Below are 55,679 nucleotides of genomic sequence, written 5' to 3' on the forward strand. Positions count from 1 at the left end.
CGCGCTCCTGGGCGCTGGAGGTGAACGATCGCGGGATCCGCATCAATGTCGTCAGCCCGGGTCCGGTGCGTACCCCGGGTCTGGGCGGGCTGGTGGCGGAGGCGGACCGCCAGGGCTTGTTCGATGCTCTGGCCGCCAGCGTTCCGCTCGGGCGGCTGGGCGAGCCGGAGGAGATTGGCCGGACGGTGGTATTTTTAGCGTCGGATGAGTCGAGCTTTATTAACGCCGCAGAGATCTATGTCGACGGCGGGCTGGCGCAAATTTAAGCGCCGGACTCCGCCAGGCGAGCCGTCCTGGCGGAGTCCGGGGCGGCTCGTGGTTTTGCCGATCGCTTACTCACCGTCCGGGTGGGCAGCTTATTGCGCGCCCAGCTGTTTCATCAGCGTCAGGTTATCTTCAATATGCCAGTTGGCGGTAATTTTACCGCCGCTGATCTGATAGATATCGGTGGCGATAAAATCGATATTTTGTCCTTTACCCTGCCGGGTGCCGAAGGTCCCGGTAAAGTGGCCATGAAAATGTAAGTGTGAGACCACCCGGTCACCGGCCACGATCATTTGTTCGACATCACAGCGTAAATCCGGCACCGCCTGGCGAAACGCTCTGGAGGCGAGGATCGCTCCTTCCGGCCCCTGTCGGCGCCCTTCCGGGGGCGTTTTATCGATAAAATTCCCCGCCAGCGCCGCCCGGGCCAGCGCGTCATCGCCGGTATTCCAGAACGTGGCGTATTGCCTGGCGACATATTCATTGGCGACGCGTGTGGCAGGGGGAAGGCCGCTATCAACGATGAGCTGGGCTGGCTTCAGCAAACCCTGCGGGGCTGAAAACGCGGAGCCGGATATCCCGGCAAGCAGCAGCGCGGTGGCGCAGCGACGGCGCGTGAGGCCGCGCCTGGCCAGCGTGCGGGCAACAGCGACACCACGCCCGGCAGGTAACATTTTGTCGATCAATTTCACTCTTTATGCTCCGTATAGAAGGGATAGTCGGTATAGCCCGCCGCCGTTCCGCCAAACAGCGTGCCGGGATCGCTGACGGTCGCCAGCGGCCAGCGGTGCTGAAGCCGCTGCGGCAGGTCGGGATTGGCAATAAACGGCCGGCCGAAAGCCACGAGGTCGGCGAGACCGGCGCCAAGAATGCGCTCCGCCTTCTGCTGATCGTAATTCCCGGCCACGATCAGGGTGCCGCTGAAGGTCGCGCGCAGCGTGTCGCGGAAGTGCCGGGGAACGGCTGGCGCATCGTCCCAGTCCGCCTCCGCCAGGTGGATAAAGGCGATACCCTGCTGTTCGCACCAGGCCGCCAGGGCAAGGATGGCGTCGATCACCTGCGGGTCATTCATCCCGCGCTGGGTAATGAAGGGGGAAAGGCGGATGCCCGTCCGCTCGTGGCCGATAGCGTCGCCGATGGCGGTCAGCACCTCCTGGGCAAAACGGATCCGGTTGTTCAGGCTACCACCGTACTCATCGGTGCGCTGGTTGGCGGTACGCCGCAGGAACTGGTCGATCAGATAGCCATTGCCGCCATGCACCTCCACGCCATCAAACCCCGCCGCGATCGCATTGCGCGCCGCCTGGCGGTAATCGGCGACAATACGCTGGATATCCGACCGGGAGAGCGCCCGCGGCGGTGGGCAGTCCACCATCTGGCCCCGGCCCTGCTCATCCACCACCCAGACCTGGGCGTCCGGCGCCAGCGCCGAGGGGGCCACGGGTTGACCATCCGCATGAAAACGGGCGTGCGACATGCGTCCCACGTGCCAGAGCTGAGAAAAAATAACGCCGCCGGCCTGGTGTACGGCCCGGGTCGTCAACTGCCAGCCGGCAATCTGGTCTGCGGAATGCAGGCCGGGCGTCCAGGAGTACCCCTGTCCCTCAGGAGAGATTTGCGTCGCTTCCGTGACGATCAAACCCGCGCTGGCGCGCTGGCGGTAATACTCCGCCATCAGCGCGGAGGGGATATTTCCCGGCTGCAGGGCGCGCGCCCGGGTCATGGGGGCCATGACGATGCGGTTTTTCAGCGGCAGCGTACCGATGCGATGACGATCAAAAAGTGAGAGCGTATTCATAATGATGTCCCTTGCGAGTGGAATGGAAATCACTTTACAGTCGGGATCTGATTTTGATAATTAGACGAAAAACAGATTCACTTTTCGGGAAATGCGAAAAATGGGCAAACTGGAAGATATGGCGCTGCTGGTGGCCGTCGCCGAGGCGGGGGGACTCTCCGCCGCCGGCAGACGGTTGTCGCTCTCGCCGGCCACCATGACTGCACGTCTGAAGGCGATGGAAGAGCGTTATCAGACCCGCCTGTTCCATCGTTCCACGCGGGCTATCACCCTGACCAACGCGGGGGAAGATTTTTATCATGCCGCGCGGCGCGTGCTGGAGGAGGCGCGCCACGCCGAGTCGTTGCTGACGCAAAAAGAGGGGGTCCTGAGCGGCGATATTCGCCTTTCCGCCCCCTCCGACTTTGGCCGACAATACCTTAGCCCGGCCATCGTCGACTTTACCCGCCGTCACCCGGAAGTGACCTTTTCCGTCTACTTAGGCGAGCGCGTGGAGGATCTGGTCGCCAACCGGCTGGATATGAGCATTCGCGTCGGTAACCTGCCGGACAGTAGCCTGGCCATCCGCCACATTCGTCCTAACCATCGGGTGCTGGTGGCCTCGACGGCTTACCTTGCCGCCCGTGGAATGCCTGCTTCGCCCGAGGCGCTGCATAATCATCGCTGCCTGGCGCTGGAGCGGCACGGCGTGGTGATGAACGAGTGGCGCTTTGAGGAGGCGGGAAAAGAGCAGGTCATCCGGGTAACGCCGGCGATGGTCTGCGACGATGGGGCACTGCTGCGGCAGTGGGCGCTCAGCGGGGCGGGGATCGCCGGTAAATCATGGTGGGATGTGAAGAGGGATGTCGAGGAGGGGCGGCTTCAGGTGCTGTTTGCCGACCGCTTCACCGGTTTCAGCCGGTTAGACCGCAAGGAGGTTGGGCTGCAGTTTGTCTTTCCCCAGCGAAAGCTGCAGCCCCCTCAGGTATCGGCGTTTATGGCGTTTTTTATCGACTGGCTGGAGAGGTGACGGGCACGGCGGTTAGTCATGCTCAGAACCGCAAAGGATGGCCCCCGGGTGTTATGCCAGCCTATAGAGTCTTGATCTCAAATATGATTAGATAGCTTTCACTTAAAACCAGTCAGTGGCTGCCATGAATCTCAGGGAAAAAATCATTAATGAATTCGGCGGGTTGTCGCCCGAGCTGCAACGCGCCGCCGAATTCTCACTGCAAAATGCCAGTCAGCTGGTGGTGTTATCCATGCGCGCCTTCGCGGCGGAAGCCGGGGTAAAACCGGCGACGCTGCTGCGTCTGGCGCAGCGGTTGGGCTACCGCGGCTGGAGCGAGCTGAAAAGCGATTTCATTGACGACCTGGGGCTGCGCAATGATACATACGTATCAAAAGCGGAAAAAATGATGGCCCGCGGCACGCAAACGCAGCTGTATAAAGAGGTATTTCAGGCGCATCAGGCGAACCTGATCTTTACGCAAAACGAAAATGCCCAGCAGATGGAGCAGGCGGTGACCTTGCTCGATAGCGCGGAGAATGTCTATATCTGCGGATTCCGCGCCAGCTTTCCGATCGCGTGGTCGCTGTTCTATGTCTATCGACTGTTCAACCGCCAGGTATCGTTAATCGATGGCCTGGCCAGCAATATCGAAGTCTTTACCCGCGAACTCACCGCCCGGGACTGCGTCTTACTCACCAGCTTTGCGCCCTATTCGCGCGAATCACTGGATGTTTTACAGGCAGCCCGGCAGGCAGGGGCCAGGATCCTCGCCATTACCGACTCGCCGGTTTCCCCCTTAGCGCAGGCGGCAGACTGCACGCTGCTGTTTTCCATCGACAGTCCGTCATTTTTCCCTTCCGTGGTCTCCGGCATGGGGCTGGCGGAGTGTCTGCTGGCGATGCTGGTGGTGCGCCACGGCCGGGAGGCGGTGAGTAAAATTGAAAGTGCCGAACGCTATCTCATTGAGTCTGGCGCCTACGTGATCCCCGGTAAGTCCTGATAAATGATTCAAATGTATCAGTTATAAGTATAATAGATGCATTTATATCTTTAATTCGTTGACGTGATCCAAATGGATCCTGCAAGATACGCTCAATTAATGTAGCGGATTCAGGAGCAGAACCCAGTATGAGTCATGTCATTCACCGCAGCCTGCGTAGCACGCCGATGGTGGCCTCACGTGCGCAAGGGGCCTATATCTTTGATGCCCAGGGAAAACCGTATCTTGATGCCTGTGGCGGGGCGGCGGTTTCCTGCCTCGGACACGCGCACCCTGATGTGCTGGCGGCGATGCACCGCCAGATCGATCGGCTGGCCTATGCGCATACCAGCTTTTTCACCAGCGATGCCGTCGAGCAGCTTGCCGAACATCTCACCCGCACGGCGCCCGGCGAGCTTAACTACGCCTACTTTGTCTCGGGCGGTTCTGAGGCGGTAGAGACGGCGCTGAAGATGGCGCGGCAGTACTTTGTGGAGATCGGCCAGCCATCGCGCACCCGCTTTATCGCCCGTAAACAGAGCTATCATGGCAATACGCTGGGCGCGCTGGCGGTGGGGGGGAACGAATGGCGCCGTCGCCAGTTTGCCCCCTTATTAATGGATGTTATCCGCGTCTCCGCCTGCAATGAGTACCGCGATCGCCGGGCTGACGAGACCCAGCAACAGTATACCGAACGTCTGCTCAATGAGCTGGAGCAAGCCATCCTTGAGGCCGGCCCGGAAACGATCATCGGTTTCTGTGCGGAAACCGTGGTGGGAGCGACGACGGGAGCCACGCCGCCGACGCCGGGCTATCTGCAAGGGGTCCGCCGCCTGTGCGACAAATACGGCATCCTGTACATCGCGGATGAGGTGATGTGCGGTATGGGGCGGACCGGGACGCTGCATGCGTTTGAACAGGACGACGTGGTGCCCGATTTAGTGACCATCGCCAAGGGACTCGGCGGGGGTTATCAGCCGATTGGGGCGGTGCTGGCGAGTGAGACCATCGTCTCCGCGCTGAAGGCGGGCAGCGGATTGTTCCAGCACGGTCACACTTACATTTGTCATGCCACCGCCGCGTCGGCAGCCCTGGCGGTGCAGCAGGTGATCGCGCGCGATAATTTACTGGACGCTGTCAAACAGCAGGGCGCCTATCTGCACAAGGCGCTGCGCGAGGTGCTGGGGGAGTTACCGCATGTCGGTGATACGCGCGGACGTGGCCTGTTTGCGGGGGTCGAACTGGTGCGCGATAAAGACGACAAAACGCCGTTCGATCCTGCCCTGAAGCTGCACGCCGCGATCAAAGCAAACTGTATGGCGCGCGGACTGATGGTCTATCCCATGGGCGGCACGATCGATGGCCAGTCTGGCGACCACATCCTGATTGCACCGCCGTTTATCATCACCCCGGCGCAGCTCGATTTTGTGGTCGATACCCTGGACTGTGTGATCCGCGAAGAGACGGGGAAATTATGATCAATCGTTTACCGCCCCTGGCGGAACAGGAATGGGACGATCGGCAGCGTCAGTTAGCGGAAGAGATCATCAACGGACCGCGCGGCGCCTTGCTGCCGCCCTTTGAACCGCTGTTGCGTAGCCCCGAGCTGATGGCGCATGCCCAGCGTATGGGGGAGTACCTGCGCTATCGCAGCGCGCTGGGCCAGCGTCTTTCTGAACTGGCGATTTTGCTGACCGCGCGGCACTGGTCGCAGCCGGTAGAGTGGGCGATCCATGCGCCGATAGCACGCGAGAAAGGGATCTCTGCCGCGGCGGTGCAGGCGATTAAGGAAAGGCGCCGGCCCGCGGATCTGCGGCCCGATGAGCAGGCGATCTATGACTTCTGTCAGCAGCTGCATCAACAGCAAAAGGTCAGCGATGAGACCTGGCAACAAGCCATTGAGTTATGGGGCGAGAAGGGCGTGGTGGATCTGATTGGAATAAACGGTTATTACAGTTTTCTCTCCATGGTGATGAACAGCGCGCAAACGCCAGTACCGGATACCTCTGACTCTCTGTTTTCTGAATAAGTTATCGATTTTATTCGGGCGCATAAAACTGCGCCCGGCATATCAGCTCTTATTATTAATTCTTCCGGCGAGATATTTCGCAGGATGACGTTCGTTGTAGGCTATTTCACTGACGCTGAGGGTAATTATGAGTGGATTATTTAAGAAATTAAAGCTGACGCTGGCATTAGTTATTTGTTCAGCCAGTTTTGTGACAGCAGCAGAAGATAAAATAACGGTGGGTGTCGATACTGCCTTTGTTCCATTTGAATTTAAACAAGGCGATAAATATGTCGGCTTTGATATCGATCTGTGGGACGCGATTGCGAAGAAAATGCATATCAGCTACGAATTAAGGCCGATGGATTTCGGCGGCCTGATCCCCGGTCTGCAGTCACGTAATCTGGATGTGGCGATGGCGGGAATAACGATTACCGATGCGCGCAAGCAGGTCGTGGACTTCAGCGAAGGATATTATAATGCCGACCTGCTCATGGCCGTGAAAAGTACCGACAACTCCATTGTTAAATTCAGCGATTTGACCGGGAAAAAAGTCGGCCTTAAGCAGGGGACAGCGGCAGCCAGCTTTATGAAAAGCAAATATAAAGCGAATTATATCGAGTTCCCGAATATCGATAACGCTTACCTTGACCTGCAGGCCGGTAATCTCGATGCCGTGGTTCATGATTCACCGAATGTCCTTTACTACGTGAAGACGGCGGGTAACGGCAAGGTCAAATCCACCGGTGAGACGGACAGCATTCTGCCACAGCAGTATGGCTTTGCGATGCAGAAAAACAGCAGCCTGACGCCAAAAGTCAACCAGGCCCTGCAGGCCCTGCGCGCCGATGGCACCTACGACAAGATTTACGTAAAGTGGTTTGCTAAACAGCCGAAATAACCCTGCCAGGTCGGAGCGATCCGACCTCATATTTTCTTTACGGGTAGAAGCATGAATTTTGACAGTCGCTATATTTGGGATGCATTGCCGCTGCTGATGCAAGGTTTGCAGCTGACGCTGATTATTTCGTTATCAGGTTTATTAGGTGGATTAATCATTGGCTTGCTGGCCGGCACCTGCCGCGCATTAGGCGGAACAATATCCAAAACGGTATCGCTGGTGTTTGTGGAAGTCATCCGCGGGACGCCAATTATGGTGCAGGTGATGTTTATCTACTTCGCCCTGCCGATGGTGTTGCCGGTGCGTATTGATCCGGTTCCCGCCGCCATTATCACCATTGTGATTAACTCCGGGGCTTATATAGCGGAGATCACCCGGGGGGCGATTCTGTCGATTAATAAAGGATTTAAAGAAGCCAGCCTGGCGATGGGATTATCGCCGCGCAGCACCCTGTGGCATGTCATTATGCCGCTGGCTTTTCGGCGGATGATCCCGGCATTAGGCAATCAGTGGATTATCAGTATTAAAGATACCTCGCTGTTTATTGTCATTGGCGTGGCAGAATTAACCCGTCAGGGACAAGAGATTATTGCCGGCAATTTTCGGGCGCTGGAGGTGTGGACGGCGGTGGCGATGATTTATCTGTTTTTGACATTGTGCCTGAGCTTCCTGCTGAAACAACTTGAGAAAAGGATCCATATTTTATGAGCATGGTTGAATTTAGCGCGGTGGCGAAAAACTTCGGCGCCACTCAGGTGCTGCACGATATCAATTTAAAGATTGAAGCGGGCGAGGTAGTGGTGATCATTGGCCCGTCCGGTTCGGGAAAATCGACCCTGCTGCGCTGTATTAACAAGCTGGAGGAGATCTCTTCGGGAACGCTGCTGGTGGCGGGCATGCACATTACGGATCCGCACGCGAATGAGTGTGATATTCGCCGCGAAGCCGGTATGGTGTTTCAACAGTTTCATTTATTCCCGCATCTGACCGCCCTTGAGAATGTTATGTTCGGTCCGCTTCGCGTGCGCAAGCAGAGCAAGGCCGCGGCGCGGGAGCAGGCGCTGGCGTTGCTGGACCGCGTGGGGCTGCGTGAACGCGCCAACCACTATCCGGCAGAGCTCTCGGGCGGTCAGCAGCAGCGCGTGGCGATAGCGCGCGCCCTGGCGGTGAAACCCAAAATGATGTTATTTGATGAGCCAACATCCGCCCTCGATCCCGAACTGCGGCATGAGGTGTTAAAGGTCATGCGATCCCTGGCCGAAGAGGGCATGACGATGGTGATTGTGACCCATGAGATTGGCTTTGCCAGAGAGGTGGCTTCCCGGTTGATCTTTATTGATGGCGGCACCATTGCCGAAGATGGTTCACCTGAGGCGCTGCTCACGGCCAGCAGCAATCCGCGTCTGCAAGAGTTTTTGCAACACGTATCCTGAACATAAGTGAATGATGACAATATGAAAACAATCGCAATCCGTGGTTCCGCCTATGCGGTCGGTCAGCAGCTTGGCGCGTTTGGGCGTGAGGCCTGGCATACTAAAATCAGGCAAACGGCGCTGTGGCAAACCGTAACCGCCCTGAAAACGGCGGAACAGACCCAGCGCATGCGTGCAGCCGTGCAGGCGCAGTTCCCGCTGATTTGGCAGGAGCTGGAGGGCATGGCGGAGGGGCTGCAGGCGCCGGTGGATGAGGTGTTCGCCTGGAACTGTCGCGGCGATCTGGTACGTTCGACGTCAGATGGCTGCACCACCCTGGCGGGGAGAAGCCCGGAGGGCGCGTTGATCATTGCGCACAATGAAGACGGCTTCCCGCAGCTGCGTGAAGAGTGCGCCATCGTCAGCGTAACCCCTGAGGTGGGCCTCGCCTTCACCAGCTTTGCCTATCCCGGCTCCCTGTGCGGGCATACCTTCGCGGTGAATGAGAAGGGGATAGTCAATACGGTCAACAATATTCGCGCCGTGCATCGTCCGGACGGCATGCCGCGCCAGATTGTGGCCCGCGCATCGCTGAACGCCGCCACCTTAGAGGAAGCCGTCACTTTGCTGAGCGCCACGCCGCGCGCGGGCGCGTTTCACCACACCCTGGGCCAGATGGGCGATAGCCGTCTGTTTAGCGTGGAAGCCACCGGCTCCGGCAGCTCGGTGCTCGAGTTGTCCGCCACCGGCGGGCATGCCAACCATCTGATCCATCCCCAGCTTGCGGCCATTGAACAGATCGTGACCGGGAGCTCCGGTTCGCGCCAGCGGCGCCTGGACGCGTGGCTGGCGACGAACCCGCCGCTGGATGGCGTGACAGCGAAAGCGATGCTCTCCGACCAGCAGGATCCGCTGTTACCGATTTACCGGCTGTCTCCCGACGATCCGGATGAGGAAAATACGCTGGCGACGGCTATTTTTACCTTGAGCGCGACCCGCGTCGTGTGGCAGGTCTTCACTCTGGACCGTGAAAACGCGGTTTTACAGGGCAGCGTTTAGCGGGCCGAGGGCGCTTTCAGCAGGGCGATCAGCAGCGTACTACCCACCATGATCCCCGCCGCCAGCCACACCATTCCCGACAGGCCAGCTGAGGCGATCAGCTGGCCGCCGACAAGCGCCCCGGTGCCGATGGCGGCATTAAAAATGGCCACGTAAATGGCTGACGCCGGCTGGGCGACCGCGCCCGCGCTGCGCAGCAGCCAGGTCTGTAAGCCGACGAACACAATCGCGATGCCGGCGCCCCACAGGGCTAACAGTAGCCCGCTAAAACAGAACGGCAGTGGCGCAAGACGGGCGGCGCCAAGGATCGCCAGCGCGCCCCCGCTCAGCAGCAGCGCAGCGAAAATCAGCCCCTTCAGATGACGATCGATAAGCTTACCCGCGATAACGTTACCCAGCAGCCCGGAAACCCCTGACAGCAGCAGCAGGCCGGAGAGGGCGGTCGCCGGGACTCCCTGCAGATTTATCAGCAGCGGTTCAATGTAGGTGAAGGCGGCAAAGTGAGCGGTAATGATGCAGGCCGTGGCGCCATACAGGCCACCGAGCAGCGGATTGCGGAAAATATCGCGATAAACACGCAGCCTGACGGAGGCAGGGGCGGCCAGCGGGGGCAGCGTTGAGCACAGCGCCGCAGCGGCGGCCAGTGACAGCAAGGCCATCGCCATAAACGCGTGTCGCCAGCCCGCCAGGGTGGCGATAAAGCTCGCCAGCGGTACCCCCACTACGCTTGCCGCCGACACGCCGCCAAAAATGATCGCCGTGGCCAGCCCCAGCCGGTGCGGCGGCACCAGCTGCGCGGCGACGATGCCAATTAAGGCCCAGAAGGCGCCATGGGCCAGGGCGCCAATCATGCGAGCGCTCATCAGGGCGAACATCGAATAAGACCGGGTTGCGGCGAGGCAGGAAAGCGCCAGGATCAGCATCAGCCCGACCAGCAGCGCCTTGCGGGAAATACGCGCCGGCATCGCGCCGGAAAGCAGAGCCGCCAGGGCGCCCACCCAGCCATAGGCGGTGACGGCGAGGCCCATGCCGGATTCCGTCTGGTGAAAATCCGCCGCCAGGGCGCTGAGCATGCCCACCGGCGCCGGGTGGAGGGGTAAAGCAATCTCTTTCATATCAGGTGTATCCTTAGGAAAGGTGCGTTCCGCGCGGTGCGCGGACGTTCAGGTGAGGAGCGAGCAGGCGACCGGATGGCCTGGTTGTCTCCGCGAGTGGCGTGCAGTATCATCCCTGTGAAACTGATAAAAAAGAGCGGAAAACGGAGAGTCGTTTTCCGTAAATGGAAAATAGATGACCGCAGAATTTAACTGGGATGATGCGCGCATATTCCTCGCCATCGCCCGGGCGGGAACGCTGAGCGGCGCCGCCGACAAGATGAACATGGGGATTGCCACGGTCTCCCGCCGGCTGGATCGGCTGGAGCAGGCGTTGAACGTTCCGCTCTTCAGCCGCCATCAGAGCGGCTATCGCCTGACCGACGATGGCGAAGCCCTGCTCGCGCGGGCTGAGGCGCTGGAATACGCAGGCCTGGCGTTCGGCGAAGCGGCGCAACTGCAGGGGCATGTCGCCGGGGTTGTCCGCCTGGCCACCGCGGACAACCTGGCCACGCATTTTATTCTGCCCTCCCTGAAAGGGCTCCTGGACCAATATCCCGAGCTGCGGGTGGAGGTGCTGAGCGGCGTGCAGCCGGTGAACCTGCACCGTCGGGATGCCGATCTGGCGATCCGCATGGTCAAGCCTGAGGCCGGGCATCTGACGTTAAAGCGTCTGGGGACGGTGGGGTTTGGCGTCTATGGCGCCGCCGGCTATCTGGCCGGGGCGGACGGCCTGTCGCTGAGCGAGGCGGACTTTGTGGGGTGGCCGGAAACTCACCAGCACCTGCCGGCCGCCCAATGGATCACGCGCACCCAGCGCGGCAGGCCCTGTAAAGTCGAAGCCAATACGCTCGTGGCCCAGGTTTCCGCGGTATCCGCGGGCCTCGGACTGGGCGTCCTGCCGCACTTTATGGCGCGGGCCAGCGGCCTGCAGTGCCTGCAGCCGGAGATCGGCGCGGATCAGACCCTCTGGCTGGTGATGCATTCCGACCTGGCCGGATCAAGACGCGTGCGGGTTCTCGCCGACCATCTCATCGCTCTCTTTGCGGATCATCAAGAGCGGCTGGCGATGCCCTGAAGGGACGCGGCTTGGGCGTGTATCGATAAGACCCCCCGGGGCTGACGAGCCACGATTTTTTCCGCGCCCGCTAACAGTCATACTCACCGCGCAATATTCGGCCCAATGCTGCGCCGCAGTCGAAAATACTGCAGAGTGAGGGGATATCCCCGTCCGGCAAAATAATTTTGTGTTGTTGCCAGCACCGCCTTGTTGCGCTCCCCCAAAAATGCCTGTCGATGTTAGGGTGAGAGGTTGATTACCACAGGAGAACGCAAATGATTGTCAGGACCTGGCACGGCTGTGTGCCATTGCAACATGCCGAGGGGTTTGCAAAGCACCTTGAGCTGACCGGCGTGGAACACGCCCGGGGTATCCCCGGCAACAGGGGCGCGCTGGTGCGCCGGGAAAACCAGGGCGAATGGGCGCATTTCTTTCTCGCCACCTACTGGCAGGATCTCGCGGCGGTCAAAGCCTTCGCTGGCGAAGACTATCACGTCGCGGTCACCTATCCGGACGACGAAGTATTCGAACTGCTCTCCGACCCCTACGTGTTTCAGCATGAGGTTGAGGCCGTGTCGCCGCTGTAGGCTGCGTGTCGGGCAGGCGGAAGTTAGGCCAACCACAGACGGTTGCTGGCCGCGTGAGATCGACCTCTATCTTGCATGGGCAGCCAGCCACCGTTGGGCGAACGTGGAATGACAGGAACACTTAGCGTTTGAGTGCGGCAACAATGGCGGCTTCCATTTTCTCCGGCGTCGTGAACGGCGCAAAACGCGTGAGGGGAGTGCCGTCGCGACCGATGAGGAACTTGGTGAAATTCCACTTGATCCGTCCGCCGAGCACGCCGGGCAACGCTTGTTTCAAATAACGAAACAGCGGGTGCGCGGCGTGGCCGTTGACGTCCACTTTCTCAAACATCGGGAAGCTCACGCCGTAGTTAACGTGACAGGTCTGCTCGATTTCATCCGCACCGCCGGGTTCCTGCTTGCCAAACTGGTTGCAGGGGAACCCAAGCACAACCAGCCCCTGAGCCGCGTACTTTTTGTAGAGCGCTTCAAGGCCAGCATATTGCGGCGTGAAGCCACAATGGCTGGCCGTATTCACCACCAGAACCACCTTGCCAGCATAGTCAGCCATGGAGAGGGGCTGTCCGCGCAGGCGGGTAGCCGTCAATTGATAAAAAGGGGTCATAGCAGGCTCCTGAGAGTAGAAACAGTTCAACGCTGACGATCGCGCTGATGTTTGAAGCAGATTAGGCAGTTATGATACACAGGGTTAGGGATTTGTACCTGGAGTGTTAAAAAAACGCCAGATGTCATAGAGAAAATCGCGAACAGGAACGGCTGAAAATGGTGAAATATATCTTATCGCTGGTCGTAGTGGTGATGCTCGCAGGCTGTACCAGCGCGCCAAACTTGCCGCCTCGGGATACCATTGTGGCGGTGAAACCCACAGAGTCCGGTATTGTCGCCAGCTCAGCGAAATACAGTTACCGCTTTGTCCGTGACGGTGTGCCTGAGGAATATCAGCGTTATAAGACCTTTTATGAGCGCTTTCACCAACAGGCTTCCGGCGTGCGAGTTAACTTTGTCGTGGAACAACATGAGGTAACGGCGGAATATCTGATGGTGATGGATCAGCGCAAACTGGATGCCGGGCAGCATAGCGAGCTGGTGAATCAGTATCATGCGGTGCAGATTGATAACGAACGCCTCGGGGTGTTGTTTAAAGCGACAGGATTTTGGACGGCATCGGACGCATCAGATCTGGCCGCCGCCTACCAGTTAGCGCACCCCGTTGTGGTATCAATCAATGATAAGACCAAAACGATTAGCTCGCTTGGCGCCGTCGCCATGGCCCCGTTGTTTCCGTTTTACATGATGTATGGCTGTGCCATCGGGCCTTGTGTCTGAGGAAAATAGCCAGCAAGTCACTCGACTCACTGGCTGAGTATTTCACTACGCTTCACTTTTAGACGATTGTTTGTGAAACAGTTCACGGAATACCGGGTAGATATCCTCCTGGTCGCGGATATGCTGCATGGCGAAATTATCAAAGGTCGCCTGCAGGTGTTCATACTCGCGCCACAGGGTCTGATGCGCCCGGCGGGTAATTTCGATATAGCTGTAATAACGCACCACCGGCAGAATTTTCTTCGCCAGCAGTTCGTGGCACAGCGGGGAGTCGTCGGCCCAATTGTCGCCATCCGACGCCTGGGCGGCGTAGATGTTCCACTGCGCCGGGTCATAACGCGCCTGCACCACTTCATCCATCAGCTTCAGGGCGCTGGAGACGATGGTGCCGCCGGTCTCCTGAGAGTAGAAGAACTCGTGTTCATCCACCTCTTTCGCCTGAGTATGGTGGCGGATGTAGACCACATCGACGTTTTTATAGGTCCGGCTGAGGAACAAATACAGCAGGATATAAAAGCGCTTGGCCATGTCTTTGGTGGCCTGGTCCATCGAGCCTGAGACGTCCATCAGGCAGAACATTACCGCCTGGCTGGAGGGCTCCGGCCGTTTTTCGTAATTTTTGTAGCGTAAGTCAAAGGTGTCGATAAACGGCACCCGTTCAATTTTAGCCCGCAGTTCGGCAATCTCTTTGCGCAGGCGCTCCTCCTCCAGCAGCTGCACCGGTTCGCTGCGGCTGATGGTCTCCAGATCCTCCTCCAGGGCGCGCAGTTCACGGCGCTTGCCGGCGGTCATCGCCGTCCGGCGGGCCAACGAGTTCTGCAGCGAACGCACCACGCTGATGTTGGCCGGCACCCCGTTAGAGGTAAAGCCTGCGCGATGGGTTTTAAACTCGTTCAGCTGCCGGTGCTGATTTTTCTTCAGGTTCGGCAGGGCGAGATCTTCGAACAGCAGATCCAGGTACTCATCTTTCGAAATCTGGAAGACAAACTCATCCTTCCCTTCGCCATCGGCGCTGGCTTGCCCCTGACCGCCGCCCCCGCCGCCGCCGCCGCCTTGTGGGCGTTCGATGCGGTCGTTTTGCACGAAATGGTCGTTGCCCGGGTGGACGCGGTTGCGTAGCCCGCCGCGACCCTGATGAAACATCGGCTCGTTGATATCGTCCGTCGGGATCGAGACGGATTCTCCGCTCTCAATATCAGTCACCGAGCGCTTGTTGATGGCCTCGGAGATCGACTGTTTAATCTGCGCCTTATAACGGCGCAAAAAGCGCTGACGATTGACGGCGCTTTTGTTTTTCCCGTTCAGGCGTCGGTCTATGAACCAGGTCATATGCCCTCCTGTACTGCATTAGCCAACTTTACTTATCATCATTCAGCTGCAGTTGGCCCGGCGGCGCACCGCCGGGCTGGACGCATCAGGACGATTTACGAACCCGCAGGTACCACTCGCACAGCAGGCGAACCTGTTTGCGGGTGTAGCCTTTCTCCATCATGCGGTCGACAAAGTCGTCGTGTTTTTTCTGTTCATCGGTTGAGGTTTTGGCGTTAAACGAAATGACCGGCAACAGCTCTTCGGTATTGGAGAACATTTTCTTCTCAATAACCGTGCGCAGTTTCTCATAGCTGGTCCAGTTCGGATTACGTCCGCTGTTGTTGGCTCTGGCGCGCAGCACAAAGTTGACGATTTCATTACGGAAGTCTTTCGGGTTGCTGATCCCGGCCGGCTTCTCAATTTTCTCCAGCTCGGCATTCAACGATTCACGGTCAAACAGCTGCCCGGTGTCCGGATCGCGATATTCCTGATCCTGGATCCAGAAGTCAGCGTAGGTGACATAGCGATCGAAAATGTTCTGCCCGTACTCGGAGTAGGATTCCAGATAAGCGGTCTGGATCTCTTTGCCGATAAACTCGGCGTATTTCGGGATCAGATAGCCTTTGAGGAACTCCAGATAGCGCTCGGCCTGCTCCTGCGGGAACTGTTCGCGCTCAATCTGCTGCTCCAGCACATAGAACAGATGCACCGGGTTGGCCGCCACTTCAACATGGTCGAAGTTAAACACCCTTGAGAGGATCTTAAAGGCAAAGCGGGTGGAGAGCCCGTTCATCCCTTCATCCACCCCGGCATAGTCGCGATACTCCTGATAGGATTTCGCTTTCGGGTCGGTATCCTTCAGGCTCTCGCCGTCATAGACCCGCATTTTCGAGTAGATGCTCGAGTTTTCCGGCTCTTTCAGGCGCGACAGAATCGAGAAGCGCGCCAGCGTTTCCAGAGTGCCCGGGGCGCATGGCGCATGCGTCAGTTCGCTGCTGTTGAGCAGTTTTTCATAGATACGGATCTCTTCGGAGATCCGCAGGCAATAAGGCACTTTGACGATATAGACGCGGTCGAGGAAGGCCTCATTGTTTTTGTTATTACGGAAGGTCACCCATTCCGATTCGTTGGAGTGGGCAAGGATGATCCCGTTAAACGGCAGGGCGGAGATCCCTTCGGTCCCGTTATAGTTACCCTCCTGGGTCGCGGTCAGCAGCGGATGCAGCACCTTGATCGGCGCTTTAAACATCTCGACGAACTCCATGATCCCCTGGTTGGCGCGGCACAGCGCACCGGAGTAGCCGTAGGCGTCCGGGTCGTTCTGCGCATAGTGTTCCAGCTTACGGATATCCACTTTACCCACCAGCGCTGAAATATCCTGGTTGTTCTCATCGCCTGGTTCGGTTTTGGCGATGGCGACCTGCTCGAGAATCGATGGCCAGACTTTGACCACGCGGAATTTCGTGATATCGCCGCCAAACTCATGCAGGCGTTTGGCCGCCCATGGCGACATAATGGTGCCGAGATAGCGGGTAGGGACGCCATACTCTTTCTGAAGGATCTGCGCATCCTCCTGCGGATTGAACAGGCACAGCGGGTGATCGTTAACCGGGCTGCGCTCGCCGTTGGCGCTCAGCACATAGATAGGCACGCGCTGCATCAGGGCTTTCAGCCGTTCAGCCAGCGATGATTTACCACCGCCCACCGGTCCCAGCAGATAGAGGATCTGTTTCTTCTCTTCCAGCCCCTGGGCGGCATGCTTGAGGTAGGAAACGATCTGCTCAATGGCGTCTTCCATACCGTAAAACTCTTCAAACGCCGGATAGCGTGCGATGACCCGGTTTGAAAAGAGACGGGATAGCCGCGGCTCGAGAGCCGTATCAACCATGACGGGTTCACCAATGGCCATCAACAGACGTTCTGCCGCATTGGCATAGGCACTGCGATCTTGCCGGCAGATGGTAAGAAACTCCTGCAGTGTGAACTCTTCGTCCTTGGCAGCTTCATAGCGCTGGCGATAGTGATCGAATATATTCATGGCATGCCGTCCTTTCGTTTTTTAGCACAGGTTGAGAGCCGTTCATATGAATAGTGGGGGCCCCCGGAAGACATAAGCTGAACATCGCTCTCCTGGTATCCAGCAACCCTTATGCCAGGTTGCGGGTGGGGTAGCGTGAATGTGCCCTGCAATTACACCTTCTAAATTTAAGCGTAGATGCATTTAGAAATCTTGCATGCCGCAGAAAATCAATTTCAATGACATATCAATAACTCATCCTGAAAAAGACGCTTTTTGATTCGCCGGGACGTGAAGCTGTCATCGGGCTGTCACCAGATGGTAAGAGAAGGGTGGGAAAGTGAACGATTTGTGTCATATCGGGTAAAGAATTTGAGGCATGAGACCTACGACGGTAAACTGCACGGGCTGATTATTTGACAACGGGAATATGGATTGTGACTAAAATCAAACTTCTGGCACTCGGCGTGCTGATTGCGACCTCCGCCAGCGCGGCGCATGCCGATGGGAAGTTCACGCTTGGGGCTGGCGTCGGCATCGTTGAGCATCCGTACAAGCAGTATGATGCGGATGTTTATCCGGTGCCGGTCATTAGTTATGAGAGCGATAACTTCTGGTTCCACGGTCTGGGCGGGGGTTACTACCTGTGGAATGACACCAACGATAAGCTGTCGATAACGGCCTACTGGTCGCCGATGTACTTCAAGCCGGGCGACAGCGATAGCGAACAAATGCGTCGCCTGGATAAACGTAAATCGACCGTGATGGCCGGTCTTTCTTATGTCCACAACACGCCCTATGGCTTCCTGCGCACGACGATTGCCGGCGATACGCTGGATAACAGCAACGGTATCAACTGGGATCTCGCCTGGCTGTACCGCTACACCAACGGGAACCTGACGCTGACGCCGGGCATTGGCGTCGAGTGGAACAGCGACAATCAGAACGAATACTACTATGGCGTCTCGCAGCATGAGTCCCGTCGCAGCGGGATGCGCAGCTACGATCCGGACAGCAGCTGGAACCCGTATCTGGAGCTGGCGGCCAACTATCGCTTCCTCGGCGACTGGAGCGTATACGGTATTGCGCGCTACACGCGTCTGTCGGATGAAATTACCGATAGCCCGATGGTGGACAAATCCTGGAGCGGTCTAATCTCAACCGGGATCACCTACACCTTCTGATTGTGCATTATTACAGTGCGCTTTATGCATCAAAACAGGGCTTCGCGCCCTGTTTTGCTTTATGGTGGTGCAGGGCGCGAAGAAGGAGACGATGGTGAAAAAAACAGTATGCTTTGGCGAGCAGGCGGCAGTTCCGGCCATCGGGCTGGGAACCTGGTATATGGGCGAGAACGCGGCGCAGCGTCAGCAGGAGGTGGCTGCACTGCGCGCGGGCATCGACCATGGCCTGACGGTAATCGATACCGCGGAGATGTATGCCGACGGCGGGGCGGAGGAGGTAGTGGGCCAGGCGATCCGCGGCCTGCGCGACCGGGTGACGCTGGTCTCCAAAGTCTATCCCTGGCACGCCGGCGGAGCGGCGATGCGCCGCGCCTGTGAAAACAGTCTGCGCCGGCTGCAGACCGACTATCTGGATATGTATCTCCTGCACTGGCGGGGCGATATCCCCCTGCAGGAGACGGTCGAGGCGATGGAAAGGCTGGTGGCCGAGGGCAAAATCCGCCGTTGGGGCGTCTCCAATCTGGACACCGACGATATGCAGGCGCTGTGGCGCACGGCGGGCGGCGAACGCTGCGCCACCAACCAGGTGCTCTATCATCTCGCGTCGCGGGGCATTGAATACGATCTTCTGCCCTGGTGTCAGCAGCACACCCTGCCGGTGATGGCCTATTGCCCGCTGGCGCAGGCGGGGCGCTTACGCGATGGACTTTTTCAGCATACCGATATCATCAATATGGCTAACGCGCGGGGCGTGACGGTGGCGCAGCTGCTGCTGGCCTGGGTGATTCGTCATCCGGGAATGCTGGCGATCCCGAAAGCGGCGACTATCGAGCATGTGGTGCAGAATGCCGCCGCGCTTGATATCGTTCTCAGCCCGCAAGAGCTTGCGCAGCTGGATCGCCTCTATCCGCCGCCGCCGCGGAAAACCCGGTTGGATATGGTTTAACCCACAGCGCATCCAGGTGGAGAAGAGAAAAAGCCCCGTGATAAACGGGGCTTTTTGCGGTTAGCGTTTTTTCACGCTGATGGTTTGTGCCAGGCGAGACGGGGTCTCTTCACTGGCTTTCTGCGGCTGGGTCACGCAGCAGGTTTCGACGCAGACGAAGGTTTTATAGCCATCGTCCGGCATGTCGCCCATGCTGACGGACAGCGCCGGGCCCGGGTTCCAGGCCACCACGTTGTGCTGATGATGATGCACCACGTCGATCGTGCGGCTGAGCGCGTCGTCGTGGATCACGCTGCAGCCTTCGGCGTCGAGATAGACGCGGTCGGTACGATCCGGGAAGGTCTGCACGCCGTTGTTCAGAACGCCTTCTTCGGCGTTCTTCACTTTATCGATATAGCGCTCGCCAAGACCGCTCACTTTCACCGCCGCGATATCGCCAACGTTGAAGTAGCTGTGCAGGGCAGAGGTGGTCTCGAATTCGCCGTGGGCTTCCAGCTCGATTTCGCAGGTCTTGCCCAGCTTGAAGCGGGCATAGAGGGTGAACTCATGCGGCCACAGCTTCATGGTTTCAGCGCTGTTCTGCAGCGCAAAGGTCAACATCACGCCGCTGTCGTCTTCATCATGCCCTTCCAGGGTCCACGGCAGGTTGCGGGCAAAGCCGTGCGACGGCAGGCCCTGCTGCGCCGATGGGCCAAACCACGGCCAGCAAATCGGCACGCCGCCGCGCAGGGCGACGCCCTGTTTAAATGGGGTGTTGTTGCTCAGCCACAGGACTTCTTCTTCACCGGCGGGTTTCCAGGAGAGCAGGTGCGCCCCCTGCAGCGCCACAGAGGCTTTCACCTGCGGATGGTCGATGACAATCAGCTCCAGGTCGTCCAGCTGGCGACGGGAGATAACGGGCGAAATGGTTTCATTCACCGGGAGAGCAAAAATTTTATTTATCATTGTGCAATCCTATCTCTGCAGACAAAAAAAAGAGCGACCGAAGTCGCTCTTACAGATTACTTTTTCATCTCAACTTATTTGGAGATGTGGGCAATCAGGTCCAGAACTTTGTTGGAGTAGCCAGTTTCGTTGTCGTACCAGGAAACCAGTTTAACGAAGTTGTCGTTCAGTGCGATACCTGCTTTAGCATCGAACACGGAAGTGCAAACTTCGCCGTTGAAGTCGGTAGAAACAACGTCGTCTTCGGTATAACCCAGAACGCCTTTCATTGCGCCTTCAGAAGCGGCTTTGATAGCTTTCTTGATTTCTTCGTAGGACGCTGCTTTTTCCAGACGAACGGTCAGGTCAACAACGGATACGTTCGGAGTCGGAACGCGGAACGCCATACCGGTCAGTTTGCCGTTCAGTTCTGGCAGTACTTTACCTACTGCTTTAGCAGCGCCGGTAGAGGACGGGATGATGTTCTGAGCTGCGCCGCGGCCGCCGCGCCAGTCTTTGTGAGACGGGCCATCAACGGTTTTCTGAGTAGCGGTGGTTGCGTGGACGGTGGTCATCAGGCCTTCAACGATACCGAAGTTGTCGTTGATGACTTTAGCCAGCGGTGCCAGGCAGTTGGTGGTGCAGGATGCGTTGGAAACGATGTCCTGGCCAGCGTAAGTGTCGAAGTTAGCGCCGCGAACGAACATCGGGGTGTTGTCTTTGGACGGGCCAGTCAGAACGACTTTTTTCGCGCCAGCGGTGATGTGTTTACGAGCGGTTTCGTCGGTCAGGAAGATACCGGTTGCTTCAGCAACAACGTTAACACCAACTTCGTCCCACTTCAGGTTAGCCGGGTCACGTTCAGCGGTAACACGGATTTTTTTACCGTTAACGACCAGATGACCGTCTTTCACTTCAACGGTGCCGTCGAAACGACCGTGAGTGGAGTCATACTTCAGCATGTAAGCCATGTACTCTGCGTCTAACAGGTCGTTGATTGCAACGATCTCGATGTCAGAACGTTTCTGAGCAGCACGGAAAACAATGCGACCGATACGGCCAAAACCGTTGATACCTACTTTGATAGTCATATATTCCACCAGCTATTTGTTAGTGAATAAAAGGTTGCCTGTAAAATTACAAAAACCTTACGCAGCGTCAAGCGGAATCGTGTCAATCATTGCGACAAATCAATCCTGAGCACACCTTGCGCGATTGATTTGCCTCACTCTCCCTTTGAGCCCAATTCCATATGGGGGCTGCGCGCGGAATTTTAAAGGGCATTTAAGATAAAAACGTGATTTAAGTCACAATTATCTGGCTGCCTGTGGGCACCGGATAAGTTTAGAACAAAAGTGTACGCTTCATTGTTAATGTTTTGTTAGAATTGGGGCGAAAGTTGTCCATTGCAAAGCGAGATGTAAGCCCATGGCAAATAAACCCTCCCCGGAAGAGCTGAAAAACGGCTTGAGCGAAATGCAGTTTTACGTAACCCAACATCATGGCACCGAACCGCCTTTCACCGGACGGCTGCTGCACAACAAGAAAAATGGCGTGTATCACTGCCTGGTGTGCGATGCGCCGCTGTTCAACTCCCAGACCAAATACGACTCCGGCTGCGGCTGGCCGAGCTTCTACGAGCCGGTAAGCGAAGAGGCCATTCGCTATCTGGACGACAGCTCCCACGGCATGCAGCGCATTGAGATCCGCTGCGGAAATTGTGATGCCCATCTCGGTCACGTGTTTCCGGATGGCCCGCAGCCGACCGGCGAGCGCTATTGTGTCAATTCGGCGTCGCTCAGCTTCACCGATGAGCAGAACGGCGAGCAGATTGAGGGCTGAAGAAACGATTCAGCAAATTATTCCAGGTGGAGGTGAGCGGAAGATGGATATTGAGCAAATTATCGACAGCATGACCCCGGAAGTGTATCAGCGTCTGGCGACGGCGGTAGAGCTGGGAAAATGGCCGGATGGCGTGGCGCTGACGCCGGAGCAGAAGGAAAATAGCCTGCAGCTGGTGATGCTGTGGCAGGCCCGGTATAACACCGACGCCCAGCATATGACCATCGACACCCGCGGGCAGATGGTGATGAAGAGCAAACAGCAGCTGAAGGAAGATTTCGGCATCGTGCCGAAGCCGATCGCCACCGTGAAGTTGCAATAAACCGCCGGCCGGCGGGGAGACGTTCCGGCGTCGGGTGATCCGGCGCCGGACAAGGGTAGCGTCAATGACCGCGCCCGGCGGTCAGTCGCTTCGCTTACTTTTTATTCATCATTGCTTTCAGGTCGGCAAACGGGTTGTAGGTGGCCTCGCCGACGCTCTTTTGCGCATCTTCGCCCGCTACCACCGTGGAGCCATACTGATCGGCTTCGGTGTACTTGGAATGTTCGTGATCGTGACAGTAAAGGCACAACATCTCCCAGTTGCTGCCATCTTCCGGGTTATTGGAGTGGTCGTGATCGATATGGTGCACCGTCAGCTCGCGCAGATTGGAGTAGACAAACTCCCGTGAGCAGCGTCCGCATACCCAGGGAAAGAGCTTGAGCGCCTTTTCGCGGTAACCCACTTCCAGACGTGCGTAATTTTTGGGGATATAGGCCATGGCCCCCTGCCTCCTGTCAAACGGTTAAGCTGCGCCAGCCCCTGGCGCAGCGGATAACAGGCATCATAACCTATCCCGGGCGGCGCGATATACCTGCATTGCCGGCGATGCTGCCTGCGTCACGCCGCCCGGCGGCGGCGATGCGGCGGAACAGCCGCGATTAGTGTTTGATCCCCAGCGATTCCGCCAGCTGGCGGGCCAGCTGGTTCTGGTCATCGGCGCCATACTCCCAGAACATCGCTCCGGCGAGGCCTTTCGCCTTGATGTAGTCCGCTTTAATGGCCACCGAGCGCGGGTTCTCGTAGGAGAGGGCGAACAGCGGCTTGCCCTCCGCGGACTGCACCGACAGCCACGGGACTTTCGCCTCATCGTCCCAGTGCTCGGTAAAGCGTTTCTGCGGATCGTTGAGCAATTTGCCCACGATATCATTGTATTTCACGTAGGTGTCTTTGCTCAGGTCATAGCCCAGCGAGGCAAACAGCGCGATCTGCTGTGGACCAAAATAGGGCTGGGTGACCGGGTTCTTTTGCGCATCCGCTTTACTCCAGTCAATCCCCGGCTCGACCGCCCGTTTCGGCACCCGGCCATAAAAACCAATTCCGAGGTTCATCTGGCTGGGTTTAAGCCCGGCGGCCAGGTAATTGTTGACCACAAAATCGGCGCTGTATTTATCCGCCGCGGCGACCGTCGGCCAGTGGCTGGAGTCATACAGGTTCGAGTTGAAGTACTGCGTGCCGTAGGCCATGTCGTAGGTCATCAGGTTGATGTAGTCGAGCGATGACGCAATCGCTTTAACGTCCACCCAGCTTTTCGGGCTTTCGGCGTTGGCGCCCACGGCGATAGTAACCAGTTTCCTGGTACCAAACGCTGCGCGCAGCTCTTTTAACAGCGCGGTAAAGTTATCGCGATCGGCCGGTTGACTGGCAACCAGCCCCCAGGCGCCGTTGACCGGAAACTCCCAGTCGAGGTCAATCCCATCCAGACCATATTTTTCAACAATTTCCTGCGCAGACTGAATAAACACCTTCCGGGTTTCTTTGCTTGCCGCCGCGCCGGAGAAACCGCGCGCTCCCCAGCCGCCGACCGACAGCAGGACTTTGAGGTCCGGGTTCTGTTTACGCAGGGCCGGGAGCTTTTGCAGATCCGCCTGCACCTTCGGCGACAGCCAGATCTCGTGCAGATGAGCAGGATCCTTCAGAGCTGCGTTGGTCTCGTCTTTTTCATCGTTATAGATAAGGCCAAACGAGTAGTTGAGATGGGTGATCTGCCGGACGTCCAGCTTGTCGATATCCCCGCCCGGCCCGGCAGTGACGTCGCCGCCGCCGTTGAAATAGCCGACGGACATCAGCGGTTGGGCAGAGAGCGCGGAAGCGCAAAGCAGGGGCAAGGCTGCCAGCAAGGGCAAACGTTTCATAGTGGTTCCTCTTTGACATAAAAAAAATAACCGCGCCACGGAAATGGCGTGGCGAAAAAACAACCTTGCCAGACTACCAGCAATAACCTGTTGAAACTGCGAGAGAGTTCAATTTATGGACGATAACGAAGCGGCAGAAGAAGCCCCGGCGCGGGCGCGCCGGGGAAGGGATCAGGCGTGGGTTTCCCGCCAGTCGTCGAGGGTATAGAGCGTGGCGCCTGCGGCGGCCATCTCCATAAACGCCTGGCTGCTGTCCTGCGGCTGAAGATTCACCCCGCGGCAGCCGTCGGTGATGACGTTGACCGCGTAGCCCAGCGCCAGGGCATCCAGCACGGTGAACTTAACGCAGTAATCGGTGGCGAGGCCGAGCACGGTCAGCTCTACGATCCCCTGACCACGCAGCCAGCCGTCCAGTTCAGTTTTCTGCCGGTGACCGTTGTCAAAAAAAGCGCTGTAGCTGTCAATGACCCGGTTTTGCCCTTTGTGGAACACGGCGGCGATGGCCTGCTGCTTGAGCAGGGGATGCAGCGCCGCGCCTTCGCTGTGCTGAACGCAGTGATCCGGCCAGAAAGTTTGCGCCAGGCCATCCAGGTCGCCCACGGTGTAGGGCTCCACCTGGTGCTGGCTGGCGAAGCTGCCGTGATCCGCGGGATGCCAGTCCTGGCTGGCGACGATGGGCTCGCCGCGCGCCAGGCTCCAGTCGATAAGCGCATTGGCCACCTCGACGGTGCTGTCGCCTTCGGGAACCGCCAGCGCGCCGCCGGCGCAGAAGTCGTTCTGCAAATCAACCAGTAACAGCGCTCGATGCGCCATACGTCCTCCTTAAGCTTCGTCAGGGGTCAGTTCGCCACGCAGATTCTGCTGCATCGCCGCGCGAATGGCGTCAACGTCAAGCTGCTGGCTCAGCAGATAGTGTAGCTTGGTCAGCGTCGCTTCCACCGTCATATCGAAACCACTGATGACTCCCGCCTGGGCGAGGGCATTGCCGGTGGCATAGCCGCCCATGTTCACTTTCCCGGACATACACTGCGTCAAGTTGACCACCACAATGCCGCGCTGGCTGGCTTCCGCCAGCACCTGAATAAACTCGCCATTCTGCGGCGCATTGCCGACGCCGTAGGAGCGGAGGATCAGCGCTTTCACCGGCTGGCGCAGGAAATTACGCACCACGTCGGCGGAGATGCCGGGGTAAATCGTCACCACGCCAATCGGCTGCGGGGTGATGGGGTGCACGATAAGCTCTCCGCAGCCCTGCGGCGCCGGCGGGGTACCGAGACGGCGGATATGGATCCCGGCCTCCAGCAGCGGCGCGAGGTTTGGCGAGGCGAAGGCGTCAAAGCCGTCGGCATGGGCTTTAGTGGTACGGTTGCCGCGGAACAGCCGATTGTTGAAGAACAGCGCCACTTCGTTAATCGGATAGTTGGCGGCGACGTACAGGGCATTGAGCAGGTTGATCTGGCCGTCGGAGCGCAGCTCGGCCAGCGGGATTTGTGACCCTGTCACAATCACCGGTTTGCCGAGGTTTTCCAGCATGAATGACAGCGCAGAGGCGGTAAACGCCATGGTGTCGGTACCGTGGAGGATCACAAAGCCATCATACTCCTCGTAATGGCTGCGGATATCGTCGGCGATGTGCTGCCAGTCCTCAGGAGTCATATCGGATGAATCCATCAGCGGATGGTATTCATGGATCGTGAAGTCCGGCATCTCCGGGCGATGGAACTCAGGCATCAGCGCCAGCTGACGCTGGAGATGGCCGGAAACGGGTACATAGCCGTGTTCAGAGCGCTGCATACCGATGGTCCCACCGGTGTAGGCAACGTAAATCGATTTTTTTTGCATAGCATCGCTTAGGTTGGTCGTAGACAGGCGCAGTATAAAGAGACGGAGGAAAAAATACAGTGTTGGCCGCTCGCTTTGTGGCGGCGCTGGCAGGTGCGGAAAAAAGGCTGCCCCGGGAGACGGGGCAGCCGCTGCGTATTAACGGATGTTGGCGCAGGTCAGGCAGAAGGCATAGCGGTTCTGCGGGTCGTTAAACGCCGCCAGCTTGTCGCTTTCGGCTTTCACCGTCTCGGCTGCCGCGGCCACCGGCGCAGGCAGCCAGGCCTGAATGGCGGCCGGCAGCGAGGCGCGTACCGAACCGGTCAGGCTGTCCAGCACCATCGAGAAGAAGGTGGGCTCTTCCTGATAGTAGTTGAGGTGCCAGGTTTTCAGCTTCGCCAGCTCGGCGGCCTTGGCCACCGCGTCGTCGAAGTCGCCGAGGCTGTCGACAAGACCGTTGGCTTTGGCATCTTCCCCGGTCCAGACGTGGCCCTGGGCAATCTGGTCGATTTTCTCCGGCGTGCTCTTACGCGCGTTAGCCACCAGGGTGATAAAGCGTTGATAGCCGTTCTCAATGCTCAACTGCATCAGCTGCTGCACTTCCGGCGGCAGCGCTTTGGTGCTGGAGATATCCGCCAGCGGCGACGTGGCGACGCCGTCGGTATGGACGCCAATCGACCCAAGGGTGTTTTCCACGGTGTTGATCACCCCAAAGATGCCGATGGAGCCGGTGAGGGTGCTTGGGTTCGCGACAATGTAGTCCGCCGGCGTGGAGATCCAGTAGCCGCCGGAGGCCGCCATGCCGCCCATTGAAACGACCACCGGTTTACCCGCGGCTTTGGCTGCCGCCAGCTCTTCGCGAATGATTTCCGAGGCGGTCACGCTGCCGCCCGGGCTGTTGACGCGCAGGACGATGGCCTTAATTTTCGGGTCGAGGCGCGCATCGCGAATTTGCGCAGCGGTGGTGTCGCCGCCGACGTTGCCCGGGGTCTCCTCGCCGTCCATGATGGCGCCGTTGGCGAAGATCACCGCGATGGCGGAACCCTGGTCAGACGGTGTCTTCACGTTGTAGTCGTAATAGCTGATCGCCCGGTAATTGTTATCCGCTTTGCTCCAGCCAAACTGTTTGGTCAGCGCCTTTTCCACTTCCGTGGAGGTCGCCAGCTCATCTACCAGCTTATTGTCCAGCGCATATTTCGCCGTATCGCCGCCCACCTTACGCAGGCCATCGATAATGCCCTGGGCGCCCGGGAAGAGCTGCTGGGCGGTGATCTGCCGGTTGGCGGCGATGGTGTTGAGGTAGTTCTGCCACAGTTCGCCAATCCAGCGGCTGTCCGCTTCGCGGGCGGCAGGGGACATGTCATCGCGAATGAAAGGCTCGACGGCGGATTTATAGGTGCCGACGCGGAAGACATGGGTGGAGACTTTCAGCTTATCCAGCAGCGACTTGTAGTACAGCCCGTTGGTGGCGAAGCCGTGCAGGTCCACCTCGCCCTGCGGAGAGAGCCAGATTTTGTTGGCAAAGCTCGCCAGGTAGTACTGGCCCTGGCTGTAGCTGCTGCCGACGGCATACACCGGTTTGCCGCTGTCGCGGAATTCGCGCAGCGCTTTACCGATGTACTGCATGGAGGGCTGATCGCCGCCGACGAAGTTTTTCAGATCCAGCACAATACCGGTGATATTACGGTCATCCTTCGCCTGACGGATGGTCTGCACGATATCGAACAGAGAATTCTCCTGCAGACGGTCCGAGCTGGCGCCAAACAGCTGGCGGCCAATTACGCCGAGCTTGCTGCTGGCGGACGGTTTATCCACCACCACGCCGGTAATATCCAGCAGCAGCGCGCCGCGCGCGGCATGTTCGCTGGTGGTGCTGCTGAACTGGCTCCAGATGCCGATACACACCAGCACCAGCACCAGGAAGATCGCATTGAGGGCCAGTTTGCGAATAAAGTTGAGTATCCGCCACGTCCATTTAAAAAAGCTGGCAATCAGTCGCCAAAGGGTTCGCATGTATTCTCCCTAACGTTATCTAAAAATGGGCAGGCCGCAGGGGCCGCCGCGTCTGGCTATCCTAAAGAGTGAGCCGTCGGTTGTCAGCAGGAATCACCGACCGCGCTGTAACAAAATCCTTGTGCATGTTAATTTTATGAAAAATGACATCACAGGAGTTATACAGATGGATGCTCTCGACCTACTGCTTAATCGCCGCAGCGCTTCCCGCCTGGCGGAACCGGCCCCGGCCGGCGAACAGCTGGAAAACATTCTGCGCGCCGGGCTGCGCGCCCCGGATCATGGCGCCCTGCAGCCGTGGCGCTTTTTCATTATCGCCGATGACGGCCGCGAACGCTTTAGTCAGCTGCTGGAAAAGGGGGCCCGGGAGGCCGGCCAGGATGAGAAGGGCATAGAGAAAGCCCGCAATGCGCCGTTTCGCGCGCCGCTGATCATTACCGTAGTGGCGCGCTGTGAAGACCACCCGAAGGTGCCGCGCTGGGAGCAGGAGATGTCCGCTGGCTGCGCGGTGATGGCGATGCAGATGGCGGCCCTGGCCCAGGGATTCAACGGCATCTGGCGCAGCGGAGCATTGACCGAGAGCCCGGTGGTGCGGGCCGGCTTCGGGTGCCGCGAGCAGGATAAAATCGTCGGCTTCCTCTATCTGGGCACGCCGCAGCTGAAAGCCTCAACCACCATTGCCCTGCCGGATACCGCGCCGTTTGTGACGCGATTCTGAGTCAGCGCGTGTTACGCCGGGTGGCGGCTGCGCCTTACCCGGCCTACGTTCGTACGACCTGTCGTTAATTTATTCACCATTGTTGCTGAAACTGCCGGTGCTGGCCCCCTGTGCGCTCCCTGCGCTATGCCAGACATAACGCAGAGGATATATCGGGAGCGCCATCTGCCCGGACATAACACAGGAGTGGTAGCCCTGCTAAGCGCAGCGCGAGCAGGGAAATTTACGATTGTGCCGTTATTTCGCCGGGTGGCGGCTGCGTCTTACCCGGCCTACATAACGATCCCGATATCAGACGGTTACCCCTCAATGTAGGCCCGCTCAAGCACAGCGCCGCCGGGCGATGGCAGCAGGCTCGGAGCCGCATCTATGCCGGGCGGCGGCGTGCGCGTGACCCGGCCTGCAGCCCCAAAGGTAGCCCGGACAAGGCGCGCCAGGCGCCGTATCCGGGAGTTCAACGGCGATGACGTTACTTCTGTGTTTTGGCGAATTCGTCTTTGGCTTTCTGCAACTGCTGCTGGAAGGCCGGGTTGGTGTGCAGCGTGGCGACCACCGCGGAGCCGACGATGCGCGCCGCATCGACATCGCTCTGCCAGTGATAGCCGCAGATCACCCGGCTCTCGCCGAGCTCATAGCCGCGCTTCAAAATTTCGTTCTGCCGCTGCGGGTTGATCTCTGCCAGCACCAGGGCGGTGGCCCAGCCGATGGAGGTATGCCCGGATGGGTAAGAGCCGTTTTTCGACAGCTTGTCCTGCTCGGTGGTGTTGCAGGTGGAGACACCGTAGAAGGCAAACGGGCGAATGCGCATATACTTCTCTTTCGCGCCGCGGGTCGCCAGATCGCCGGCGTCTTCAATCATATTGGTCAGCAGCTTATGGAGCTGCGGCGCGTCCTTTTCGGTGATCGGCGAGCCAAAGGCGCTGGAGAAAGCGTTAGCCACGCCGCCCGCGCTGAGGTTGGCATCCTCTGCCGCCAGCTTCCCGCGCTCGGTGTTGCGCAGCAGGCGCCCCTGCTCATACATCGCCTGATCGTTTAAGAACGCGATACTGCCCACCGCCGGCGGCGGCGGCAACAGCGCCAGGCTGTCGATGGCCTGGGCATTGGTCAGATAGTAGAGATCGGGCTTGGTGGTGACATCGTTACCGGGGGGAACCAGCGCGAAGGCGTTAACGGAGAAGAAACTGGCCAGGCAAAGGGCAAGAACACGCTTTTTCATTAGAATTTCCTTACGTCATAATCATTCCAGAGAAGACAGTCCTGGGTTGTCACATTTCTGTCATCTTTAAGTAAAAGTGAAAATGGTCGGGAAAAAATTGCCGCGTCTCGCAAAAACGGCTTTTTGTCTGCTTAATGAGCAACCATACGCGATTTCAGACTGTCGTACTTACCACCCTGACGTTTGGGCGCTAACATAGCGGGATTGCAATGACAGGAGATGTCCATGAGCGAGCAAGCCATTCGTTTAACGCAATACAGCCACGGAGCCGGTTGTGGTTGTAAAATTTCCCCGAAAGTGCTGGAAACCATCCTGCATAGCGAGCAGGCGAAGTTTGTCGACCCGAACCTGCTTGTCGGCAACGAAACCAGCGATGATGCCGCCGTTTACGATCTTGGTAATGGCACGTCAATCGTCAGCACCACCGACTTCTTTATGCCGATTGTCGATAATCCGTTCGACTTTGGCCGCATTGCCGCCACCAACGCCATCAGCGATATTTTCGCCATGGGCGGGAAACCGATTATGGCGATTGCCATTCTCGGCTGGCCGATCAACACCCTGGCGCCGGAAATCGCCCGCGACGTGGTGGAGGGCGGGCGCTTTGCCTGCCAGCAGGCCGGGATCGCGCTGGCGGGCGGCCACTCCATTGACGCTCCTGAGCCGATCTTTGGTCTGGCGGTCACCGGCGTGGTGCCCACCGAGCGCATCAAGAAAAACAGCACCGCGCAGGCGGGCTGCAAACTATATCTCACCAAACCGCTGGGGATCGGCGTGCTGACCACCGCGGAGAAAAAATCGCTGCTCAAGCCAGAGCATCAGGGGCTGGCGACGGAGACCATGTGCCAGATGAACCTCGCCGGCGCCGCGTTTGCCGCTATCGACGGGGTGAAGGCGATGACCGATGTCACCGGCTTTGGCCTGCTCGGCCACCTCAGCGAGGTGTGCCGCGGGGCCGGCGTGCAGGCGCAACTGCGCTATGCCGATATCCCGAAACTGCCGGGGGTGGAGGAGTATATCGCCGCCGGCGCGGTGCCGGGCGGCACCGGGCGCAACTTTGCCAGCTACGGCCATTTGATGGGCGAGATGCCGACGGCGTGGCGCGATCTGCTGTGCGACCCACAGACCTCAGGCGGTCTGCTGCTGGCGGTGACCCCGGAGGCGGAGGCGGAAGTCCAGGCCGCCGCGGCGGAGTTCGGTATTAAGCTGGCCGCCATCGGCGAACTGGTGACCGCCCGCGGCGGGCGACCGATGATCGAGATCCGTTGATTCGATGCGGTTGTTTATTGCAGAAAAACCGAGTCTCGGTCGGGCTATCGCCGATGTGTTGCCTAAACCGCACCGCAAAGGCGATGGCTATATTGAGTGCGGCAACGGGCAGGTGGTCACCTGGTGTATCGGCCATCTGCTGGAGCAGGCGCAGCCGGACGTCTATGACAGCCGCTATGCCCGCTGGAATCTCACCGACCTGCCGATTGTGCCGGAGAAATGGCAGTTGCAGCCCAAACCTTCGGTCACCAAACAGCTGAATGTGATCAAGCGCCTGCTCGGCGACGCCGAGGAGGTTATCCACGCTGGCGACCCCGACCGTGAAGGGCAACTGCTGGTGGACGAGGTCCTCGACTACCTGCAGCTGGCGCCGGAGAAGCGCCAGCAGGTGCAGCGCTGTCTGATAAACGATCTCAACCCGCAGGCGGTGGAGCGGGCGATCAACCGCCTGCGCGCCAACAGCGAGTTTGTGCCGCTTTGCGTGTCGGCGCTGGCGCGGGCGCGCGCCGACTGGCTGTACGGCATCAATATGACCCGGGCGTATACTCTGCTGGGGCGCAACGCTGGCTATCAGGGGGTGCTCTCCGTGGGACGGGTGCAGACCCCGGTGCTCGGCCTGGTGGTGCGCCGCGATGAAGAGATTGAAAACTTCGTCGCCAAAGATTTCTTCGACGTCAAAGCGCATATCGTCACGCCGCAGGAGGAGCGCTTTGTCGCGACCTGGGTGCCGAGCGAAGCCTGCGAACCTTACCAGGATGAAGAAGGGCGCCTGCTGCATCGTCCGCTGGCCGAGCACGTGGTTAAGCGTATCGAAGGCCAGCCGGCGCTGGTGACCGGCTATAACGATAAGCGCGATTCCGAACCCGCGCCGCTGCCGTTTTCGCTGTCGGCGCTGCAGATTGAGGCGGCCAAACGTTTCGGCTTCAGCGCGCAAAACGTGCTGGATATCTGCCAGAAGCTGTATGAAACCCACAAGCTCATCACCTATCCGCGTTCGGACAGCCGCTACCTGCCGGAAGAGCATTTCGCCGGCCGCCATGCGGTGCTGAATGCGATTGCCGTCCATGCGGCGGATCTGCTGCCGCAGCCGGTGGTGGATCCGGAGATCCGCAACCGCTGCTGGGATGATAAAAAGGTCGACGCGCACCATGCGATTATCCCGACCGCCCGCAGCAGCCAGGTCAAACTCACCGATAACGAAGCGAAGGTCTACACCCTGATCGCCCGGCAGTATCTGATGCAGTTCTGCCCTGACGCGGTGTTCCGTAAATGCCAGATTGACCTTGAGATCGCCAACGGCAAATTTGTCGCCAAAGCGCGTTTTCTGGCCGAGGCGGGCTGGCGGACGCTGCTTGGCAGCAAAGAGCGCGATGAAGAGAACGACGGCACGCCGCTGCCGGTGGTGGCCAAAGGCGATGAACTGCTGTGCGAGAGGGGCGAGGTAGTGGAGCGCCAGACGCAGCCGCCGCGCCACTTTACCGACGCCACGCTGCTGTCGGCGATGACCGGGATTGCCCGCTTCGTGCAGGATAAAGATCTGAAGAAGATCCTCCGCGCCACCGACGGCCTCGGCACCGAAGCGACCCGCGCCGGGATTATCGAACTGCTGTTTAAGCGCGGTTTCCTGAGCAAAAAGGGGCGCTATATTCACTCCTCGGAGGCCGGAAGGGCGCTGATTCATTCCCTGCCGGAGATGGCCGGGCGACCGGACATGACCGCCCACTGGGAGTCGGTATTGACGCAAATCAGCGAGAAACAGTGCCGCTATCAGGACTTTATGCAGCCGCTGGTGGGGACGCTGTATCAGCTGATCGAGCAGGCGCGCAGCACGCCGGTGCGCCAGTTCCGCGGTCTGGTGGCGCCTGGCGGGGCGAAAAAATCCTTCAGTAAGGGCAAAGGCAAAGCGAAAGGCAAAAAAGCGGCAGACGATGCCGCGCCGCCGCCGCAATAACCCGCCCGGCGGCCGCGAGGATGCGCTTCCCCGCGGCCGCCGTTTCTCCCCCCGCCAGGTCAATGGTCTACACTAAACAGCCGGGAAGGGGTGACGACCCCCTCAGAACAGGGATGCCCATTGCCCTTCCCGATGCCGTTGCTCATTTCTCTCCCAGGCGATAAGGAGGACCCGTGAAATATATCGCTATCAGCCAACCGGGCGGCCCGGAAGTATTGCAGATCCGCGAAGGTGAGATCCCCACCGTCGGGGAGCATGAGGTGCTCATCGAGGTGAAAGCGGCGGGCGTCAACCGGCCGGATATTCTGCAGCGCCAGGGGCTGTATCCCATGCCTGAGGGTGTCACCCCCGTGCCCGGCCTCGAGGTGGCGGGCGTGGTTGTGAAGGTCGGCGCGCAGGTCACAACCTTTGCCCCCGGGGATCGCGTCTGCGCGCTGACCAACGGCGGCGGGTATGCCGAATACTGCGCCGTCCCGGCAGGCCAGACGCTGCCGATCCCGGCGGGCCTCAGCTTTAGCGAAGCGGCCGCCATTCCGGAAACCTTCTTCACGGTGTGGGCGAACGTTTTCCAGCTCGGTAAGCTGCAGTCCGGCGAGAGCATTCTGATCCACGGCGGCGCCAGCGGGATTGGCACCACCGCGGTCCTGCTGTGTCACGCGCTGGGGATGAGCGTCTATGCCACCGTCGGCCAGGACGAAAAAATTGCCGCGCTGCGACCCTACGCCACGGCGATCAACTACAAAACCGAAGATTTCGCAGAGAAAATTCACCAACTGACCAACGATGAAGGGGTGGATGTCATTCTGGATATCGTGGGCGGCCCTTACTTTAACCGCAACCTGGGGTTACTGAAAAAGGATGGACGGCTGGTGATCATCGGCTTTATGGGCGGGCGAATCGCTCATGAGGTGGATATTCAGACCCTGATGCTCAAGCGGGCGACCGTCACCGGCTCCACCATGCGCGGCCGGACGACGGCGGAGAAACAGGAGATTGCCGAGGCGCTGCGGCGCCACGTCTGGCCGCTGCTTGAGGTAGGGAAATGCAAGCCGATGATCTACGCCAGCTACCCGATGGCGGAGATTGCCGAAGCGCATGCCTGTCTGGACAGTGGTCAGCATCTGGGGAAAGTGGTGATCACGATGACGTCGTGAGACGCCTCCCGGCGGGCAGCCGCCGGGAGGGCGTCAGGGGAGGTTAAATCACGCCCTGGGCGAGCATGGCATCCGCCACCTTCACGAAACCGGCGATATTGGCGCCGCGCACGTAGTTGGTCTGCTTCGCTTCACCGCCGTACTGCACGCAGGCGTGGTGGATATCCAGCATAATGTGATGCAGGCGGGCATCCACTTTTTCCGCTTTCCAGCCCATGCGTGCGGCGTTCTGCGCCATCTCCAGACCGGACGTCGCCACGCCGCCGGCGTTGGCCGCTTTGCCCGGGGCAAACAGCACGCCAGCTTCAAGGAACAGATCGGTCGCGGCGATGGTGGTCGGCATGTTGGCGCCTTCCGCCACGGCCTTCACGCCGTTGGCAATCAGCTGGCGGGCGGCATCGACGTCCAGTTCGTTCTGAGTGGCGCAAGGCAGGGCGATATCCACCGGCACTGACCATGGCTGCTGGCCTTCGAGATAGGTGAGGCCAAACTCGCGGGCGTAGTCGGCCACCCGGCCGTGGGCACGCTCTTTGATGTCGATCAGGCGGGCCAGTTTTTCTTTGGTGAAGCCCGCCTCGTCAACGACGGTGCCGTTGGAGTCGGAGGCGGTGACCACCCGCGCGCCGAGCTCCATCGCTTTCTCAATGGCGTATTGCGCGACGTTGCCGGAGCCGGAGACCGCCACGCGAGCGCCTTCGAAGCCGAGGCCGTGACGTTTGAGCATTGCTTCGGTGAAGTAGATCAGGCCGTAACCGGTGGCTTCCGGACGGATCAGGCTGCCGCCGAAGGAGAGGCCTTTACCGGTGAAGACGCAGGCGCTGTTGTTAGAGAGTTTGCGCATCATGCCGGCCATAAAGCCGACCTCGCGGCCGCCGACGCCGATATCGCCCGCCGGTACGTCGGTATCCGGGCCAAGATGGCGATAGAGCTCGGTCATCAGCGCCTGGCAGAAGCGCATCACTTCGCCATCGCTCTTGCCTTTAGGATCGAAATCGCTGCCGCCTTTCCCGCCGCCCATCGGTAGGGTGGTCAGGGCGTTTTTGAAGGTCTGCTCGAAGCCAAGGAATTTGAGAATCGACAGATTCACCGACGGATGGAAGCGCATCCCGCCCTTATACGGGCCGATGGCCGAGTTGAACTGCACGCGCCACGCGCGGTTGACCTGGACCTGATTGCGGTCGTCCACCCACACCACGCGGAACTGGATCACGCGCTCCGGTTCCACCAGACGTTCCAGCAAAGCAAGCTGACGATAGCGCGGATTTTCCTCAAGGAAAGGCCACAGGGTGGTCATGACCTCCCGGACGGCTTGAGCAAATTCGGTTTGATGAGGATCGCGCTGTTGAACGCGGGTGAGAAAGCCTTCCAGAGTGCACGTCTGATCCATAGATATAAGTTCCCCTTATGGTTGTGGTTGCGTGTATTTATTATGATTCGGTCCTTGAAAAAACCGATTTTCCGACTATAACACCGCTAATCCTTAGGCAAGCAAGGAAAAATTAAGCCGTCAGCAAAATTTATAATTGCCCGCCCGTCATAACTAAAAACGATGACGAGGCGGCGAGCCGATCAGCGGGGAGAAAGGGACGGGCGCTGGGCGATAAAGGCGTGCAGGAGGGGGATATCGGCCGGGGCGAGATCGAGGGTTAAGGCGTCGGCAGGAAGGCACCAGCGCAGCTGGCTGTGATAGTGGGCCAGCGGCACGCCCTGAAAGTTCGGTACCCACCAGGCGTGCAGATGGATCTGGCGACCGGAGACTTCTCGCTGATGGCTGGCGATATAGCATGCCGGGTGGGCGATGATGCCCATCTCCTCCCGCAGCTCCCGGGCCAGCGCCTGCGGCTGGCTTTCGCCCGGCTCCACTTTGCCGCCGGCGAATTCCCACATTCCCGGCTGGTCGGCGTGGGGCGGGCGCTGCGCCAGCAGAATTTTGCCATCCTGTTCAATAATGGCGGCGACAACTTCAATCATTTTTAGCATAAGCATCAACGTTAATAAGACCAAACTGGCCTATTATCACCGCCATAGACCTTTACTGACAACCGCCAACTCTGCTGGAGACCCCCGTGCTTGATAGCCACTTGCATCCTCGCCTCAAACCTCTGCTTAACGCTGCCGCCGGCGCGCTTGACCGCCCGGGTATTTCGCCAGACGGGCTGACGCTGCTCGGTTTTGCCATCGGTGCGCTGGCTCTGCCATTTCTGGCATTAGGATGGTATGGCGCGGCGCTGGCGGCCATTCTTCTCAACCGCCTGCTGGACGGCCTGGACTGCGCCCTGGCGCGGCGGCGCGGGCTTAGCGACGCCGGCGGTTTTCTCGATATCTCTTTGGATTTTCTCTTCTATGCCCTGGTGCCGTTCGGTTTTATCCTGGCGGATCCGCAGAATAACGCCCTGGCGGGCGGCTGGCTGCTGTTTGCCTTTATCGGCACCGGCAGCAGCTTTCTCGCCTTTGCCGCGCTGGCGGCAAAGCACCAGATCGCCAATCCCGGCTATGCCCATAAATCGCTGCACTATCTCGGGGGGCTGACGGAGGGGACGGAGACTATCCTGCTGTTTGTCCTCAGCTGCTTGTTTCCGGCGCATTTCGCCTGGCTGGCGTGGCTGTTTGGCGCGCTATGCTGGCTGACGACGGCGACGCGTATCGCCAGCGGCTACCGGACCTTAAAGCGGGTGGCGTGAGCGGAAAATCGCGCGTCGCCGGCAGGGGGCGACGCGCGCGGGTGGGACGCGTTACTGGCTGCTTTCCGGGCCGCGCTCGCCGCGGGCGACCGGATTGTGCGGGTTGCTGCTCCATTCGTACCAGCCGCCGTCATAGACAGCGACGTGCGGCCAGCCCATGGCCCGGGCATACATGAAGGTTTCCGAGGCCCGCCAGCCGGTCCCGCAATAGAACGCCACCTGCTGGTTAGGCAGGATGTTCCACTGGCGCCACAGGGCAGCGATATCGTCGGCGCTGCGCATGGTGCCGTCCGGGTTATGGAAGTCTTCCATGTGCGTGGAGTCGCTTCCGGCATGGCCCCAGCGGGCGCCGGCGATATCGCCCTTCGGTTTGATATAGCTGTAGCCGCTGGTGGTGCCGATAAACTCCGGCCACGAGCGGACGCTGACCAGCGAGGCGTCCTGACGGTGGAGCAGGCCGCGGGCCTGCTCGGTATCCAGCATCAGCTGCGGCTGGCCGGGGATCGGCGCGCCAAAATCTGGCGCCGGCTGCGGCGTCGGCGGCATGCCGCGCTCCACTGGCAGACCGGCGTCGGACCAGGTCTGCCAGCCGCCGTCCAGCAGGCGCACGTCTTTGACGCCGGCGTACAGCATGATCTGCGCCACCCGCGCCGCGGCGTAGACGTCGCGACCGTAGAGGATCACCGTGGTGTCATGGCGGATGCCGTGCTTCGCCAGCATCGCCTTCAGCTGCGCATCGGACACTTTATTCCAAAGGGGTTCGCTCTCCACCTCATTGGTGTCGATATAGCCCGCGCCCGGGATATGGCTCAGCAGATAGAGCTTCGGCGCTCCCCAGGCGGCCTCAAACACTTTCCAGTCGCCGGCCGGGGCGGCAGCCACGCTTTTCCCTTGCTGCAGATCGTGCAGCCACTGCGGGTAGACCAGCTGTTCAAAGTGCGGCAGCTTTTGCAGACGGTCGCCCTGGCTCAGAGCGTCGCTCAGGACGTTGAGCCGGGTGAAGCCCGCTTGTTTCAGTCGCGCCGCGACGCTGGCGTTATCCTCAGGACTGCCGTACAGCGCGATGGGGGTATCGGGCTGGAGCTGGTGCTGCTTAGCCCAGCCCTGGAGCTGCTCGTCGCTCATGGCGCCGAGCCAGCGGGCGGAAAGGTTCAGCGCCTGCGGCTCATGCCCTTCCGGGCCGTTGACGTGCTGCGGCCAGCCGTTGTAATAAGCGCTCAGGCGGGTGTCGATGGCCACGCCGTGCTGCTGTTGCAGGTGGGAGAGGGTGAGCGCTGGCATGGTTTCAGCGGCGCAGGTGGTGGTAGCAGCAAGCCCCATGAGCAGGGCGAGTGCGGTCAATTGAGAAACACGTTTCATCGAAATGCCCGACGGTAAAAAGTGGAGGGCGTATTCTCCGCTTGCCAGGCGTTGATTTCTTTGCGGTAACGCAGGTTTGCACGCTATTGCGCTTCATTGCCAGCGCTCCATCGCCAGGCACCGCCCCGTCGGCGGACAGTCCTCGCGATCGTGGGTCACCAGGATTGCCGGAATGGCCTGGCGGGCCAGTTCCTCAAATACCCAGCGGCGGAACGCGGCGCGCAGGGTAGCATCCAGGCGGCTGAAGGGCTCATCCAGCAGCAGCGCCTCGGGGCGCGCCAGCAGGGCGCGTAGCAGACTCACCCGCGCCCGCTGTCCGCCGGAGAGCGTGGCCGGGTCGCGCGCGGCGAAGCCATGCAGCCCGGCGCGACTGAGCGCCTGCTCCACCGCGGCTTTCCGCGCCTCGCCGCGCACGCTTTCCGGTAGCGCCAGCTGTAAATTTTGCCCGACGCTGAAATGGTCGAACAGCAACGGGTCCTGAAACAGGATGCCGATGCGCCGGCGCTCCGTCGGCAGCGTATCGCAGCGCCGATCGTTGAGCCACAGCTCGCCCTCGGCGCGGAAGTCGCCGGCCAGAGCGCCAATCATCCATGCAAACAGCGTCGATTTTCCGCTGCCGGAAGGGCCCATCAGCGTCAGCACTTCACCCGGGGACACCGAGAAGGCGACCTCCCGCAGCAGCGGCTGACGTTTCACGCTCAGGGTCAGATGGTTTACGGTTAGCACTAGCGAAGTCCTCGTCGATAGCGGCCCGCCAGCCAGGCCAGCAGGGCCGTCAGGGTAAAGCATACCGCCGGCAGCAGTAATTGCCACAGCGCCTGGGCGGCGAGCGTCTGCGCCTCGCCGCCGCTGCTGAGCGCCACCGCCTGGCTGGTAAGCGTCGGGATACGGCCTGCCCCCAGCCATAGCGTTGGCAGATACTGCGCAATGCTTACCGAGAAACCCACCGCCAGGGCGGTTAGCAGCGGGCGGGTCAGCGAGGGCAGGGTCAGCAGCCAGAAAATACGCGTGGGATCCCAGCCGAGCGTGCGGGCGATCACCGCCATCCGCGGATCGCGCTGGCGCCAGGCCGGGCGCAAAATAAACAGCATCCACGGCACCACCCACAGCAGATGGCCCCACAGGACGGTCCACCATTCGCCGTCTAGCCAGGCGTACAGCGCCAGCCGGTACTGGCCGTCGGCCAGCGGCAGGGCCGGCAGCACCAGCGGCAGCCAGACCCAGCCATCTCCCCGCGCCGGGCCGCAGGCCAGCCACAGCAGGCAGACGGCCGCGCCGAGGGCGCAGGCCGCCAGCGCCAGACCAAGGCTGTTAATCAATGCCTCGGTCTGTGGCGGCGCCGAGCGCGCCAGCCCCGCCAGCAATAGCGCGCACAGCAGGCCGCTCAGCGGCAGGGCACTCGCCAGCAGGCGGCCGGGCAGGGCGTGGGGATGGGGATGCCGAACGCCGCGCAGATCGGGCAGACGTCGACGCTGTAGCCGCCATCCGCCCCAGGCGACCAGCGCCAGCCCGCCGAGGATCGCCAGCAGCAGCAGGCTGGCCAGCGCCCCTTTCGCCTGCTGCAGGTCATCGCCCTGGCTTAACCACTGCCACGCCAGCACGGCGAGGGTGGGCGGATTGCCGGGCCCCAGCACCAGGGCGACGTCTACCGTCGACAGGCTCCAGGCCGCGGCGGCCAACAGCACCATGCCGAGGGCGGGCAGCAGCCCAGGCAGCACCAGCCAGCGCAGGCACTGCCAGCGGCCGTAGCCGAGGCTCTTTAGCGCTGTCGCCTGGTCGGCGAGGCGCGCCTCCCCCAGCGGGCCGAAGGCCAGAGGGCGGCGACGATGGTCAGGGCGATCAGTAACGCGCCGCCGACGGACAGCAGCGTGGAAACAAGGGTGGCGGCCAGCGCCTGGCCCAGCTGCGGGTCGGCGAACAGCGCCCGCCAGTGGACCGGGGAGAGCGCCGGCCACACCAGCCCTGCGGCGGCGGGGAATAAGGGCAGATAGATTGCCGCCATCGTCCCCCAGGCCAGCAGGATCAGTGGGTACCGTAGCGGCGCAGCCATTCCTGCTCCAGTGCGTCAACCCATGCCGCGTGCGGCTCGGCAAGCACCGGCGGCAGATCCTGCGGCAGGGTGGCCGCCAGCGCCTGTCGCTGCTTGTCAGGTAGACGCTGCGGGTCCAGAACGCTTGGATCGCCCCAGACGGCGGCATCCGCCTTGCGCAATTGCGCCTCAGGGGAGAGCAGGAAATTGGCCACCACTTTGGCGGCGGCGACGGCGCGCGCGTTGGCCGGGATAGTCACGAAATGGACGTTGCCGAGGGTCCCTCCGGTAAAGCCGAAGCTGTAGCTGTCCGCCGGTAACTCCCCGCTGGCGGCCTTCTGCCGGGCATGGAGCGGATTAAACGTCAGCGACAGGCGGAGGGTGCCCTGGTTGAGCATGGCGTCCATCCGCGCCGGCGACGCCGGGAAATCCTTGCCCGCCCGCCACAGCGTAGGGTGCAGCGCATCGAGATAGCGCCACAGCGGGGCGGTGACCGCCGCGAAAGTCGCCGTCTGCGGCGGCTGGCGCAGGGCGGCAGGCTGGTCGGTGAGGGCGATCAGCAGCTGCTCCAGCAGGGCGGTACCGGTGAAGTCCGGTGGCCGCGGGTAGGTTACGCTGCCCGGATGGGCTCTGGCGAAGGCCAGCAGCGCCTGCGGGCTGGTGGGAGGCTGCGGGGTTTGTTCGCGGCGGGCGATAAACGTCAGCTGGGCGCTGCCCCACGGCGACTCGGCGCCCTCGGTGGCGACAGAAAAATCTTCCTGAACCGGCTTTTGCCGATCGACATAGCGCCAGTTGGGCAGCGATTCGGCCCAGCCGGTGAGCAGCAGGTTGGCCTGTTTTAGGGTGTGAAAGTTTTCGCCGTTGATCCACAGCAAATCCACCGAACCGCCGCGGCGACGGCCAGCCTGCGCCTCAGTCTGGATGCGTTTCACCGCGTCGGCGGCGTCGGCGATGGGGACAATACGCAGGTCGATCGCGTAGTGGCGTTTGACCTCCTCGCTGACCCACGCCAGATAGCGGTTGACGGCCGGGTCGCCGCCCCAGGCGTTAAACCAGACGGTCTGGCCACGGGCTTCCGTCTGGGTCTGCCGCCAGCTGTCGTCGGCATTCACCACCAGCGGCCAGAGCAGCAGCAGGTACAGACAGAGGCTGAAATCACGCAAACGGCGCATCATTACTCCTTATTGTGCGGGGAAGAGGGGGGGATCTTGCACAGCCCCTGGGCCGGGATCGCCATCGCGGCGTTGAACCGCGCTGATAAATTTTGCAGGCCAATCAGGGCGGTCAGCTCGGTGAGCGCCCGGGCGTCAAAATGCGCCGCCATCGCGCTGCGCAGGGCATCATCCACCTCCGGCGGCGTCTGGCTGGCGGCTTCGGCATAGGCCAGCGCCAGACGCTCTTGCTCGCTAAACAGCGTACTGTTGCGCCAGTCGGCGACCGCCGGCAGTTTGTCGCGGCCTCCGCTCCGCGCCGCGAGGGTCATGCTGGTGATATCGATGCAGAATTCGCAGTGGCACAGCTGGGCGATGCGGGCGCTGACCAGCGAGCGCAGCACCGGATCCAGCGGCGAGCGGCGGCGTTCAATATAGCCCACGAACAGCGAGACCAGGTAAAACAGCCACGGGATCCGTCCCCACCAGCGAATGGGGCTCAGTACCTGGCCGTAATGACGACGGTGCAGCCAGGCCTGCGGACGAAGGATCAGGGGGACAGTATCCAGCGGGGGTAAGCTCATGGCGACGATCTCTTATGACGTTCACGGTAAATATTTTTGGCGATGGAGATGACCACCGCCAGGGCAAAAAGCAGCGAAAGGCCAGTGGCCAGCCAGAAGGCGCCTCCGGTCAGCAGGCTCCCGGCCCAGGAATAGACGATGGTCGCCGGCAGCTGTCCCACGCCGGTGGCCAGCATAAAGGGCCAGAAGCGCAGCGAAGTCAGTCCGGCGGCATAGCTGACCGGATCAAAAGGGACAAACGGCAGCAGGCGACAGACCAGGATCGTCTGCGGGCCAAAGCGGGCAAAATAGCCGTCGACGCTGCGCAGCACCGTGCGGCCGGTGAGTTTCTCCACCACCTCGCGCCCCAGCGCTCTGGCGATGCAGAAGCAGAGCCCGGCGCCGACCATGGCGCTGAACCACGACAGCGCGCCGCCCCAGAAGGCGCCGAACAGCGCGGCGTTCGCCAGGGTGATCAGGAAGGCCGGCAGCGGGGCGACGATCGCCTGGAGGATCATCAGCGCAAAAGAGACCAGCGCCGCCTGCGCCCCCCAGGCGGCGATAAAGTCTTTAACATGCTGGGGATCCAGCGACGCTAGCGCCGTCAGGCTGTGCTGCAGAAAGGCTCGCCCGCCGGGGAACCACAGCCAGGCGGCCAGAGCGGCAACGGCCACCACGGCGAGGGCCAGCCGGGCGCGGCGCAGGTGACGGCGATCAGGTCGGGTCATGGCGCACCTCCTCGCCGGGCGTTGCCACACGGCGGGCGCGGGCAAACCGTTTGCCCATCTGCACCAGGGCAAACAGCAGCCCGCCGGCGAGGCTCAGCTTGAGCGCGAAGGCGAAGGTCGCCCCCTCGCGAGCCAGTTCGCTGGCCATCACCGAATAGATCACCAGGCCCGGCAGGGTGGTCACGGCGGAGATCAGGGTAAAAGGCCAGAAGGGGATCGCCGTCAGGCCGTAGGCGTAATTCTGAATGTTGTAGGGAAAGAGCGGCACCAGGCGGGTGAGGATCAGAAAATCGCTGCCGCTGCGGGCGATACCGCGCTCAATGGCCTGGAAGACGGCGGTATGGCCCACATAGCGCTGCAGCAGATCGCGCCCAAGCCAGCGGGCGATCAAAAACGATAGCGAAGAGGCGACAGTGGCGGCGGCAAACGAGAGCAGAGAGCCGGTCAGCGGGCCGAAGAGCATCCCGCCGGCGATCACCAGCAGGCTGCCGGGGATCAGGCACAGGGTGGCAATGATAAACAGCGCTGCATAGACCAGATAGCCCCAGGCGCCCTGATGGCGCAGGGTCTCCTGCAGCAGATGCAGGTGAGTCAGCAGATCGTGGAGACCGACGCGGTGGCTGATAACGGCCAGCGTGGCCGCCAGCGCGATGAGTCCCAGCCCTTTACCAATGGCCGGATGATGGCTTCTTTTTCATGAAGGGGTCTCCTGTACAGCCTGGACGCGGTGGACATTAAAAAGTGCGCGCGACAGTATCCTGTTCAGACGACGGCCACAATGGTTTACCGTCGCTTTGTTGATTTTGCTCAGGAAATTCTGCCCCCCGCGCGGCGGGAGGCAGGTCAGGACGTGGCTTACGGCCGGAAGGTGGCCCACACCGGCGCGTGGTCGGACGGTTTTTCCATCCCGCGGATCTCATAATCGATTCCGGTCTCCACGCAGCGCTGGGCCAGAGGCTGGCTGGCCAGCAGCAGGTCGATGCGTAGCCCGCGGTTATCGTCGAAGCCTTTGGAGCGGTAATCAAACCACGAGAAGTGCTCCTGATTGTCCGGGTTAGCCTGACGCCAGGTATCCACCAGGCCCCAGCCCAGCAGGCGGTCCATCCATTCCCGCTCTTCCGGCAGGAAGGAACATTTGCCGGTGCGCAGCCAGCGTTTGCGGTTCTCTTCACCGATACCGATGTCGAGATCGGTAGGGCTGATGTTCATATCGCCCATGATCAGCACCGGATTCTCTTTATTGAGCTCGGTCTCCAGATAGTTCTGCAGATTCTGATAGAACGCCGCTTTGGCCGGGAATTTGGTCTCATGATCGCGGCTTTCACCTTGCGGGAAATAACCATTAATCACCGTAACGTTACCGAACGGCGACGGGATCTCGGCCATGATGATGCGGCGCTGAGCCTCTTCGCCATCGTCCGGGAAACCGCGGCGGACGGCAATCGGCGTCTCTTTGGTCAGCAGAGCGACGCCATAATGGCCTTTCTGGCCGTGATAAAAGACGTTATAGCCGAGTCTGGCGACCTCTTCGAGAGGGAACATATCGTCGTGAACTTTGGTTTCCTGCAGGCCAATCACGTCCGGCTGGTGCTTTTCGACGATGGCGGCCAGTTGGTGTGGGCGGGCGCGCAGGCCGTTGATATTAAAAGAGACGAATTTCATAGTCGCTGCCACTGTGCAAGGTGAATAGTGCAGGGATGGTAGCAGAAATTCGCCAGGCTGGCTGCCATCCGATGCGTCATTCTGCCAATCGCTGCGCATGAGCGTGCCGTGGGTGCCCCTTTTGCGGGCACGCCGCGTCAAAAAAGGGCAAATAGCTACGATAAATTTCGCAGAAGATCACAATTACAGAATTATATCTTACCTTTGCATAACTTATCTTCTTTAATCACTGTTCATCCCCCTTTATCGGATACTTATTCACTAAGTATGCATTTTATGTGAATAGCGCCAGGTTGTAACTCATTGATATTTCGTTATCTCATCCGGTTTATGCATTTTTATCGCTGGCTGGCACGAACCGTGCAATCTACATTTACAGCGTAATAACTCATATTTATTAACATTATTGCTACTTTTAATTTACCGGAAGAGGTCGATATGTCTCAGTCAATTACGCGTAACCACTTTGATGAATGGATGATGCCGGTCTACGCGCCAGCGGCGTTTATTCCGGTGCGGGGCGCCGGGTCGCGGCTGTGGGATCAGCAGGGCAAAGAGTATATCGATTTTGCCGGAGGCATCGCCGTGAACGCGCTGGGGCATGCGCATCCGCGGCTGGTGCAGGCCCTCACCGATCAGGCTGGCAAGTTCTGGCATACCGGCAATGGCTATACCAATGAGCCGATCCTGCGTCTGGCCAAAATGCTTATCGATGCCACCTTCGCCGACCGGGTCTTCTTCTGTAACTCCGGGGCCGAGGCCAATGAGGCGGCGCTCAAGCTGGCGCGTAAATATGCCCACGATCGCTTTGGCAGCGAGAAAAGCGGCATTGTCGCCTTCCAGAACGCCTTCCACGGGCGGACGCTGTTCACCGTTTCGGCAGGCGGTCAGCCGGCCTACTCCCGCGATTTTGCCCCGCTGCCGCCGCAGATCCAGCATGCGGTGTTTAACGATCTCGCGTCGGCAAAGGCCTTAATCAATGACCAAACCTGCGCGGTGATCGTCGAGCCGGTGCAGGGCGAAGGCGGCGTGGTGCCGGCCAGCGTCGAGTTTTTACGCGGCCTGCGCCAGCTTTGCGACCAGCACAACGCCCTGCTGATTTTCGATGAAGTGCAGACCGGGGTCGGGCGCACCGGCGAACTGTATGCCTATATGCACTACGGCGTGACCCCCGATGTGCTGACCACCGCCAAAGCGCTGGGCGGCGGCTTCCCCATCGGCGCGCTGCTGGCGACAGAGGCCTGCGCCAGCGTGATGACCGTCGGCACCCACGGCACCACCTACGGCGGTAACCCGCTGGCGGGGGCGGTGGCCGGCGAGCTGCTGTCGATCGTCAATACCCCGGAAGTGCTCTCCGGCGTCAGACAGCGCCATCAGTGGTTTTGCGAACGCCTGCAGGCGATCAACGCCCGCTATGGTCTGTTCAAGGAGATCCGCGGCCTGGGGCTGCTGATCGGCTGCGTGCTGAACGACGCCTGGACCGGGAAGGCGAAAACCCTCAGCAACCTGGCGGCGGAAGAGGGTGTGATGATCCTGATCGCCGGCGCCAACGTGGTGCGTTTCGCGCCGGCGCTGAACGTCAGTGAAGAAGAGGTGAACAGCGGGCTGGATCGCGTCGAGCGGGCCTGCGCGCGATTCCTGGCGGGAGTTTCATCATGATGGTTATTCGACCGGTGGAGCCGGGCGATCTGCCCGGGCTGCTGAAGCTGGCGGCGGAGACCGGCGGCGGGCTGACCTCGCTGCCGGTGGATGAAGCCACCCTCGCGGCGCGGATCGCCCGCTCACAGCAAACCTGGCGCGGCGAGCTGCCGAAAAGCGAGCAGGGCTATGTCTTTGTGCTGGAAGAGAGCGAGAGCGGCGCAGTGGTGGGCATCTGCGCGATAGAGGTGGCGGTGGGGCTCAACGATCCCTGGTACAACTACCGGGTCGGCACCCAGGTCCATGCCTCGAAGGAGCTTAACGTCTATCAGGCGCTGCCGACGCTGTTTCTCAGTAACGACCACACCGGCAGCAGCGAGCTGTGTACCCTGTTCCTCGACCCGCAGTGGCGCAAAGAGGGCAATGGCTATCTGCTGTCGAAATCGCGCTTCTTATTTATGGCCGCCTTTCGCGAGCGCTTTAATGAGAAGGTGGTTGCCGAGATGCGCGGGGTGATTGACGAGCACGGCTATTCCCCGTTCTGGGAGAGCCTGGGCAAACGCTTTTTCGCCATGGAGTTTTCCCGCGCCGACTACCTGTGCGGCACCGGACAGAAGGCTTTCATTGCCGCCCTGATGCCCAAGCACCCGCTGTATATCGATTTCCTCACCCCCGAGGCGCAGGCGGTGATCGGCAAGGTCCACCCGCAGACCGCCCCGGCCCGGACGGTGCTGGAGAAAGAGGGATTCCGCTACCTGAACTACATCGATATTTTCGACGGCGGCCCGACCCTGGAGTGCGATATTGACCGGGTGCGGGCGATCCGCAAAAGCCGTCTGGTGACCACCGAGGCCGGCGAAACGCCGCCCGGCGACGGACCGCTGTGCCTGGTGGCGAACGAACAGTACCACCAGTTCCGCGCCCTGCTGGTGCATGCCGACCCGGATGGCGACACCCTGACCCTCAGCGCCCGCGAGCTGGATATGCTGAAGTGTCATGCCGGCGACCAGGTGCGCATGGTGCGCCTGATCCCTGAGGAGAAAACCGCATGAGTCTGTGGATTAACGGCGAGTGGCGGCCCGGCGATGGGCCGCGCTTCAGCAAACAGGATCCGGTCAACCTGAAGGTTGTCTGGCAGGGAGAGGCGGCGGACGCCGGGCAGGTCGCCGAGGCGGTGGCGGCTGCCCGCCAGGCGTTCCCGGCCTGGGCGCGGCTGCCGTTTGCCGACCGCCAGGTCATCGTCGAAAAGTTTGCCGCGTTGCTGGAGGCCAGCAAGGCGGAGCTGACGGCGATTATCGGCGCCGAGACCGGAAAGCCGCGCTGGGAGGCGGCCGGGGAAGTGACGGCGATGATCAACAAGGTGGCGATCTCGGTGAAGGCGTACCACACCCGCACCGGCGAACAGCACAGCGATCTGCCCGATGGCGCCGCGACGCTGCGTCACCGGCCGCATGGCGTGCTGGCGGTCTTTGGCCCCTATAACTTTCCCGGCCATCTGCCGAACGGGCATATCGTGCCAGCGCTGCTGGCGGGCAATACCGTGGTGTTTAAACCCAGCGAACTCACCCCGCACAGTGGCGAAGCGGTGGTAAAGCTGTGGGAGCAGGCCGGCCTGCCCGCCGGGGTGCTCAACCTGCTGCAGGGCGGTCGGGAAACCGGCGAGGCGCTCAGCGGCCAGGCGGATATCGACGGGCTGCTGTTTACCGGCAGCTCGACCACCGGTTTTCATCTGCATCGCCAGCTGGCCGGACAGCCGCAGAAGATCCTCGCGCTGGAGATGGGCGGCAATAACCCGCTGATCGTCGACGATCCGCGGGACGTCGATGCCGCGGTGCATCTGACCATCCAGTCCGCCTTTATTACCGCCGGCCAGCGCTGCACCTGCGCCCGGCGTCTGCTGGTCCGGCGCGGAGAGGCGGGAGATGCTTTCCTCTCCAGGCTGGTGACGGTGAGCCAACGGCTGATCCCCGCGGCATGGGACGCTGAGCCGCAGCCGTTTCTCGGCGGGCTTATCTCTGAACAGGCCGCGCAGAAAGTGCATCAGGCCTGGCTGCAGCGGGTCGCCGCAGGCGCAGCCACCCTACTGGAGCCGCGCTTATTGCAGGCCGGGACGTCGCTGCTGACGCCGGGGATTGTCGACATGAGCGACGTGGCCCAGGTCGAGGATGAAGAGGTGTTCGGCCCGCTGCTTGGCGTCTGGCGCTACGACACTTTCGAGGAGGCGATTGCCCTGGCCAATGCCACCCGCTTCGGGCTCTCCTGCGGGTTAATCTCCCCGGAACGGGAGAAGTTCGATCGGCTGCTGCTCGAGGCGCGGGCCGGGATAGTCAACTGGAACAAACCGCTGACCGGGGCGGCGAGTACCGCGCCGTTCGGCGGCACCGGGGCCTCTGGCAATCATCGCCCCGGGGCCTGGTATGCCGCCGATTATTGCGCCTGGCCGATGGCCAGTCTCGAATCGCCGACCCTGACGCTGCCCGCCAGTCTCAATCCGGGGCTCGACTTTCGGGCCGGGGAGGCGTCATGACCGCCCGCGAAGTCAACTTTGACGGTCTGCCCGGACTGACCCATCACTACGCCGGGCTCTCCTTTGGCAATGAGGCCTCCACCCGGCACCGCTTTCGGGTGTCGAACCCGCAGCTGGCGGCAAAGCAGGGGCTAAAAAAAATGAAAGCCCTCGCCGACGCCGGCTATCCGCAGGCGGTGATCCCCCCTCAGGAGCGGCCCAACGTGCCGCTCCTGCGTCAGCTGGGCTTTAGCGGCAGCGATGAACAGGTGGTGGCTCGCGCGGCTCAGCAGGAACCGGATCTGCTGTCGGCGGTGAGTTCGGCCTCGGCGATGTGGGTGGCGAACGCCGCGACGGTCTGTCCCTCCGCCGATTCGCTGGATGGCCTGGTACACCTGACGGTGGCGAATCTGCAGGATAAATTCCACCGCGCCAGCGAAGCCCCCACCACCGGAGCGTTGCTGCAGGCGATATTCCCGGACCGCACGCGATTTGCCATCCACCCGGCGCTGCCTGCCTCGGCATGGTTTGGCGACGAAGGGGCGGCGAACCATAACCGTCTCGGTGGCGAATATGGCGCCCCGGGCGTTCAGCTCTTTGTCTATGGCCGCCGCCGGGGAAGCGAAGAGGCGCCGCGTCGCTATCCGGCGCGGCAAACCCTTGAGGCCAGCCAGGCGGTGGCGCGCCTTAACCAGGTCAATCCCCGCCAGCTGATCTTCGCCCGCCAGCATCCGGCGGCGATCGACATGGGGGTTTTTCATAACGATGTCATCGCGGTGAGCAATCGTCAGGTCCTGTTCTGCCATGAGCAAGCCTTTGCCGACCAGAACGCGGTTTTGCAGCAGCTGGCGCAGCAGGTGCCGGGCTTCACCCCGCTGGTGGTTCCCGCCAGCCGGGTCACGGTGGAAGAGGCGGTTGCCACCTATCTGTTCAACAGCCAACTGTTGAGCCGGGCGGACGGCAGCATGGCGCTGATTCTGCCCCAGGAAGCCCAGGCGCATCCGGGCGTGTGGAACTATCTCAATGAGCTGCTGGCCGGGGATAACCCCATCGCCGCGCTGCAGGTTTTTGATCTGCGCGAGAGTATGGCCAACGGCGGCGGTCCGGCGTGCCTGCGCCTGCGGGTAGTGTTGACGGCCGAGGAGTATCAGGCGGTCAATCCGCACGTCCTGATGAACGATACGCTGTTTGCCACCCTCAATGATTGGGTGGATCGCTACTATCGCGATCGTCTCACCCAGGCCGACCTCGCCGACCCCCAGCTGCTGCGGGAAGGGCGCGACGCGCTGGATCGGTTGACCCAGATCCTGCAGCTCGGTTCGGTTTATCCATTTCAGCAATAAGGGGGCGCGGTGGAACACTTTCTGGCATTAACCCTGGCGGGGCGTTTGCCCCATCACTTTCACGGCGAGACGGCCCATTTTCGCTGGCACTGGCTTGGAGAGGGGATCCTTGAGCTGACGCCGCATGCGCGCTGCGAGCGGGGGCTGGTGCTCTCCTGCGCCATCCATGGCAACGAAACGGCGCCGGTGGAGATTGTCGACCGGCTGGTGCAGCGGCTGGTTCGGGAGGAACTCCCCCTGCGCTGGCGGCTGCTGGTGATCGTCGGTAACCCGCCGGCGCTGCGGGCGAATAAACGCTATCTGCACAGCGATATGAACCGGATGTTTGGCGAGCGCTGGCGGCAATTCCCGGCCAGCGAGGAGACGCAGCGGGCGCAGCGGCTGGAGCAGACGGTGGGCCGCTTCTATCGCGACCACGATGGTCCGCGCTGGCACCTCGATCTGCATACCGCGATTCGCGGGTCGCTGCATCCGCGCTTTGGGGTGCTCCCGGCCCGCGATACGCCCTGGGAGGAGGATTATCTTCACTGGCTGGGCGGCGCCGGGCTGGAGGCGTTGGTGTTTCATCGCCAGCCAGGCGGGACCTTCACCCACTTCAGCTGCGAGCGGTTCGCGGCGCTGGCCTGCACCCTTGAGCTGGGCAAAGCGCTGCCGTTGGGGGAAAACGATCTGACGCAGTTTGCCGCCGCCGAGGGGGCTATCTCCCGGCTGCTGGTGGGGGATCTGGCCATTGCCGACGCCCCGGCGCCGTTGCGCTACCGGGTGGTGCAGCAGATCACCCGCCATAGCGACGATTTCCGTCTGCATATGGCGGATCGGACGCTGAACTTCACCCCCTTCGCCCCAGGCACGCTGCTGGCGGAGGAGGGGGAGATGCGGTATGTGGTGGGGGCAGAGCCGGAGTATGTTCTGTTTCCCAATCCGGCGGTGGCGAGGGGGCTGCGCGCTGGCCTGATGCTGGAAAAATTACCCTGAGGGCAAGCCGTCCGCCGGGCGGCCTGCTTAATTTCGCGCGTCGTTTTACATCTTCTTATTTTTTCGTGCGCCAGCGTAAATTTGCAGATTATTCCTGGTAAAATGCTTTGTTTTTAATCTCTCCTCCTTTATACTCTCCATAATTTCTCTGCAAAACAGTAGGTTATTTATTTTTTATTGCAATTCCTCGTTCAAATTCCTTATTTTCTCCATAATTGGTGAGAAACTGTTTTTTACACTTTCATTGTTTTACTCTTGCTCTGACTAATTGACGATTAACGTCGTAAAGTTAATCTCGTCAACACGGCAACGCGCCGTAAGAATAACGTAAAGTAAGGATTGAATGATGAAGAAACTCACTGCACTGTTTGTTGCCTCTACTCTGGCTCTGGGCGCGGCTAACCTGGCTCACGCCGCCGATACCACCACCGCGCCGAGCGACAGCAAGCCGATGATGATGCATCATAAAGGCGGCCCAGGTCAGCATGACATGATGTTTAAAGGCCTCAACCTGACCGATGCGCAGAAGCAGCAGATCCGCGACATCATGAAGAGCCAGCGCGAAAACATGAAGCGTCCGTCCCTTGACGAACGCCGCGCGATGCACGAGCTGATCGCCAGCGATACCTTCGACAAGGCGAAAGCGGAAGCGCAGATCGATAAGATGGAGGCGCAGCATAAAGCGATGGCGCTGTCCCGCCTGGAAACGCAGAACAAGATCTACAACATTCTGACCCCAGAGCAGAAAAAACAGTTCAATGCCAATTTTGAGAAGCATCTGACAGAACGCAACGCGCCGGCAGGTAAAATGCCTGCACCCGCTGAATAATGTAGCGTACTGAATCAAGACCGCCGGTCTTGCCCAATAATGCCATCAGGCGTTGGGCAGGGCCGGCGGTTTTTTCTTTCTGGCTTCTCAGCTAAGCGGGTGCAGCGGGTAGTTGCCGCTGAGCAGAGGCTTACAGAGAATTTTGTAACCATCCTGGTCGAATCCGGCGGGCAGGCAGGTGAGCTCAGCGGCCTGGTCGAGCGAGTCGACGGCCCCCAGCCACAGCCAGTTATGAATGACATGATACTGCGTCATATCAGGGCCGCGCTCCTCCAGCGCCACCGGTCCTGCCCAAGGCCAGCACACCAGCTGCAGCTTGCTCATCTGCGCCAGCAGACGCTGGCGGTGCGCCTCCACGCTCTCCTTTCCACAGCAGGCGCCGGCGCAGCGGCCCAGCGCGGATCGAAAGCAGGCGCGACCGCGGCTGAGCGGCTCCAGACCGAGCAGGCCATAACAGAGGCGCTGTTCGTCAGCGAGGCTCTGCAGCATCTGCAGCGCCGCCCGCCGGTTGGCGAACAGACCATAGAGATGCTGCTGATGAGAGAAATCAACTTCGCGGGCATAGACAATCTGCGGCCGGTCGTCCGCAAGCAGCCAGGCGCAGAGTTGCTTGTTACGCCGTAGCCGCTTGTTAAACAGCGGCTGCTGCTCTTTAATTAACCGCGCCTCCAGCAGCAGCGCCCCCAGCTCGCCAGCGGTGCGCTGCCAGGTAATACGCCGGGACTGACGCAGCATCGCGGCCTCTTCAGGCGTGCGCAGGTGGGAGAGCACCCGGCTGCGCAGGTTAACGCTCTTGCCGATATAGAGCGGCATCGTGTCGCTGTCGCCGTGAAACTGATAGACGCCCGGCAGCTTCGGCAGCGCCTCCAGCCACGGGCGAAGGTGTTCGGGATATTCATAGATCGCCGCCGCCTCAAACTCCAGACGCGGGGCAGATTGCTTTCTGGCCACAATAACTCCTGATACTGTCTATCTATCCAGTATAGCAGGCGGTTTTTGCGGCGAAAAGCGCAAAAAATAACCCCGGCGCGGGCCGGGGCGGGGGAGGGACTATTTTTTCCAGAAATCGTCAAAGACGGTGATGGGCGGCCGACGCTTGTGTTCGGTTTTCAGATACCAGCCTTCGATCGTTTTGGCGATGCTGGGGTCCAGCGTTTTGCCTTCCAGATAGTCGTCGATATTCTCATAGGTGACCCCCAGCGCCACTTCATCCGGCAGGGAGGGGCGATCGTCTTCCAGATCGGCGGTCGGCAGCTTCTTATACAGATGTTCCGGGCAGCCGAGATGGGCCAGCAGCTGTTTGCCCTGACGTTTGTTCAGGCGGAAGATCGGGTTGATGTCGGTGCCGCCGTCGCCATATTTAGTGAAGAAGCCGGTAATCGCTTCCGCCGCATGGTCGGTGCCGACCACCACCCCTTTGGTCATCCCGGCGATGCTGTATTGGGCTTTCATGCGCTCACGGGCTTTTTCGTTGCCGCGAACGAAGTCGCTCAGTTCGATCCCCGCTTCGCGCAGGGCCTGTTCGCTTGCCAGTACCGAGGCTTTGATATTCACCGTCAACACGCGGTCAGGCTGAATAAAGGCGATGGCATCCTGGCAGTCCTGCTCATCCGCCTGCACGCCGTAGGGTAAACGGACGGCGATAAACTGCAGGCTGCTGTCGCCAGTTTCGGCGCGCAGCTCATTGATCGCCATCTGGCACAGTTTCCCCGTCAGGGTCGAGTCCTGGCCGCCGCTGATACCCAGCACCAGCGATTTAATAAATGGGTAAGTCTGCAGATAGGATTTCAGGAAATCGACGCTGCGGCGGATCTCGCCTGCGGCATCAATCTGCGGCTTCGCGCCCAGCGCCTGAATAATCTCTTGTTGTAGCGTCATCGCGCCCTCCGAAAGTGAATCTGTTTGGCAACCTGTTGGCTTAAAGCTACCTCTTTGCCGCTGAAACGACAAGGACCGGGGTTTTGACTGCCGGAAAAGAAGGCAATCAATGACATAGGATTTCATTATAGATGCCCGCGCGCAGGAGAAAGCGCCGGTCGTCGGCGGAGCGTCAATCCTGTTTACGCAATAACACAATCAGACATGATTTCGCTGTTCGGCTTGAAAAATAACACTATTTATTCCAGGCTTATCGTTACACAGTGGAAGAGAGGAACCAAAATGAACAAAAGCTTAGCAGGAATACTGGGCGTCACCGTCGCGTTAACCTTACTCGCGGGCTGTACCGCTTACGATCGTACCAAAGACCAGTTTACCCAGCCGGTGGTGAAAGATGTGAAGAAAGGAATGTCGCGTGAGCAGGTGATGCAGATCGCTGGCAAACCTTCAACGGAAGTGACGATGGTCCATGCCCGCGGCACCTGCCAGACCTATATCCTCGGTCAACGAGATGGTAAAGTGGAGACCTACTTTGTGGCCCTCGACGAAACGGGGCACGTGATGAACTCCGGCTACCAGACCTGCGCTGAGTATGATACGGATCCGCGCAACGCTAAGTAAGCGCCCTACTGTTGACTGAGTTGTACGTAAGCCCGACCACTGGTCGGGCTTTTTTACGAGTCCTGATGCTTATTTAATTGCGCGAATTATTTGGATGAAAATGTGAGGGTAGTCAAAACCGGAGGTCAATGAGAGACAATTCTGTTCAACAGGGAATTATCACGACGGCTCAGGTTGCCGTATACTCAACCCATAAACAGAATTAACCGGATGTTACCAGTCTTACCGGCTCTCAGCGGTTACTGAAGGCCCTGGTCTCACACATTGAGGAAGCGTTCATGGAAAAGAAACACATTTATCTGTTCTGCTCGGCAGGCATGTCCACGTCACTGCTGGTCTCCAAAATGCGGGCGCAGGCGGAAAAATACGAAGTCCCGGTCATTATTGAAGCCTATCCTGAGACTCTCGCAGGTGAAAAGGGACCGGAAGCCGACGTTGTATTATTAGGGCCACAAATTGCGTATATGTTACCGGAAATTCAGCGCCTGCTGCCGAATAAACCGGTAGAAGTCATCGATTCTCTTCTGTATGGCAAGGTGGATGGTTTAGGTGTATTGAAAGCCGCCGTCGCGGCCATTAAGAAAGCTGCAGCACAATAATTTTAAATTTTAAAACTCGATATATTTTGACGCCTGGCGGCATCCCGTTGCCGGACGTCAAAGAATAAAGAGTTTATTTTCCCGTCAAAGAGTAATTTCATACATCATCGCCGTAATAGTTTATTGCGGCTTTTAAGGGTATTGACTATGAGTAAAGTGATCGACTCGCTTGAAAAGGTACTCCTTCCTTTTGCAGTGAAAATAGGAAAACAGCCGCATATTAATGCGATTAAAAATGGATTCATTAAATTAATGCCGTTGACCCTCGCCGGGGCCATGTTTGTATTAATTAACAACGTTTTTCTGAGCTTCGGCGAAGGCTCTTTCTTTTATTCCATGGGCATTCGCCTGGATGCCTCCACCATTGAAACCTTAAACGGTTTTAAGGCTATCGGCGGTAACGTCTATAACGGCACCCTCGGCATTATGTCGCTGATGGCGCCATTCTTTATTGGCTCCGCGCTGGCGGAAGAGCGCAAAGTCGACCCGATGGCCGCAGGCCTGTTGGCGGTCGCGGCCTTTATGACCGTGACCCCGTATAGCGTGGGCGAAGCCTATGCCGTCGGCGCCAACTGGCTGGGCGGGCAGAACATCATCTCCGGCATGATTATCGGTCTGGTCGTCGCGGAGCTGTTCACCTTCGTGATCCGTCGCAACTGGGTGATCAGACTGCCGGACAGCGTGCCGGGGTCGGTATCGCGCTCTTTCTCCGCGCTGATCCCTGGCTTCTTGATCCTCTCCATCTTCGGCATTATCTCGTGGGCCCTGTCGAGCTACGGCAGCAACTTCCACCAGATCATCATGGACTCCATCTCTACGCCGCTGGCGGCGATGGGCAGCGTGGTCGGCTGGGCATACGTCATCTTTAACTCCCTGCTGTGGTTCTTCGGGGTGCATGGTTCGCTGGCGCTGACCGCGCTGGATAACGGCATCATGACGCCGTGGGCGCTGGAAAACATCGCGCTGTACAACCAGTACGGATCGGTTGATGCGGCGATCGAAGCGGGTAAACAGTTCCACTTCTGGGCCAAGCCGATGCTCGACTCCTACATCCTGCTGGGGGGTTCCGGGGCGACGCTGGGTCTGATCATCGCCAT

At 60.1% G+C, this 55,679-nt stretch carries 58 protein-coding genes and 1 pseudogene (2 of these 59 cut by a window edge); 32 read left to right on the plus strand and 27 right to left on the minus strand.

Going from position 1 to position 55,679, the window contains the following annotated elements; all coding sequences use genetic code 11:
- Positions 1–266 carry the 3' portion of an SDR family oxidoreductase gene (locus tag ABLV54_RS10240; RefSeq protein WP_023289256.1) on the plus strand. It extends 484 nt beyond the left edge of the window, so the window shows 266 of its 750 coding nt (coding positions 485–750); its start codon lies beyond the left edge, outside the window; its stop codon occupies positions 264–266.
- A 90-nt stretch (positions 267–356) separates the two neighbouring features.
- Here the strand turns inward: ABLV54_RS10240 and ABLV54_RS10245 are convergent, their stop codons facing one another.
- Together ABLV54_RS10245 and ABLV54_RS10250 are read right to left on the minus strand one after the other, a co-directional pair.
- Positions 357–956 carry an ester cyclase gene (locus tag ABLV54_RS10245; RefSeq protein ID WP_172039859.1) on the minus strand — a complete coding sequence of 200 codons (600 nt, stop codon included), beginning with the start codon at positions 954–956 and terminating at the stop codon, positions 357–359.
- Positions 953–2,062 carry an alkene reductase gene (locus tag ABLV54_RS10250; protein WP_050533955.1) on the minus strand — a complete coding sequence of 370 codons (1,110 nt, stop codon included), beginning with the start codon at positions 2,060–2,062 and terminating at the stop codon, positions 953–955. Before ABLV54_RS10250 ends, ABLV54_RS10245 begins: the two co-directional genes overlap by 4 nt.
- A gap of 100 nt (positions 2,063–2,162) precedes the next feature.
- On the opposite strand from ABLV54_RS10250, the gene ABLV54_RS10255 reads away from it, so the two are divergent.
- From ABLV54_RS10255 to ABLV54_RS10290, 8 genes are all read left to right on the plus strand, one after another.
- Entirely contained in the window at positions 2,163–3,071 is a 909-nt protein-coding gene (locus tag ABLV54_RS10255; protein WP_050533954.1) for a LysR family transcriptional regulator, read from the plus strand.
- A gap of 124 nt (positions 3,072–3,195) precedes the next feature.
- The gene (locus ABLV54_RS10260) at positions 3,196–4,053 is read left to right on the plus strand and encodes a MurR/RpiR family transcriptional regulator (protein ID WP_050533953.1); all 858 of its coding nucleotides are present in this window, start codon (positions 3,196–3,198) and stop codon (positions 4,051–4,053) included.
- Positions 4,054–4,181: 128 nt separating this feature from the next.
- Positions 4,182–5,510 carry an aspartate aminotransferase family protein gene (locus tag ABLV54_RS10265; protein WP_023289261.1) on the plus strand — a complete coding sequence of 443 codons (1,329 nt, stop codon included), beginning with the start codon at positions 4,182–4,184 and terminating at the stop codon, positions 5,508–5,510.
- Entirely contained in the window at positions 5,507–6,061 is a 555-nt protein-coding gene (locus tag ABLV54_RS10270) for a 4-carboxymuconolactone decarboxylase (RefSeq protein ID WP_023289262.1), read from the plus strand. Before ABLV54_RS10265 ends, ABLV54_RS10270 begins: the two co-directional genes overlap by 4 nt.
- A gap of 127 nt (positions 6,062–6,188) precedes the next feature.
- On the plus strand, positions 6,189–6,941 hold the full coding sequence (glnH, locus tag ABLV54_RS10275; protein WP_023289263.1) for a glutamine ABC transporter substrate-binding protein GlnH: 753 nt from the start codon (positions 6,189–6,191) through the stop codon (positions 6,939–6,941).
- A 51-nt stretch (positions 6,942–6,992) separates the two neighbouring features.
- Complete coding sequence (gene glnP / locus ABLV54_RS10280; RefSeq protein WP_023289264.1) at positions 6,993–7,649, plus strand: glutamine ABC transporter permease GlnP; 657 nt, start codon at positions 6,993–6,995, stop codon at positions 7,647–7,649.
- A gap of 2 nt (positions 7,650–7,651) precedes the next feature.
- Positions 7,652–8,374 (plus strand): glutamine ABC transporter ATP-binding protein GlnQ, encoded by a 723-nt coding sequence (glnQ, locus tag ABLV54_RS10285; RefSeq protein ID WP_048295788.1) that lies wholly within the window; start codon positions 7,652–7,654, stop codon positions 8,372–8,374.
- Positions 8,375–8,395: 21 nt separating this feature from the next.
- Positions 8,396–9,412 (plus strand): C45 family peptidase, encoded by a 1,017-nt coding sequence (locus tag ABLV54_RS10290; RefSeq protein WP_085550723.1) that lies wholly within the window; start codon positions 8,396–8,398, stop codon positions 9,410–9,412.
- Here ABLV54_RS10290 and ABLV54_RS10295 read toward each other — a convergent pair.
- Entirely contained in the window at positions 9,409–10,527 is a 1,119-nt protein-coding gene (locus ABLV54_RS10295) for an MFS transporter (RefSeq protein WP_248860870.1), read from the minus strand. The genes ABLV54_RS10290 and ABLV54_RS10295 overlap by 4 nt on opposite strands.
- A gap of 175 nt (positions 10,528–10,702) precedes the next feature.
- On the opposite strand from ABLV54_RS10295, the gene ABLV54_RS10300 reads away from it, so the two are divergent.
- Positions 10,703–11,584 (plus strand): LysR family transcriptional regulator, encoded by an 882-nt coding sequence (locus ABLV54_RS10300; protein ID WP_348814068.1) that lies wholly within the window; start codon positions 10,703–10,705, stop codon positions 11,582–11,584.
- Positions 11,585–11,654: 70 nt separating this feature from the next.
- Here ABLV54_RS10300 and ABLV54_RS10305 read toward each other — a convergent pair whose 3' ends face one another.
- Complete coding sequence (locus tag ABLV54_RS10305) at positions 11,655–11,750, minus strand: hypothetical protein (RefSeq protein WP_224222709.1); 96 nt, start codon at positions 11,748–11,750, stop codon at positions 11,655–11,657.
- A gap of 91 nt (positions 11,751–11,841) precedes the next feature.
- Between ABLV54_RS10305 and ABLV54_RS10310 the strand changes: the two genes are divergently transcribed.
- Positions 11,842–12,153, plus strand: a complete 312-nt coding sequence (locus tag ABLV54_RS10310) for a hypothetical protein (RefSeq protein WP_032452501.1) — start codon at positions 11,842–11,844, stop codon at positions 12,151–12,153.
- Between the two features lie 121 nt (positions 12,154–12,274).
- Here ABLV54_RS10310 and ABLV54_RS10315 read toward each other — a convergent pair whose 3' ends face one another.
- Entirely contained in the window at positions 12,275–12,757 is a 483-nt protein-coding gene (locus ABLV54_RS10315) for a glutathione peroxidase (RefSeq protein WP_050533951.1), read from the minus strand.
- A gap of 158 nt (positions 12,758–12,915) precedes the next feature.
- Between ABLV54_RS10315 and ABLV54_RS10320 the strand changes: the two genes are divergently transcribed.
- Complete coding sequence (locus ABLV54_RS10320) at positions 12,916–13,479, plus strand: hypothetical protein (RefSeq protein ID WP_050533950.1); 564 nt, start codon at positions 12,916–12,918, stop codon at positions 13,477–13,479.
- 45 nt (positions 13,480–13,524) lie between these two features.
- On the opposite strand, the gene ABLV54_RS10325 is transcribed toward ABLV54_RS10320, so the two are convergent.
- Together ABLV54_RS10325 and yeaG are read right to left on the minus strand one after the other, a co-directional pair.
- Entirely contained in the window at positions 13,525–14,808 is a 1,284-nt protein-coding gene (locus ABLV54_RS10325; protein ID WP_012968476.1) for a YeaH/YhbH family protein, read from the minus strand.
- Positions 14,809–14,893: 85 nt separating this feature from the next.
- Entirely contained in the window at positions 14,894–16,828 is a 1,935-nt protein-coding gene (yeaG, locus tag ABLV54_RS10330; protein ID WP_004203779.1) for a protein kinase YeaG, read from the minus strand.
- Positions 16,829–17,244: 416 nt separating this feature from the next.
- Between yeaG and ABLV54_RS10335 the strand changes: the two genes are divergently transcribed.
- The gene (locus ABLV54_RS10335; RefSeq protein ID WP_023289272.1) at positions 17,245–17,991 is read left to right on the plus strand and encodes a MipA/OmpV family protein; all 747 of its coding nucleotides are present in this window, start codon (positions 17,245–17,247) and stop codon (positions 17,989–17,991) included.
- A gap of 91 nt (positions 17,992–18,082) precedes the next feature.
- Positions 18,083–18,937, plus strand: coding sequence for an aldo/keto reductase (locus ABLV54_RS10340; protein WP_048334776.1), 855 nt, complete (start codon positions 18,083–18,085; stop codon positions 18,935–18,937).
- A 60-nt stretch (positions 18,938–18,997) separates the two neighbouring features.
- Here ABLV54_RS10340 and ABLV54_RS10345 read toward each other — a convergent pair whose 3' ends face one another.
- Entirely contained in the window at positions 18,998–19,882 is an 885-nt protein-coding gene (locus tag ABLV54_RS10345) for a D-hexose-6-phosphate mutarotase (RefSeq protein ID WP_023289274.1), read from the minus strand.
- A 74-nt stretch (positions 19,883–19,956) separates the two neighbouring features.
- The gene (gene gapA / locus ABLV54_RS10350; RefSeq protein WP_050533949.1) at positions 19,957–20,952 is read right to left on the minus strand and encodes a glyceraldehyde-3-phosphate dehydrogenase; all 996 of its coding nucleotides are present in this window, start codon (positions 20,950–20,952) and stop codon (positions 19,957–19,959) included.
- Between the two features lie 337 nt (positions 20,953–21,289).
- Between gapA and msrB the strand changes: the two genes are divergently transcribed.
- Together msrB and ABLV54_RS10360 are read left to right on the plus strand one after the other, a co-directional pair.
- A complete protein-coding gene (msrB, locus tag ABLV54_RS10355) occupies positions 21,290–21,703 on the plus strand; it encodes a peptide-methionine (R)-S-oxide reductase MsrB (RefSeq protein WP_050533948.1) in 414 nt (137 codons plus the stop codon).
- Between the two features lie 43 nt (positions 21,704–21,746).
- Positions 21,747–22,025, plus strand: coding sequence for a YeaC family protein (locus tag ABLV54_RS10360; RefSeq protein ID WP_004203787.1), 279 nt, complete (start codon positions 21,747–21,749; stop codon positions 22,023–22,025).
- Positions 22,026–22,119: 94 nt separating this feature from the next.
- Here ABLV54_RS10360 and yajD read toward each other — a convergent pair whose 3' ends face one another.
- The 5 genes from yajD to sppA form a co-directional block, all read right to left on the minus strand.
- A complete protein-coding gene (yajD, locus tag ABLV54_RS10365; RefSeq protein ID WP_002901254.1) occupies positions 22,120–22,464 on the minus strand; it encodes an HNH nuclease YajD in 345 nt (114 codons plus the stop codon).
- A gap of 160 nt (positions 22,465–22,624) precedes the next feature.
- Positions 22,625–23,878, minus strand: coding sequence for a glycoside hydrolase family 18 protein (locus ABLV54_RS10370; RefSeq protein WP_032452507.1), 1,254 nt, complete (start codon positions 23,876–23,878; stop codon positions 22,625–22,627).
- 171 nt (positions 23,879–24,049) lie between these two features.
- Positions 24,050–24,691 (minus strand): bifunctional nicotinamidase/pyrazinamidase, encoded by a 642-nt coding sequence (gene pncA / locus ABLV54_RS10375; RefSeq protein WP_004203790.1) that lies wholly within the window; start codon positions 24,689–24,691, stop codon positions 24,050–24,052.
- Between the two features lie 9 nt (positions 24,692–24,700).
- Positions 24,701–25,720: an asparaginase gene (ansA, locus tag ABLV54_RS10380; RefSeq protein ID WP_032452508.1), complete on the minus strand. Its 1,020-nt coding sequence runs from the start codon at positions 25,718–25,720 to the stop codon at positions 24,701–24,703.
- A gap of 138 nt (positions 25,721–25,858) precedes the next feature.
- Complete coding sequence (gene sppA, locus ABLV54_RS10385) at positions 25,859–27,712, minus strand: signal peptide peptidase SppA (RefSeq protein WP_004203792.1); 1,854 nt, start codon at positions 27,710–27,712, stop codon at positions 25,859–25,861.
- Between the two features lie 166 nt (positions 27,713–27,878).
- Here sppA and ABLV54_RS10390 point away from each other — a divergent pair, with 166 nt between their 5' ends.
- Entirely contained in the window at positions 27,879–28,430 is a 552-nt protein-coding gene (locus ABLV54_RS10390) for an NAD(P)H nitroreductase (RefSeq protein ID WP_023289278.1), read from the plus strand.
- Positions 28,431–28,899: 469 nt separating this feature from the next.
- Here ABLV54_RS10390 and phoC read toward each other — a convergent pair whose 3' ends face one another.
- Positions 28,900–29,646, minus strand: a complete 747-nt coding sequence (gene phoC / locus ABLV54_RS10395; RefSeq protein ID WP_008807621.1) for an acid phosphatase PhoC — start codon at positions 29,644–29,646, stop codon at positions 28,900–28,902.
- Positions 29,647–29,871: 225 nt separating this feature from the next.
- On the opposite strand from phoC, the gene selD reads away from it, so the two are divergent.
- The 3 genes from selD (at position 29,872) to ABLV54_RS10410 (ending at position 34,020) form a co-directional block, all read left to right on the plus strand.
- Positions 29,872–30,915 (plus strand): selenide, water dikinase SelD, encoded by a 1,044-nt coding sequence (gene selD / locus ABLV54_RS10400; RefSeq protein ID WP_044522394.1) that lies wholly within the window; start codon positions 29,872–29,874, stop codon positions 30,913–30,915.
- 4 nt (positions 30,916–30,919) lie between these two features.
- Positions 30,920–32,866, plus strand: coding sequence for a DNA topoisomerase III (locus tag ABLV54_RS10405; protein ID WP_023289280.1), 1,947 nt, complete (start codon positions 30,920–30,922; stop codon positions 32,864–32,866).
- A 173-nt stretch (positions 32,867–33,039) separates the two neighbouring features.
- Positions 33,040–34,020: an NAD(P)H-quinone oxidoreductase gene (locus ABLV54_RS10410; protein ID WP_050533945.1), complete on the plus strand. Its 981-nt coding sequence runs from the start codon at positions 33,040–33,042 to the stop codon at positions 34,018–34,020.
- Positions 34,021–34,063: 43 nt separating this feature from the next.
- On the opposite strand, the gene gdhA is transcribed toward ABLV54_RS10410, so the two are convergent.
- Positions 34,064–35,407, minus strand: a complete 1,344-nt coding sequence (gene gdhA / locus ABLV54_RS10415) for an NADP-specific glutamate dehydrogenase (RefSeq protein WP_004176526.1) — start codon at positions 35,405–35,407, stop codon at positions 34,064–34,066.
- 182 nt (positions 35,408–35,589) lie between these two features.
- Complete coding sequence (locus ABLV54_RS10420; RefSeq protein WP_044523153.1) at positions 35,590–36,000, minus strand: pyrimidine (deoxy)nucleoside triphosphate diphosphatase; 411 nt, start codon at positions 35,998–36,000, stop codon at positions 35,590–35,592.
- Positions 36,001–36,086: 86 nt separating this feature from the next.
- On the opposite strand from ABLV54_RS10420, the gene ABLV54_RS10425 reads away from it, so the two are divergent.
- Entirely contained in the window at positions 36,087–36,701 is a 615-nt protein-coding gene (locus tag ABLV54_RS10425) for a CDP-alcohol phosphatidyltransferase family protein (protein ID WP_050533943.1), read from the plus strand.
- A 51-nt stretch (positions 36,702–36,752) separates the two neighbouring features.
- On the opposite strand, the gene ABLV54_RS10430 is transcribed toward ABLV54_RS10425, so the two are convergent.
- From ABLV54_RS10430 to ABLV54_RS10460, 7 genes and pseudogenes are all read right to left on the minus strand, one after another.
- A complete protein-coding gene (locus tag ABLV54_RS10430; RefSeq protein ID WP_050533942.1) occupies positions 36,753–38,060 on the minus strand; it encodes a sulfurtransferase in 1,308 nt (435 codons plus the stop codon).
- Positions 38,061–38,153: 93 nt separating this feature from the next.
- On the minus strand, positions 38,154–38,786 hold the full coding sequence (locus tag ABLV54_RS10435) for an ATP-binding cassette domain-containing protein (RefSeq protein ID WP_044522403.1): 633 nt from the start codon (positions 38,784–38,786) through the stop codon (positions 38,154–38,156).
- Positions 38,786–40,110, minus strand: a pseudogene (locus ABLV54_RS10440) (ABC transporter permease subunit). Before ABLV54_RS10440 ends, ABLV54_RS10435 begins: the two are co-directional and overlap by 1 nt.
- The gene (locus ABLV54_RS10445) at positions 40,083–41,261 is read right to left on the minus strand and encodes an ABC transporter substrate-binding protein (RefSeq protein WP_050533941.1); all 1,179 of its coding nucleotides are present in this window, start codon (positions 41,259–41,261) and stop codon (positions 40,083–40,085) included. Before ABLV54_RS10445 ends, ABLV54_RS10440 begins: the two are co-directional and overlap by 28 nt.
- Before the next feature lie 2 nt (positions 41,262–41,263).
- On the minus strand, positions 41,264–41,824 hold the full coding sequence (locus ABLV54_RS10450; protein ID WP_050533940.1) for a carboxymuconolactone decarboxylase family protein: 561 nt from the start codon (positions 41,822–41,824) through the stop codon (positions 41,264–41,266).
- Positions 41,821–42,531, minus strand: a complete 711-nt coding sequence (locus ABLV54_RS10455; protein WP_023289290.1) for a TVP38/TMEM64 family protein — start codon at positions 42,529–42,531, stop codon at positions 41,821–41,823. The genes ABLV54_RS10450 and ABLV54_RS10455 overlap by 4 nt, the downstream gene beginning before the upstream one ends.
- The gene (locus ABLV54_RS10460) at positions 42,518–43,156 is read right to left on the minus strand and encodes a TVP38/TMEM64 family protein (protein WP_225319979.1); all 639 of its coding nucleotides are present in this window, start codon (positions 43,154–43,156) and stop codon (positions 42,518–42,520) included. Before ABLV54_RS10460 ends, ABLV54_RS10455 begins: the two co-directional genes overlap by 14 nt.
- Here ABLV54_RS10460 and ABLV54_RS10465 point away from each other — a divergent pair.
- Entirely contained in the window at positions 43,088–43,231 is a 144-nt protein-coding gene (locus tag ABLV54_RS10465; protein WP_023289292.1) for a hypothetical protein, read from the plus strand. The genes ABLV54_RS10460 and ABLV54_RS10465 overlap by 69 nt on opposite strands.
- Positions 43,232–43,386: 155 nt before the next feature.
- Here the strand turns inward: ABLV54_RS10465 and xthA are convergent, their stop codons facing one another.
- Entirely contained in the window at positions 43,387–44,193 is an 807-nt protein-coding gene (xthA, locus tag ABLV54_RS10470; protein ID WP_023289293.1) for an exodeoxyribonuclease III, read from the minus strand.
- A 438-nt stretch (positions 44,194–44,631) separates the two neighbouring features.
- On the opposite strand from xthA, the gene ABLV54_RS10475 reads away from it, so the two are divergent.
- The 6 genes from ABLV54_RS10475 (at position 44,632) to spy (ending at position 51,484) form a co-directional block, all read left to right on the plus strand.
- Positions 44,632–45,852 (plus strand): aspartate aminotransferase family protein, encoded by a 1,221-nt coding sequence (locus tag ABLV54_RS10475; RefSeq protein ID WP_050533939.1) that lies wholly within the window; start codon positions 44,632–44,634, stop codon positions 45,850–45,852.
- Positions 45,849–46,883, plus strand: a complete 1,035-nt coding sequence (astA, locus tag ABLV54_RS10480) for an arginine N-succinyltransferase (RefSeq protein WP_023289295.1) — start codon at positions 45,849–45,851, stop codon at positions 46,881–46,883. Before ABLV54_RS10475 ends, astA begins: the two co-directional genes overlap by 4 nt.
- Positions 46,880–48,358: a succinylglutamate-semialdehyde dehydrogenase gene (astD, locus tag ABLV54_RS10485; protein ID WP_050533938.1), complete on the plus strand. Its 1,479-nt coding sequence runs from the start codon at positions 46,880–46,882 to the stop codon at positions 48,356–48,358. The genes astA and astD overlap by 4 nt, the downstream gene beginning before the upstream one ends.
- Positions 48,355–49,680 (plus strand): N-succinylarginine dihydrolase, encoded by a 1,326-nt coding sequence (astB, locus tag ABLV54_RS10490; RefSeq protein WP_050533937.1) that lies wholly within the window; start codon positions 48,355–48,357, stop codon positions 49,678–49,680. The genes astD and astB overlap by 4 nt, the downstream gene beginning before the upstream one ends.
- A 9-nt stretch (positions 49,681–49,689) precedes the next feature.
- The gene (gene astE, locus ABLV54_RS10495; protein ID WP_050533936.1) at positions 49,690–50,655 is read left to right on the plus strand and encodes a succinylglutamate desuccinylase; all 966 of its coding nucleotides are present in this window, start codon (positions 49,690–49,692) and stop codon (positions 50,653–50,655) included.
- A gap of 343 nt (positions 50,656–50,998) precedes the next feature.
- The gene (gene spy, locus ABLV54_RS10500; protein WP_072096650.1) at positions 50,999–51,484 is read left to right on the plus strand and encodes an ATP-independent periplasmic protein-refolding chaperone Spy; all 486 of its coding nucleotides are present in this window, start codon (positions 50,999–51,001) and stop codon (positions 51,482–51,484) included.
- An 87-nt stretch (positions 51,485–51,571) separates the two neighbouring features.
- Here the strand turns inward: spy and cho are convergent, their stop codons facing one another.
- Both cho and nadE read right to left on the minus strand, forming a co-directional pair.
- A complete protein-coding gene (gene cho, locus ABLV54_RS10505) occupies positions 51,572–52,435 on the minus strand; it encodes an excinuclease Cho (protein ID WP_348814076.1) in 864 nt (287 codons plus the stop codon).
- A gap of 99 nt (positions 52,436–52,534) precedes the next feature.
- Positions 52,535–53,362 carry an ammonia-dependent NAD(+) synthetase gene (gene nadE / locus ABLV54_RS10510; protein ID WP_023289301.1) on the minus strand — a complete coding sequence of 276 codons (828 nt, stop codon included), beginning with the start codon at positions 53,360–53,362 and terminating at the stop codon, positions 52,535–52,537.
- Between the two features lie 282 nt (positions 53,363–53,644).
- Between nadE and osmE the strand changes: the two genes are divergently transcribed.
- From osmE to chbC, 4 genes are all read left to right on the plus strand, one after another.
- The gene (gene osmE / locus ABLV54_RS10515) at positions 53,645–53,983 is read left to right on the plus strand and encodes an osmotically-inducible lipoprotein OsmE (protein WP_023289302.1); all 339 of its coding nucleotides are present in this window, start codon (positions 53,645–53,647) and stop codon (positions 53,981–53,983) included.
- A 278-nt stretch (positions 53,984–54,261) separates the two neighbouring features.
- A complete protein-coding gene (chbB, locus tag ABLV54_RS10520) occupies positions 54,262–54,582 on the plus strand; it encodes a PTS N,N'-diacetylchitobiose transporter subunit IIB (RefSeq protein WP_002901547.1) in 321 nt (106 codons plus the stop codon).
- A gap of 19 nt (positions 54,583–54,601) precedes the next feature.
- The gene (locus ABLV54_RS10525; protein WP_032429133.1) at positions 54,602–54,718 is read left to right on the plus strand and encodes a hypothetical protein; all 117 of its coding nucleotides are present in this window, start codon (positions 54,602–54,604) and stop codon (positions 54,716–54,718) included.
- Between the two features lie 11 nt (positions 54,719–54,729).
- Positions 54,730–55,679, plus strand: partial view of a PTS N,N'-diacetylchitobiose transporter subunit IIC gene (gene chbC / locus ABLV54_RS10530; protein ID WP_004203823.1) — the 5' portion only. Its footprint extends 409 nt past the window's final position; only the first 950 of its 1,359 coding nucleotides appear in the window; the start codon lies at positions 54,730–54,732; its stop codon lies off the right edge, out of view.

Source organism: Klebsiella sp. JB_Kp042 (assembly GCF_040065275.1).
Lineage (GTDB): Bacteria > Pseudomonadota > Gammaproteobacteria > Enterobacterales > Enterobacteriaceae > Klebsiella > Klebsiella quasipneumoniae.

Bases quoted from the DNA above. Each gene is read 5' to 3' on its own strand.
- ABLV54_RS10370 (WP_032452507.1), bottom strand. From the start codon at position 23,878: ATGAAACGTTTGCCCTTGCTGGCAGCCTTGCCCCTGCTTTGCGCTTCC.
- ABLV54_RS10455 (WP_023289290.1), bottom strand. From the start codon at position 42,531: ATGACCCGACCTGATCGCCGTCACCTGCGCCGCGCCCGGCTGGCCCTC.
- osmE (WP_023289302.1), top strand. From the start codon at position 53,645: ATGAACAAAAGCTTAGCAGGAATACTGGGCGTCACCGTCGCGTTAACC.
- glnP (WP_023289264.1), top strand. From the start codon at position 6,993: ATGAATTTTGACAGTCGCTATATTTGGGATGCATTGCCGCTGCTGATG.
- ABLV54_RS10255 (WP_050533954.1), top strand. From the start codon at position 2,163: ATGGGCAAACTGGAAGATATGGCGCTGCTGGTGGCCGTCGCCGAGGCG.
- ABLV54_RS10360 (WP_004203787.1), top strand. From the start codon at position 21,747: ATGGATATTGAGCAAATTATCGACAGCATGACCCCGGAAGTGTATCAG.
- ABLV54_RS10265 (WP_023289261.1), top strand. From the start codon at position 4,182: ATGAGTCATGTCATTCACCGCAGCCTGCGTAGCACGCCGATGGTGGCC.
- ABLV54_RS10405 (WP_023289280.1), top strand. From the start codon at position 30,920: ATGCGGTTGTTTATTGCAGAAAAACCGAGTCTCGGTCGGGCTATCGCC.
- ABLV54_RS10430 (WP_050533942.1), bottom strand. From the start codon at position 38,060: ATGAAACGTGTTTCTCAATTGACCGCACTCGCCCTGCTCATGGGGCTT.
- ABLV54_RS10340 (WP_048334776.1), top strand. From the start codon at position 18,083: ATGGTGAAAAAAACAGTATGCTTTGGCGAGCAGGCGGCAGTTCCGGCC.
- ABLV54_RS10320 (WP_050533950.1), top strand. From the start codon at position 12,916: ATGGTGAAATATATCTTATCGCTGGTCGTAGTGGTGATGCTCGCAGGC.
- ABLV54_RS10450 (WP_050533940.1), bottom strand. From the start codon at position 41,824: ATGAGCTTACCCCCGCTGGATACTGTCCCCCTGATCCTTCGTCCGCAG.
- astB (WP_050533937.1), top strand. From the start codon at position 48,355: ATGACCGCCCGCGAAGTCAACTTTGACGGTCTGCCCGGACTGACCCAT.
- ABLV54_RS10445 (WP_050533941.1), bottom strand. From the start codon at position 41,261: ATGCGCCGTTTGCGTGATTTCAGCCTCTGTCTGTACCTGCTGCTGCTC.
- ABLV54_RS10465 (WP_023289292.1), top strand. From the start codon at position 43,088: ATGGCGCAGGGTCTCCTGCAGCAGATGCAGGTGAGTCAGCAGATCGTG.
- yajD (WP_002901254.1), bottom strand. From the start codon at position 22,464: ATGGCCTATATCCCCAAAAATTACGCACGTCTGGAAGTGGGTTACCGC.
- glnH (WP_023289263.1), top strand. From the start codon at position 6,189: ATGAGTGGATTATTTAAGAAATTAAAGCTGACGCTGGCATTAGTTATT.
- ABLV54_RS10300 (WP_348814068.1), top strand. From the start codon at position 10,703: ATGACCGCAGAATTTAACTGGGATGATGCGCGCATATTCCTCGCCATC.
- gapA (WP_050533949.1), bottom strand. From the start codon at position 20,952: ATGACTATCAAAGTAGGTATCAACGGTTTTGGCCGTATCGGTCGCATT.
- ABLV54_RS10420 (WP_044523153.1), bottom strand. From the start codon at position 36,000: ATGCTAAAAATGATTGAAGTTGTCGCCGCCATTATTGAACAGGATGGC.
- ABLV54_RS10310 (WP_032452501.1), top strand. From the start codon at position 11,842: ATGATTGTCAGGACCTGGCACGGCTGTGTGCCATTGCAACATGCCGAG.
- ABLV54_RS10475 (WP_050533939.1), top strand. From the start codon at position 44,632: ATGTCTCAGTCAATTACGCGTAACCACTTTGATGAATGGATGATGCCG.
- ABLV54_RS10325 (WP_012968476.1), bottom strand. From the start codon at position 14,808: ATGACCTGGTTCATAGACCGACGCCTGAACGGGAAAAACAAAAGCGCC.
- nadE (WP_023289301.1), bottom strand. From the start codon at position 53,362: ATGACGCTACAACAAGAGATTATTCAGGCGCTGGGCGCGAAGCCGCAG.
- ABLV54_RS10390 (WP_023289278.1), top strand. From the start codon at position 27,879: ATGGATGCTCTCGACCTACTGCTTAATCGCCGCAGCGCTTCCCGCCTG.
- selD (WP_044522394.1), top strand. From the start codon at position 29,872: ATGAGCGAGCAAGCCATTCGTTTAACGCAATACAGCCACGGAGCCGGT.
- yeaG (WP_004203779.1), bottom strand. From the start codon at position 16,828: ATGAATATATTCGATCACTATCGCCAGCGCTATGAAGCTGCCAAGGAC.
- ABLV54_RS10250 (WP_050533955.1), bottom strand. From the start codon at position 2,062: ATGAATACGCTCTCACTTTTTGATCGTCATCGCATCGGTACGCTGCCG.
- ABLV54_RS10260 (WP_050533953.1), top strand. From the start codon at position 3,196: ATGAATCTCAGGGAAAAAATCATTAATGAATTCGGCGGGTTGTCGCCC.
- msrB (WP_050533948.1), top strand. From the start codon at position 21,290: ATGGCAAATAAACCCTCCCCGGAAGAGCTGAAAAACGGCTTGAGCGAA.
- pncA (WP_004203790.1), bottom strand. From the start codon at position 24,691: ATGGCGCATCGAGCGCTGTTACTGGTTGATTTGCAGAACGACTTCTGC.
- glnQ (WP_048295788.1), top strand. From the start codon at position 7,652: ATGGTTGAATTTAGCGCGGTGGCGAAAAACTTCGGCGCCACTCAGGTG.
- xthA (WP_023289293.1), bottom strand. From the start codon at position 44,193: ATGAAATTCGTCTCTTTTAATATCAACGGCCTGCGCGCCCGCCCACAC.
- astA (WP_023289295.1), top strand. From the start codon at position 45,849: ATGATGGTTATTCGACCGGTGGAGCCGGGCGATCTGCCCGGGCTGCTG.
- ABLV54_RS10290 (WP_085550723.1), top strand. From the start codon at position 8,396: ATGAAAACAATCGCAATCCGTGGTTCCGCCTATGCGGTCGGTCAGCAG.
- ABLV54_RS10295 (WP_248860870.1), bottom strand. From the start codon at position 10,527: ATGAAAGAGATTGCTTTACCCCTCCACCCGGCGCCGGTGGGCATGCTC.
- chbB (WP_002901547.1), top strand. From the start codon at position 54,262: ATGGAAAAGAAACACATTTATCTGTTCTGCTCGGCAGGCATGTCCACG.
- sppA (WP_004203792.1), bottom strand. From the start codon at position 27,712: ATGCGAACCCTTTGGCGACTGATTGCCAGCTTTTTTAAATGGACGTGG.
- phoC (WP_008807621.1), bottom strand. From the start codon at position 29,646: ATGAAAAAGCGTGTTCTTGCCCTTTGCCTGGCCAGTTTCTTCTCCGTT.
- astD (WP_050533938.1), top strand. From the start codon at position 46,880: ATGAGTCTGTGGATTAACGGCGAGTGGCGGCCCGGCGATGGGCCGCGC.
- ABLV54_RS10270 (WP_023289262.1), top strand. From the start codon at position 5,507: ATGATCAATCGTTTACCGCCCCTGGCGGAACAGGAATGGGACGATCGG.
- ABLV54_RS10315 (WP_050533951.1), bottom strand. From the start codon at position 12,757: ATGACCCCTTTTTATCAATTGACGGCTACCCGCCTGCGCGGACAGCCC.
- ABLV54_RS10345 (WP_023289274.1), bottom strand. From the start codon at position 19,882: ATGATAAATAAAATTTTTGCTCTCCCGGTGAATGAAACCATTTCGCCC.
- gdhA (WP_004176526.1), bottom strand. From the start codon at position 35,407: ATGGATCAGACGTGCACTCTGGAAGGCTTTCTCACCCGCGTTCAACAG.
- ansA (WP_032452508.1), bottom strand. From the start codon at position 25,720: ATGCAAAAAAAATCGATTTACGTTGCCTACACCGGTGGGACCATCGGT.
- spy (WP_072096650.1), top strand. From the start codon at position 50,999: ATGATGAAGAAACTCACTGCACTGTTTGTTGCCTCTACTCTGGCTCTG.